At 61.5% G+C, this 56125-nt stretch carries 52 protein-coding genes and 1 pseudogene; 23 read left to right on the top strand and 30 right to left on the bottom strand.

Going from position 1 to position 56125, the window contains the following annotated elements; translation table 11 throughout:
- Positions 1–139 precede the first annotated feature (139 nt).
- Entirely contained in the window at positions 140–1027 is an 888-nt protein-coding gene (locus tag FEZ63_RS16065; protein WP_150946444.1) for an NAD(P)-dependent oxidoreductase, read from the bottom strand.
- A 263-nt stretch (positions 1028–1290) separates the two neighbouring features.
- Between FEZ63_RS16065 and FEZ63_RS16060 the strand changes: the two genes are divergently transcribed.
- Positions 1291–2451, top strand: coding sequence for an SMP-30/gluconolactonase/LRE family protein (locus tag FEZ63_RS16060; protein ID WP_150946442.1), 1161 nt, complete (start codon positions 1291–1293; stop codon positions 2449–2451).
- A 25-nt stretch (positions 2452–2476) separates the two neighbouring features.
- Here the strand turns inward: FEZ63_RS16060 and FEZ63_RS16055 are convergent, their stop codons facing one another.
- The 7 genes from FEZ63_RS16055 to FEZ63_RS16025 all read right to left on the bottom strand — a co-directional run bounded on the left by FEZ63_RS16055 (position 2477) and on the right by FEZ63_RS16025 (position 9970).
- On the bottom strand, positions 2477–3913 hold the full coding sequence (locus tag FEZ63_RS16055; RefSeq protein ID WP_150946277.1) for an NAD(P)/FAD-dependent oxidoreductase: 1437 nt from the start codon (positions 3911–3913) through the stop codon (positions 2477–2479).
- Between the two features lie 39 nt (positions 3914–3952).
- Positions 3953–4933, bottom strand: coding sequence for an ornithine cyclodeaminase family protein (locus FEZ63_RS16050; RefSeq protein WP_150946275.1), 981 nt, complete (start codon positions 4931–4933; stop codon positions 3953–3955).
- Positions 4930–6186, bottom strand: coding sequence for an NAD(P)/FAD-dependent oxidoreductase (locus tag FEZ63_RS16045; RefSeq protein WP_150946274.1), 1257 nt, complete (start codon positions 6184–6186; stop codon positions 4930–4932). Before FEZ63_RS16045 ends, FEZ63_RS16050 begins: the two co-directional genes overlap by 4 nt.
- Entirely contained in the window at positions 6183–7355 is a 1173-nt protein-coding gene (locus tag FEZ63_RS16040; protein ID WP_150946272.1) for an NAD(P)/FAD-dependent oxidoreductase, read from the bottom strand. Before FEZ63_RS16040 ends, FEZ63_RS16045 begins: the two co-directional genes overlap by 4 nt.
- Entirely contained in the window at positions 7352–8719 is a 1368-nt protein-coding gene (locus tag FEZ63_RS16035) for an FAD/NAD(P)-dependent oxidoreductase (RefSeq protein ID WP_150946270.1), read from the bottom strand. Before FEZ63_RS16035 ends, FEZ63_RS16040 begins: the two co-directional genes overlap by 4 nt.
- Positions 8712–9029 carry a (2Fe-2S)-binding protein gene (locus FEZ63_RS16030; protein ID WP_244622827.1) on the bottom strand — a complete coding sequence of 106 codons (318 nt, stop codon included), beginning with the start codon at positions 9027–9029 and terminating at the stop codon, positions 8712–8714. Before FEZ63_RS16030 ends, FEZ63_RS16035 begins: the two co-directional genes overlap by 8 nt.
- A 125-nt stretch (positions 9030–9154) precedes the next feature.
- Positions 9155–9970: an IclR family transcriptional regulator gene (locus FEZ63_RS16025; RefSeq protein ID WP_244622826.1), complete on the bottom strand. Its 816-nt coding sequence runs from the start codon at positions 9968–9970 to the stop codon at positions 9155–9157.
- Positions 9971–10086: 116 nt separating this feature from the next.
- Here FEZ63_RS16025 and FEZ63_RS16020 point away from each other — a divergent pair, with 116 nt between their 5' ends.
- The 6 genes from FEZ63_RS16020 to FEZ63_RS15995 all read left to right on the top strand — a co-directional run bounded on the left by FEZ63_RS16020 (position 10087) and on the right by FEZ63_RS15995 (position 17523).
- Positions 10087–10857, top strand: coding sequence for an enoyl-CoA hydratase/isomerase family protein (locus FEZ63_RS16020; RefSeq protein ID WP_150946268.1), 771 nt, complete (start codon positions 10087–10089; stop codon positions 10855–10857).
- Positions 10858–10922: 65 nt separating this feature from the next.
- Positions 10923–11990 (top strand): ABC transporter substrate-binding protein, encoded by a 1068-nt coding sequence (locus FEZ63_RS16015; protein WP_150946266.1) that lies wholly within the window; start codon positions 10923–10925, stop codon positions 11988–11990.
- Positions 11991–12004: 14 nt separating this feature from the next.
- Complete coding sequence (locus FEZ63_RS16010) at positions 12005–13084, top strand: ABC transporter ATP-binding protein (protein WP_150946264.1); 1080 nt, start codon at positions 12005–12007, stop codon at positions 13082–13084.
- Positions 13081–14841 carry an ABC transporter permease subunit gene (locus FEZ63_RS16005; protein ID WP_150946262.1) on the top strand — a complete coding sequence of 587 codons (1761 nt, stop codon included), beginning with the start codon at positions 13081–13083 and terminating at the stop codon, positions 14839–14841. Before FEZ63_RS16010 ends, FEZ63_RS16005 begins: the two co-directional genes overlap by 4 nt.
- Positions 14842–14864: 23 nt before the next feature.
- A complete protein-coding gene (locus FEZ63_RS16000) occupies positions 14865–16394 on the top strand; it encodes a class I adenylate-forming enzyme family protein (RefSeq protein ID WP_150946261.1) in 1530 nt (509 codons plus the stop codon).
- Positions 16395–16443: 49 nt separating this feature from the next.
- Complete coding sequence (locus tag FEZ63_RS15995; RefSeq protein WP_150946259.1) at positions 16444–17523, top strand: hypothetical protein; 1080 nt, start codon at positions 16444–16446, stop codon at positions 17521–17523.
- A 33-nt stretch (positions 17524–17556) separates the two neighbouring features.
- Here the strand turns inward: FEZ63_RS15995 and hutX are convergent, their stop codons facing one another.
- Positions 17557–18108 (bottom strand): heme utilization cystosolic carrier protein HutX, encoded by a 552-nt coding sequence (gene hutX / locus FEZ63_RS15990; RefSeq protein ID WP_150946257.1) that lies wholly within the window; start codon positions 18106–18108, stop codon positions 17557–17559.
- A 14-nt stretch (positions 18109–18122) separates the two neighbouring features.
- Between hutX and FEZ63_RS15985 the strand changes: the two are divergent.
- From FEZ63_RS15985 to FEZ63_RS15965, 5 genes and pseudogenes are all read left to right on the top strand, one after another.
- Positions 18123–18560: pseudogene (locus FEZ63_RS15985) on the top strand (iron chelate uptake ABC transporter family permease subunit); the annotation flags it as partial.
- A 53-nt stretch (positions 18561–18613) separates the two neighbouring features.
- A complete protein-coding gene (locus FEZ63_RS15980) occupies positions 18614–18940 on the top strand; it encodes an ATP-binding cassette domain-containing protein (protein WP_150946253.1) in 327 nt (108 codons plus the stop codon).
- A 163-nt stretch (positions 18941–19103) separates the two neighbouring features.
- A complete protein-coding gene (locus FEZ63_RS15975) occupies positions 19104–19661 on the top strand; it encodes a DUF1003 domain-containing protein (protein ID WP_201274179.1) in 558 nt (185 codons plus the stop codon).
- A gap of 186 nt (positions 19662–19847) precedes the next feature.
- A complete protein-coding gene (locus tag FEZ63_RS15970) occupies positions 19848–20834 on the top strand; it encodes an MDR/zinc-dependent alcohol dehydrogenase-like family protein (RefSeq protein WP_244622825.1) in 987 nt (328 codons plus the stop codon).
- Entirely contained in the window at positions 20831–21856 is a 1026-nt protein-coding gene (locus FEZ63_RS15965; protein WP_150946249.1) for a Gfo/Idh/MocA family protein, read from the top strand. Before FEZ63_RS15970 ends, FEZ63_RS15965 begins: the two co-directional genes overlap by 4 nt.
- Positions 21857–21881: 25 nt before the next feature.
- Here the strand turns inward: FEZ63_RS15965 and FEZ63_RS15960 are convergent, their stop codons facing one another.
- The 8 genes from FEZ63_RS15960 to FEZ63_RS15925 all read right to left on the bottom strand — a co-directional run bounded on the left by FEZ63_RS15960 (position 21882) and on the right by FEZ63_RS15925 (position 31513).
- On the bottom strand, positions 21882–22991 hold the full coding sequence (locus FEZ63_RS15960) for a CgeB family protein (protein WP_150946247.1): 1110 nt from the start codon (positions 22989–22991) through the stop codon (positions 21882–21884).
- A complete protein-coding gene (locus FEZ63_RS15955) occupies positions 22988–24082 on the bottom strand; it encodes a CgeB family protein (RefSeq protein WP_150946245.1) in 1095 nt (364 codons plus the stop codon). Before FEZ63_RS15955 ends, FEZ63_RS15960 begins: the two co-directional genes overlap by 4 nt.
- Positions 24079–25191 (bottom strand): CgeB family protein, encoded by a 1113-nt coding sequence (locus FEZ63_RS15950; protein ID WP_150946243.1) that lies wholly within the window; start codon positions 25189–25191, stop codon positions 24079–24081. The genes FEZ63_RS15955 and FEZ63_RS15950 overlap by 4 nt, the downstream gene beginning before the upstream one ends.
- Positions 25188–26306 carry a glycosyltransferase family 4 protein gene (locus FEZ63_RS15945; protein WP_244622824.1) on the bottom strand — a complete coding sequence of 373 codons (1119 nt, stop codon included), beginning with the start codon at positions 26304–26306 and terminating at the stop codon, positions 25188–25190. The genes FEZ63_RS15950 and FEZ63_RS15945 overlap by 4 nt, the downstream gene beginning before the upstream one ends.
- Positions 26303–27418 carry an NAD-dependent epimerase/dehydratase family protein gene (locus FEZ63_RS15940; RefSeq protein ID WP_150946242.1) on the bottom strand — a complete coding sequence of 372 codons (1116 nt, stop codon included), beginning with the start codon at positions 27416–27418 and terminating at the stop codon, positions 26303–26305. Before FEZ63_RS15940 ends, FEZ63_RS15945 begins: the two co-directional genes overlap by 4 nt.
- Complete coding sequence (locus tag FEZ63_RS15935; protein WP_150946240.1) at positions 27415–28527, bottom strand: NAD-dependent epimerase/dehydratase family protein; 1113 nt, start codon at positions 28525–28527, stop codon at positions 27415–27417. Before FEZ63_RS15935 ends, FEZ63_RS15940 begins: the two co-directional genes overlap by 4 nt.
- A gap of 265 nt (positions 28528–28792) precedes the next feature.
- A complete protein-coding gene (locus tag FEZ63_RS15930) occupies positions 28793–29563 on the bottom strand; it encodes a TIGR04290 family methyltransferase (protein ID WP_150946238.1) in 771 nt (256 codons plus the stop codon).
- Between the two features lie 510 nt (positions 29564–30073).
- Complete coding sequence (locus FEZ63_RS15925; RefSeq protein WP_244622823.1) at positions 30074–31513, bottom strand: adenylate/guanylate cyclase domain-containing protein; 1440 nt, start codon at positions 31511–31513, stop codon at positions 30074–30076.
- A 108-nt stretch (positions 31514–31621) separates the two neighbouring features.
- Between FEZ63_RS15925 and FEZ63_RS15920 the strand changes: the two genes are divergently transcribed.
- On the top strand, positions 31622–32257 hold the full coding sequence (locus FEZ63_RS15920; protein WP_150946237.1) for a hypothetical protein: 636 nt from the start codon (positions 31622–31624) through the stop codon (positions 32255–32257).
- A 488-nt stretch (positions 32258–32745) separates the two neighbouring features.
- Here the strand turns inward: FEZ63_RS15920 and FEZ63_RS15915 are convergent, their stop codons facing one another.
- Positions 32746–33192, bottom strand: a complete 447-nt coding sequence (locus FEZ63_RS15915) for a MarR family winged helix-turn-helix transcriptional regulator (RefSeq protein ID WP_150946235.1) — start codon at positions 33190–33192, stop codon at positions 32746–32748.
- A 66-nt stretch (positions 33193–33258) separates the two neighbouring features.
- Here FEZ63_RS15915 and FEZ63_RS15910 point away from each other — a divergent pair, with 66 nt between their 5' ends.
- Positions 33259–33684, top strand: a complete 426-nt coding sequence (locus tag FEZ63_RS15910) for a VOC family protein (RefSeq protein ID WP_150946233.1) — start codon at positions 33259–33261, stop codon at positions 33682–33684.
- A 45-nt stretch (positions 33685–33729) separates the two neighbouring features.
- A complete protein-coding gene (locus tag FEZ63_RS15905) occupies positions 33730–34440 on the top strand; it encodes a DUF899 family protein (RefSeq protein WP_150946231.1) in 711 nt (236 codons plus the stop codon).
- Positions 34441–34480: 40 nt separating this feature from the next.
- Here FEZ63_RS15905 and FEZ63_RS15900 read toward each other — a convergent pair whose 3' ends face one another.
- The 4 genes from FEZ63_RS15900 to FEZ63_RS15885 all read right to left on the bottom strand — a co-directional run bounded on the left by FEZ63_RS15900 (position 34481) and on the right by FEZ63_RS15885 (position 39407).
- Complete coding sequence (locus FEZ63_RS15900) at positions 34481–35977, bottom strand: pyridoxal phosphate-dependent decarboxylase family protein (protein ID WP_150946229.1); 1497 nt, start codon at positions 35975–35977, stop codon at positions 34481–34483.
- 178 nt (positions 35978–36155) lie between these two features.
- Positions 36156–38039, bottom strand: coding sequence for a bifunctional sugar phosphate isomerase/epimerase/4-hydroxyphenylpyruvate dioxygenase family protein (locus tag FEZ63_RS15895; protein WP_150946227.1), 1884 nt, complete (start codon positions 38037–38039; stop codon positions 36156–36158).
- Positions 38040–38061: 22 nt separating this feature from the next.
- A complete protein-coding gene (locus FEZ63_RS15890) occupies positions 38062–38742 on the bottom strand; it encodes a GntR family transcriptional regulator (protein WP_150946225.1) in 681 nt (226 codons plus the stop codon).
- Positions 38739–39407, bottom strand: coding sequence for a GntR family transcriptional regulator (locus tag FEZ63_RS15885; RefSeq protein ID WP_150946223.1), 669 nt, complete (start codon positions 39405–39407; stop codon positions 38739–38741). The genes FEZ63_RS15890 and FEZ63_RS15885 overlap by 4 nt, the downstream gene beginning before the upstream one ends.
- Before the next feature lie 201 nt (positions 39408–39608).
- Between FEZ63_RS15885 and dctP the strand changes: the two genes are divergently transcribed.
- The 5 genes from dctP to FEZ63_RS15860 all read left to right on the top strand — a co-directional run bounded on the left by dctP (position 39609) and on the right by FEZ63_RS15860 (position 43921).
- Positions 39609–40598: a TRAP transporter substrate-binding protein DctP gene (gene dctP, locus FEZ63_RS15880; protein ID WP_150946221.1), complete on the top strand. Its 990-nt coding sequence runs from the start codon at positions 39609–39611 to the stop codon at positions 40596–40598.
- Positions 40599–40706: 108 nt separating this feature from the next.
- Positions 40707–41225: a TRAP transporter small permease gene (locus FEZ63_RS15875; RefSeq protein ID WP_150946219.1), complete on the top strand. Its 519-nt coding sequence runs from the start codon at positions 40707–40709 to the stop codon at positions 41223–41225.
- Positions 41222–42541, top strand: coding sequence for a TRAP transporter large permease (locus FEZ63_RS15870; protein WP_150946217.1), 1320 nt, complete (start codon positions 41222–41224; stop codon positions 42539–42541). The genes FEZ63_RS15875 and FEZ63_RS15870 overlap by 4 nt, the downstream gene beginning before the upstream one ends.
- Positions 42542–42550: 9 nt before the next feature.
- Positions 42551–43009 (top strand): type II 3-dehydroquinate dehydratase, encoded by a 459-nt coding sequence (locus FEZ63_RS15865; protein ID WP_150946215.1) that lies wholly within the window; start codon positions 42551–42553, stop codon positions 43007–43009.
- A 51-nt stretch (positions 43010–43060) separates the two neighbouring features.
- Entirely contained in the window at positions 43061–43921 is an 861-nt protein-coding gene (locus FEZ63_RS15860; RefSeq protein WP_150946213.1) for a shikimate dehydrogenase, read from the top strand.
- A gap of 6 nt (positions 43922–43927) precedes the next feature.
- On the opposite strand, the gene FEZ63_RS15855 is transcribed toward FEZ63_RS15860, so the two are convergent.
- Positions 43928–45124, bottom strand: coding sequence for an adenylate/guanylate cyclase domain-containing protein (locus FEZ63_RS15855; RefSeq protein WP_150946211.1), 1197 nt, complete (start codon positions 45122–45124; stop codon positions 43928–43930).
- A 230-nt stretch (positions 45125–45354) separates the two neighbouring features.
- Between FEZ63_RS15855 and FEZ63_RS15850 the strand changes: the two genes are divergently transcribed.
- The 3 genes from FEZ63_RS15850 (at position 45355) to FEZ63_RS15840 (ending at position 48474) form a co-directional block, all read left to right on the top strand.
- On the top strand, positions 45355–46599 hold the full coding sequence (locus tag FEZ63_RS15850) for a flavin monoamine oxidase family protein (protein WP_150946209.1): 1245 nt from the start codon (positions 45355–45357) through the stop codon (positions 46597–46599).
- Between the two features lie 170 nt (positions 46600–46769).
- On the top strand, positions 46770–47189 hold the full coding sequence (locus tag FEZ63_RS15845) for a DUF3572 family protein (protein ID WP_150946207.1): 420 nt from the start codon (positions 46770–46772) through the stop codon (positions 47187–47189).
- A gap of 310 nt (positions 47190–47499) precedes the next feature.
- Complete coding sequence (locus FEZ63_RS15840; protein ID WP_150946205.1) at positions 47500–48474, top strand: quinone oxidoreductase family protein; 975 nt, start codon at positions 47500–47502, stop codon at positions 48472–48474.
- Positions 48475–48621: 147 nt separating this feature from the next.
- Here the strand turns inward: FEZ63_RS15840 and FEZ63_RS15835 are convergent, their stop codons facing one another.
- The 7 genes from FEZ63_RS15835 to FEZ63_RS15805 all read right to left on the bottom strand — a co-directional run.
- Positions 48622–49644 carry a HupE/UreJ family protein gene (locus FEZ63_RS15835; RefSeq protein ID WP_150946203.1) on the bottom strand — a complete coding sequence of 341 codons (1023 nt, stop codon included), beginning with the start codon at positions 49642–49644 and terminating at the stop codon, positions 48622–48624.
- Positions 49641–50504 carry a peptidyl-prolyl cis-trans isomerase gene (locus FEZ63_RS15830; protein ID WP_150946201.1) on the bottom strand — a complete coding sequence of 288 codons (864 nt, stop codon included), beginning with the start codon at positions 50502–50504 and terminating at the stop codon, positions 49641–49643. The genes FEZ63_RS15835 and FEZ63_RS15830 overlap by 4 nt, the downstream gene beginning before the upstream one ends.
- Positions 50501–52447 carry a DUF3604 domain-containing protein gene (locus FEZ63_RS15825; RefSeq protein WP_150946199.1) on the bottom strand — a complete coding sequence of 649 codons (1947 nt, stop codon included), beginning with the start codon at positions 52445–52447 and terminating at the stop codon, positions 50501–50503. The genes FEZ63_RS15830 and FEZ63_RS15825 overlap by 4 nt, the downstream gene beginning before the upstream one ends.
- 263 nt (positions 52448–52710) lie before the next feature.
- Positions 52711–54021, bottom strand: coding sequence for a histidine-type phosphatase (locus FEZ63_RS15820; protein ID WP_150946197.1), 1311 nt, complete (start codon positions 54019–54021; stop codon positions 52711–52713).
- A 181-nt stretch (positions 54022–54202) separates the two neighbouring features.
- Positions 54203–54628: a hypothetical protein gene (locus tag FEZ63_RS15815; RefSeq protein ID WP_150946195.1), complete on the bottom strand. Its 426-nt coding sequence runs from the start codon at positions 54626–54628 to the stop codon at positions 54203–54205.
- Positions 54629–54786: 158 nt separating this feature from the next.
- On the bottom strand, positions 54787–55236 hold the full coding sequence (locus FEZ63_RS15810; RefSeq protein ID WP_150946193.1) for a cupin domain-containing protein: 450 nt from the start codon (positions 55234–55236) through the stop codon (positions 54787–54789).
- Positions 55237–55491: 255 nt separating this feature from the next.
- Positions 55492–56125, bottom strand: a 634-nt coding sequence (locus FEZ63_RS15805) for a sigma factor-like helix-turn-helix DNA-binding protein (protein WP_275552354.1), incomplete at its 5' end; no start/stop codon positions are given.

Below are 56125 nucleotides of genomic sequence, written 5' to 3'. Positions count from 1 at the left end.
AACATCCTCCCAATTTGTCGTTTTAGATGAACTTCTCAGATGAAATTGCCGTGACGGCTTCGTAAATTTTTGCGGCTATAGGGAATTCTGTTCGCTCGTGCAAGCGTGACTATATCGTCCTCGGCATATCCTGAGCGAATTACTTGATGCCGTTCAGTTCGGAGATGACGTCCGACAACATCGGCACGTAGTCTTCTCCATGCCCCGTGCCGACAGCGAGTGCGAAGCTGTTGCGTACAGCGGCGCCAACCGGATTTGCGAGACCAACCGAATTGGCGAAGGAGGCCAGATAGGTCATGTCTTTCAAGCCGTTGCGGAGCGTGAACTTGTGGGCGTTCGGATCCCGATCGAGCACCCATTTGAAAAATGTCTGGTAGAAACCGCAATCCATGCGGCCCCCGCGGATCACGTTGTCGAAAAGCTGGGGAGTAAGTCCAGCCTTGGAGCCGAGCGCCAGTGCCTCCGAATAGAGCGCCGCATAGCCCATCGACAGAAAGTTATTGAGGAGCTTCATCGTGTGCCCCGTCCCGGTCGGACCGACATGCACGACGCGAGCCGCAAAGGCGTCCAGAACCGAACGGGCCCGCGCCACAACAAGCGGATCGCCACCGACCATCACATCGAGTGTGCCAGCTTGAGCGTCCGCTGGCGTGCGCCCCAGAGGCGCGTCGATCAGAGTGATGCCACTCGGCGCAAGCTCGGTTGCAAGTCGCATCGTCACCGACGGATCCGCGGTTGAGCAGTCGATAACCAGTAGTGGCTTGCCGGCTGCGGCGAGTCCGTCAACCCCTTCAATAATCGATTGAACTTCCGCCGATCCCGTGACGCAAAGGACGACGATATCCGATTGCTCGGCGACGCCTTTCGGATTTGCAGCCTCGGCCGCCCCTCGTGCCTTGAGATCCTCCACCGGTGCGCGGTTACGATGGGCCATCACCGTCAGCGGCCAACCCTTGTCGACGATATTTCCGGCCATGCCATGGCCCATCAGTCCGACGCCGATGAATCCAATTCTTTCCCTCACCAGACCAACTCCTCGATGAGACCCATGATCATGCGCGCCCGCTTGCTCAACACAGAGTTCATGAATGCGCCGCAATAGAGGCGCGAAATTGGCTTAGACGTCGCTCCACGGCTCTCAAACGAAGGGTGCTGACCATGACAGCTGTACCGACCGGACTTCAGGACCAGATTTTTCTGACCCTTCCCCTGGAATTGCCAGAGGATGCAAAGGGGCCGCGACGCGCGTTGCATCCGCTGATCGCCTCACGTCGGACGATCTTGCGAGCCATGGGGTTGGGCGTCGTCGCAATGGGATCCGGTGCGGCTCTCGCCCAAACCCCGGCAGGCCCGGCGGCGCCGCCGAGCACGGTGACGACTCCACCTCGGGACTTCAGCCCGCGCGGTGCACCGACGACCTACTTCACGGACCCGGATGTTCTCACCGTCGATCCGGCGTTCAACAACTACGCGCAGCCCAACAGCGCTATCCAACGTCTGTGGACAGGGGCTTTGTGGTCCGAGGGTCCGGCGTGGAATGCGCAAGGACGTTATCTCGTCTGGAGCGACATTCCCAACAACAGGCAGCTTCGGTGGCTGGAGGATGATGGACGCGTGAGCGTGCTGCGTTCACCATCGAACAACAGCAACGGCAACACGTTCGATTATCAGGGCCGTCAACTCTCCTGCGAACACCTGATGCGTCGGGTGGTGCGCTATGAACTCGATGGCTCAGTCACGGTGCTCGCCGATTCTTATGACGGCAAGCGACTCAACTCGCCGAATGATGTCGTTCCCCACCCGGACGGGAGCTATTGGTTTACCGATCCACCCTATGGCGGCCAGCTCTACGAAGGTGCGCCGGACGCGCCGGGCGGACCGAGCAATGCGAATGGCCGGCTTAACCCGAAGCTTGGTCAACCACCCGGTATTGGAGAGTGGCGACGTGAACTGCCGACCAATTGCTACCGCGTCGATCCGAGCGGCCGCGTCGACCTCGTGGTGAGCGAGCAGCAGGTTCCGGATCCGAACGGGCTATGCTTCTCGCCCGACCACAGAAAGCTATATGTCGCGAGCACGGGTAAGGGGCCAGGCGATCAAGGCGCCGGCGGCAAGGGTGACGTGCACGTCTTCGATGTCGGCACCGACAACAAGCTGTCGAACCAGAAGCTCTTCACCGATTGCATGGTGGACGGCGTCAAATGCGGGCCCGACGGACTGCGCTGCGATGTCGACGGTAACGTCTGGGCGTCAAGCAACGCTGGGCGCGCGGTGGGTTACAGCGGAGTCACGATTTGGAATCCAGAAGGCAAGCTCATCGGGCGCATTCGTCTTCCGGAAATCTGCGGGAACATCTGCTTCGGTGGGCCGAAACGCAACCGCCTGTTCATGGCTGCGAGCCAGTCGCTCTACGCCGTCTATGTGAACACCCAGGGAGCGGCGCCCGGTTAGCACAGGCCGCTTCATTCGCCATTCTCTAGCGGGTGCCGATGCGCATGCCGAGCAAACGCGGCAGCAACGCGACCGCTCGCGCGTGGATCGGACCTTTCCGTTCGTTTTCCTCCGCTTCCTCGCAGGCGAGAATTCCCCATCTTACGGCGCGCCCGCCAAGGGTGCGGAATGGCTCCGGAGGTAGAGCAGGTATCTTACGCGTGCAGAGCGGAAGCATCGCCCATTCGTCTCTTTCGTCCAACACGAGGGACGCGAGGCATTGTCCGCCGATATAGGTTGCATTCACCCCATGCCCCGAATAGCCGCAGCCGTAATGGACCCGGCTCCGAGGCATGGTTCGGAAGAACGGCAACCTGTCCGCCGATACATCGATCGCCCCGCCCCACACACGGGCGACACGCGTGTGATTCAGTGCCGGCAGGAGACGCCGCAATCCCCGTTCGGCGCGGGCCGCGGAGGCGCGGTCGTTCGTCAGTGCCGGATCATGCGTATTCCCACCATAGCTGATCGGGCCGGAGCCCGACCCCATCAGAACTCGCCCGTCCCGGGTTGTTCGAAAATAGTGGATGAACATGCGCAGGTCGGCGATTCCTTCGCCGCCAGTCCAGCCGATGTCGGCCAGCTGCTCTGGCGCTGGCTCGGTCATGAGCGCATAGCTTGAGAATACGCTCACGTGGGGTCTGATTTCGGGATCGACCGCGAGTTCCGTATTGGTAGCGAGCACGACGTCCCGGGCAATGATCTGTCCCTGCGGTGTCACGATCCGGTTCGGCGCCGCGCGCTCCAATTTGAGCATCGGCGTATTTTCGAAAATGCTGACGCCCGCGGCAATTGCCGCCGCTCGAAGCGCGCGCGCAAGCCGCGCCGGGTGCACGTTCGCACCTTCAGGAAAGTAAATCCCAGCCCGGAATGCCGGCGAGCGGCATCGGGATGCGAGTTCCTCGACCGTCAGGGCAATCGCCGTATCGCCTACGCCGAGGCGGCGCGCCGTCTCAACCAGATTCGAGATTTTGGAATCCTGCGCCGGAGCGGCGGAAACGCGCAGGTTGCCGCTCTCCCGCCACCAGACATCGCGTCCCGGCGCCGTCGCGAAAGTACGAATGCCATCTTGCGCGCGCGTGCCGGCCCGAGCGACTGCGAGGGCTGCATCCGGCCCGATCGATGTTTCCATGCCAGGAAGCGAGGCCCAATAACCATGGACCTTGCCGCCGTTCTTGCCACTCGCCCCTGCGCCACAGAGCGACGCTTCGATTAGCGCGACACTGAGAGACGGTCGGCGCTCTTTGAGTGCGAGCGCAGTCCAGAGCCCGGTATAACCGCCCCCGACGATGACCACGTCCACATTGAGGTGGCCCGCCAGTGCCGAAGCTGTGGGCGATCCCGCCTCCTGCCTCAGGGCGTCATCGAACCACCACGAAGACGGTGCCGGATCGATGCTTGAGAGTTGATCGTCTGTCTTCATGCTGCCTCTAGTGGCTGCGAGGCAGATTTGCCCCGCGTTTCAACGGATGAGCCGTTGGCCGATGGACTTGGCCTCGGCGGCGGCAAAGACACGCGCGGCGACGGCAAGATCCGCGAGACCGACGCCTCTGAAAATGAACATGGCGCGCTGCTCGTTGTCTGCGCGACCGGGTTTGGCTTGGCTCGCCAACTCGGCAAGGTCGGCATCGAAGCTGCCGATGCGACCGAGTTCCGGCGAGATCGGCGGGCTTTCGTGCTGCTGTGCGTGATCGTCAGTTACCAGGATTTCCAATCGCCGAAGATCGTGCGGCTGCCATGAACGCGCGATATCGACCGCCGACAGGAAGGAGCCGGGTGCGAGCCAGGCCGGATCCAGAAACGGCGCGAGGCCCGAACTCATCGGAACAGTCGTCACAATGACATCGCTGTTGCGGATTGCCGTCTCCGCGTCGTCACTGACGGTTCCGTTCCATCCGCTCTCTTGCGCCTCCTGGACGAGAGCTTCGGCCGAACGACGGGTCCGGCTGTAGGCCCTGATCTCGGACAAACCGGGAAGCACCGCTTTCATGGCGGCGATGTGGAAGCGCGCCTGCAGGCCGCATCCAATCAGACCCAATGTGCGGCTTGTCGGCAGGGCCAGGTATTGCGCCGCCGCAGCAGACATGGCTGCGGTCCGGACAGCGGTGATCACATTGCCGTCGAGCAATCCGACGAGGCGACCACTGGCAAAATCGTTCAGAGCGATCACCGCGTGAATGCCGGGCAGTTCTGAGCTCGGCGAAGCGGGGGCCATGCCGAGCCATTTGTTCGCCGCGAAGCCTGACTCTTCCCACGCGGAACAGAGCGTCTGGAAAGAATGGCCCGGGCCGATTTCAAGGGTCAGTTTCGGCTTGGCTATGATCCGCTTCTCGTGGTGGGCGCGGAACGCCTCCAGGACGGCCTCGCGGGCCTCGTTCGGATCAAGGTCGATGGCGGCGATATCGGCCGCATTGAGGTAGAGGAAAGTTTGATCGTCTCTCATCGGAACCGCCGAACAGAGAAAGGCTTCGGGTCGATGGCCGGGCTTTTTCCGCCGGCCAGATCGACCAGCAGTCGCGCCGAAACGGGCGCCATGCAAATGCCGCTGTGCCCGTGCCCGAAGCCATGGAGGATATCCGCGCAGGCGGTCGAGGGCCCGATGCAAGGCAGCCCATCCGGCGTCGAAGGTCGATGCCCCATCCATCGCTTGATGCGTGCCGGGTCGCGCTCGATCGAGGGGAAGACACGCGCCAGATGATCGAGCAGAATTTCAGCGCGCCGCCAGTCCGGCGCCGCTTTTATGCCACCCAGTTCGACCTGGCCGGCGACGCGCAAGCCACTGTCTGTCATGGTCAATCCCATCTTGCCGTCGCTTGGCATGACCGGATGCTGAGGCACGTATTCCGGATCAGCCACCACGACGTGATAGCCGCGCTCGCTCTCGATCGGCACTGCGTCGCCGGCCTTGTGCGCCAGCTCCTTGGAGTGAATACCCGCACAGATGAGCGCCCGATTACAGGAGACCTCTCCGTCGTCGGTGGTAACTGCCACAAGGCGTTCGCCTTCGACACGAAAATCTGTGGCACGCGCCCGCAGGAGTGTCGCCCCGAGACTTACGGCGTGTTTCACGATGCCAGCAACGAACGCGCCCGGATCCGACAGATTGGCTCCGTCTTTGAGTAGCGCGCCGAAACCGTAGGCCGGACCAAGACCCGGTTCGAACCGACGCAGCGCCGGGCCATCCAATTCATCCCAGGTTAAGCCGAGTTCACGACGCAACCGCCACTCAAGCGCCTCCGCTTCGAAGTCGGTGCGTGACGGGTAGACGTAGAGAAGCCCGCGATGATGGAGAAGATGGCTGAGGCCGGCCTCATCGGCGAGAGCGCGGTAACGTGATATGGCCGTCGCGACCAGCGTCCTTCGCGCACGAGCTGTCGCCTGGACTTTCGAGACCGTCGATCCGGCACGTACGAACCGGATGAGCCAAGGCAGGACTTTCGGAAGATAGCTCCAGCGGATCGAGAATGGACCTTCCGGATCGAGAAGATAGCCGGGGATCTTGCGCCACAAGCCGGGCGTCGAGACCGGAAGCACCGTCCCCTCGGATATCCACGCGGCGTTGCCGTAGCTGGCGGCCTGTTCGCCTCCCGGAGAATCAGGATCGATGATGATGACATGATGGCCGTCGCGCACCGCCTCGAGGGCGGAAATCGCACCGACGATGCCAGCGCCGATGACGGCGACGCGAAGCGTCATGGAGTCTTCCTCACCGCATCGAATTCACGCTTGAATTTGTCGCTCACTTCAATCTCCTGCTGGAACCGACCGATCGCGAAAGGGGAAAGCGGCGTTTCGGTGTGGCCATCGACGATGATCTCACTCAGGCACAGACCGACGCCCGGCCCGATCTGGAATCCATGGCCGCAAAAGCCGAACGCGTGAATGAGACCGGGCGTCGTCTCACTCTGTCCGATCACCGGCAGCATGTCCGGAAGGTATCCCTCGATGCCCGACCAGACGCGGATGACATGACATGATCGAAGGGCCGGAACCACTTCGGCAAGGCATTCCATCGCCGCAAGTGTCTTGACCGGCGGGACCGGCGCTCGATTGAGGATTGGGTCCGCTGCCGTCCGCGGGTAACCCGCGAGGATGACGTTTCCGCGCGGGATCTGCCGCGCAATGACCGAGCCGTCGACCGTCTGCACGGATGGCGTGATGAAATAGGGGAAAGGTTCGGTGACGAATTGCGGCGGTCCCGCGGGGAAGAGCGGCGCCGTCTCCCCGAACCGTTCGGCGAATTCAAGCGCCCACGCACCGGCGGCATTGACCACGTGACCGCATTCCACCTGAAGGTCGGTGTCGGTATCGACATGGAATGTGTCGCCGGATTTTCGCACCTCCCGAACGGCGCAATGTTCAACCACCGTAACGCCCAAGGACTTCGCGACGCGCGCGACGGCCGGCGTGACGAGCCGCGGGTTCGCTGTCGCGTCTCGCGCCGAATAGGTGGCGGCGATGACCTTCCTGCCGAGCCAGGGAAAACGACGTTTCAGCTGAGCTCGATCAAGATGCTCGATACGAATGCCGTATGATTCCGACACTTCCGCGTAATGATCTATCTTATCCCGTTCCGCCTCGTCGAATGCGCAATACAGGTGCCCCGTGGCGTCGAACTCGCAGGAATCGCCGATCAAATCCTCAAGCCGTTCCCACAGATCCTGGGCACGAAGGGAGAGGGGGTATTGGCCGGGAAACCGGCCCTGCAACCTCAGATTCCCGAAATTCGTGCCACTCGATTGCGCGCCGACAACACCCTTCTCGATCAATACGACGCGCTTGCCGCGACGTGCGAGAAAATAGGCCGTCCATGAGCCGATCAGACCGCCGCCCAGCACTGCAACATCGGCGATAAGCCGGGTCATTCTGCCAGAGTCCTTGCAACCGAGAGCGGGATCGGCTTGACCGGCGCTTGAACGCGCAGACGGCCCGCAGCCTCGATCGGAATACCCGCATGGCTGGCAACCAGTTCCTGGAGTGCGGGCCCGCAGACGCGTCCCTGGCAGCGCCCCATGCCGCACCGCGTTATGGCCTTGACGCGGTTGACCTCGATGGGGCCAAGCGCCTGATCCATGGCCCGCCGGATCTCGCCGACGCTCACATTCTCGCAACGACAAAGCGCGACATCGTCACTGAGATCTTTGACGCGATTTGCAGGCCACACAAAGGCGCGGGCGAGAGCGCGCTGGAACCGGCGCAAGCGAAATACCCGCCGCCGCAAACCGCGCGCAACGCTGCGAGCGTGCACTATTCCGAGATCGGACAGGACGGCTCGGGCCGCAAGTTCACCACTGGCTTCGGCCGCATCCGCACCGCCGATAACAACGCTGTCTCCTGCCAGATAGAGTGAACGCCCAGCACGTCCATCAGCGTCGATCTTCGGCAGCCACAGTCTCGATGTCGCGTCGAACCGCATCTCTGCACCCGCCAGCTCCGCCAGTTGGGCCTCTGGTTTCAAGCCGTAACCCAATGCGACCGCATCGCAGGCAAAACGCCGCTCGCGCCCACGGCAGTCGCGCACGATGATGGCTTCGACACGGGATTTGCCCTCGATCCTGAGCAGTGTCACCCCGTGCAGCATCGGGGTGCCCGCGCGCATTAACGATGTGAGATAGGATATGCCCCGCATCATCGTCCGCGGCGCGGCGGCGAGTTGTGGCGCTGCCCTCACCTTGGCCCCGAGCGGCGTCGTATCGCAGACGGCGACGACGTCGGCTCCCAACTTCCGATACTGCAACGCCGCCAGGTTAAGCAACGGCGATGAGCCGCAGAAGGCAACGCGGCGACCGATGAAGCAACCCTGGTCCTTCAGGCTAACCTGCGCGCCGCCAAGAGCGAAGACGCCGGGCAATGTCCAGCCCGGCAGCGGCATGATGCGGTCCATCGCTCCGGTCGCAAGAATGAGAGCATCAAACGAAACGGTCGACGAACCCTCATCGGTCGCCACATGAAGGGTCTTTCCCTCTATGGCCCATACGAGGGTGCCTGGCCGATATTCGATTTGGTCGCGGATCGACGCGAAGGCGGCTTGCAGCGCGTGGTACTTGGCAGCCTCGCCTCCCATCAGCGCGTCCATATCGAGCCTCAGGCCCGGCGAAGGCGCACGATAGCCTTGGCCGCCGACATTCCTCGCCTCATCAAGCAAAACCGGCCGCAGCCGGTGGGCCGCGAGCATGCAGGCGGCCCGGATGCCAGCAGGGCCGCCGCCGACCACCACGACGTTAGACATTCCTGATTTCCGCCAGTGCCGGAGGCGTGGTGCGCACGCCAAGTCCGGCGACAGCCGCCGTTGTGCATGCCCGCACATGTCGGCCGTCATCCAGCCAAACCCAACAATCCTGACACGCTCCCATCAGGCAGAAGCCTGCTCGGGGCTCTCCGCCGAATTCCAGCCGCCGGAGGAGTGATGCGTTCGTCAGGATTGCCGCGAGGAGAGAATCGCCCGCACGCGCTGTCATGGGAGAGCCGTCGATAGTGAACTCGATCGAGCCCCCGTCCCGGTCAACCGCGCGGACAAACAATCCTGGTCGTTCGTCCATGGAAGCAGCGCCCATCCTCGGCATCGCCTATCCTTTGCTAGTCCTCAGACGGGCTCAAGTTATCGTATTGCAATAACAATTGTCATACATTGGTATTTCTTCTGACAACCCGTCAAGCTGCGCCGTCAAGCCCCCGAAATTGCACGGGCCGCGGCTACCACCAGGGGCGCGAAACGGAGGATCACGTCCTCGCGCGAGTAGCGCGAGCAGGAGACGGCCACGTTGACCGCTCCTTGCGGCCTTCCCCCGGCATCGAGGATCGGCGCCGCCACCGAGGCATCGCCGAGATAAAACTCCTCGAAGGCGGTCGCATATCCCTGTTTGGCTGAAGCGCGGAGTTTCGCCAGCACGTCGTCCCGTTGCCAGGTTGTAAACGCCGTGTGCGGGACGAGATCGGACCGATCGACGATGCTCATCGCCTCGTCCTCTGGCAGACGCGAAAGGATCGCGATGCCCGGTGCAGTGCAATAGGCCGGCATCCGGGTTCCTATGACGACATCAGTATTCAGCATGTGCCGGCTCATGAAGCGCGACACGAAGATGATCTGCGTGTCGTCGAGAAGCGTAAGGTTGACCGTCTCCTCGGTTTCCTTGCTCAGGTGCATCAGGTAGGGCATCGCCACGTTCACCAGCCGTTGCCCGCTCAAGAAATAATAACCTAGATCGAGAGTCCTGGGCGTCAGCTCAAACCGTTTCGTGTCGCCGTCCTTGCGCAGGTAGCCGAGCCGCATCAGCGTGTGGGTGAAGCGCTGGGCGGAGCTTACGTCCATCTTCGTGGCGGCCGCGACCTGGGACAGACTCAGGGTCCTCTGCTGGCCCCCGAAGGCCGACAACACCCTGAACGCCTTCTCCACCGACATCACCATCAAGGGGTCCGCGCTCTTTGCGCGTGTCGATGTTTTCGTCGCGACCCGCGACTTGATTTTCGTGTCCGCCCGCATGGGTCCCCCTGTCGGCCGTGTCGGTAACGTTGCGGAAACTCGTTGACAATCGACTCGACCGATTGTTCAATAGATTTTATTGGAATGCAATAAGAACTGTCGGAAGGAAACCCACCATGGCTCAAATGGTCCTGAGCGAAATTCGCGGCGCGGTCGGGGTGGTGACGCTCAACCGACCGGAAGTTCTGAACGCCTGGAATGCCGAAATGCGCTCTCAGCTTGTGGAAGCGTTCGACGCCATGGAGGCTAACGAGGCCGTCCGTGCGGTTATCCTCACCGGTGCCGGCGACCGGGCCTTCGGGGCTGGACAGGATCTCAACGAAACGAAGACGTTCGATCCTGACCGCGCCGAATTGTGGATCGGCGAATGGGAGCGGCTTTACACGCGCATCCGATCGCTTTCGAAGCCGATTGTCGCCGCACTCAACGGCGTGGCTGCAGGTTCCGCCTTCCAGGTCGCGCTCCTCTGTGACATCCGCATCGGTCATGCGGGGGTCACCATGGGCCAGCCCGAGATCAATTCGGGGATCGCAAGCACCACTGGCCCCTGGATCATGCGCGAGATCATCGGCCTCGGCCGCACCATCGACCTGACGCTGACCGGCCGCATGATGGACGCGGACGAATGTGTTAGAATTGGCGTCATGAACCGCATGGTTCCCAAGGAGAACGTGATGAGCGAGGCGCTCGCCCTCGCGTCGGACCTCGCAACCAAGCCTCCCGTTGCGATGCGGCTGAACCGTCAGCGTTTCCGCGAAGTCACCGAGGCCGGATTTCGTGACTGTCTGGCGGCCGGCATCCGCAACCAGCGCGAAGCCTATGCCACCGGCGAGCCGGCCCGAATGATGGAAGAATTCCTGGCTAAACGAGCGGCAAGGAAAGGCTGAAGACGTTTCCACCCAATCGACCGAGGGAAAGCAGGCACGATCTGCAGAAGAGAGAGGAAGAGGACATGACGAAAAAATCGTTCGAGCTGACTCGTCGCGGTTTGCTGACCGCAGCCGGCGGCATGGCTGTCGCAGGGATCGGAGCGCCGGCCTTGATCGGTCGTGCTCATGCGGCAACGCAGTTGACCGTTGCTGATCCGGGCGGGCCATTCGGGCCGGCTTTTCGCAAGGCGTTCTACGATCCTTTTGAAAAAGCCACCGGCAACAAGATCGTCAACGTCGCTCGCGAAGCCGAACCGACCGCGCAGTTCAAGGCAATGGTCGATACGAAGTCCTACACATGGGACGTCTGCACGCTGACGCTTTCTGCACGAGACATTCTGACCAAGCAAGGCTTGTTAGAGCCCATCGATTTCAGCCATGCGGACGTCCCGCAGCTGATGCCGGAAGCAATCTCGTCGAACTGGATGGGAACAGACGTTTATTCCACGGTCTTCGCCTATCGCACCGATCGCGTAAAGAATCCTCCCACGAGTTGGACCGATTTCTTCGACGTCCAGAAGTTTCCCGGTCGTCGCTCCCTCCGCAAAAACCCGATCGACTCGCTCGAACAGGCTTTACTCGCTGACGGCGTTCCCCTCGACAAGCTTTACCCACTCGACATCGAGCGTGCCTTCAAGAAGCTCGACGCCATCAAGCCGCATATCGCGGTGTGGTGGACGGGTGGCGCGCAATCGACCCAGCTTCTGCAAAGTGGCGAAGTCGACATCATTTCCGGCTGGAACGCCCGTTTCCAGGCGGCAATCGACGGCGGCACGCCGGCCAAGATCGTGTGGAACCAAGGCCTCTATTCTCTCGAAGGATGGAGTATTCCAAAGGGCTGCCCGCGCGCCGATGTGGCCCGACAGTTTGTCAGGTTCTGTAGCGACGCCGAACGGCAGGCAATCTTCACGGAGATCCTGGCTTACGGCCCGACCAATCTCGATGCCTACAAGACCATCCCGGCCGCTCGCGCCGCGAACCTGCCGACGTCGCAGGAGAACCTGAAGAAGATGGCTATCGCCAACGAGGATTGGTGGAGCGCCAATCGATCCGCCGTCACCGAGCGCTTCAACAGTTGGCTTCTGTCGTAACAAGAGGAATTCCGGTGGCGAAAAATTCGACCTCAACTGGCCTTGCGCCACCGAAGCTCGTGGTCGAGGGCCTGTGCAAGCGATACGGCAAGGTCGCGGCACTCGAACCCACGCAACTGAGTGTTCCGAGCGGCGAATTTCTGACGCTGCTCGGACCCTCGGGGTCCGGCAAGACGACCCTGCTCCAACTCGTCTGCGGTCTCGTCGAAGCGACAGAAGGAAAGGTCTTCATCGACGGGCAGGATCAGTCGGACACTCCCGTCTATCAGCGTGACATCGGGCTGGTCTTTCAGCACTACGCCCTGTTTCCGCATTTGACGGTGTCCGAGAACATCGCGTTTCCATTGAAGATGCGCAGGCAACCGGCGGCCGAGATCAAGACTCGGGTCTCGGACGCGCTGGATATGGTCCATCTCGGCCATCTCTCGGCGCGTTTCCCGCGTGAGCTTTCAGGCGGGCAGCAGCAGCGCGTGGCACTTGCCCGATGCTTCGTCTACCAGCCGTCCATCATTCTGATGGACGAACCGCTCGGCGCGCTGGACAAGAAGTTGCGCGACCACATGCAGATCGAGATCAAACGTTTGCATCGCGAAAGCGGCGCAACGATCATCTACGTGACGCACGATCAAGAGGAAGCGCTCGCACTCTCTGACCGCATCTGCCTGATGAATCACGCCCGCATCGAGCAACTCGGCACGCCGCACGATATCTATATGCGTCCCCGCTCGGCGTTCGCCGCCGATTTCATCGGCATCTCCAATATCCTCCGCGGCACCTTCGAGCGCAATGGCGGCGGGACGAAGTTGGTGACACCCCACGGCGCGTTTTATTTACCCGAAGGCATTGCAACAAACGGAGAAGGCGGCGGCCTGGTGGTTCGGCCTGAGCACCTCAGAATTGGTGCCGATTCCCCCAACACCCTCTGCGGCTCCGTCAAGGAGATCGTCTATGCCGGGTCCGAAACGCGCGTAATCGCTCAACTGACCGACGGTCACGAGATCATCCTTCGCCTCCCTCCGGGCCAGAGCGTGCCGCGCATGGGCGACACCATCTCGGCAAGTTGGGACAAAGACGTGGCGGCATTGGTTCCATGAGCACCCTCGTCGCCTCGCAGCCCAGAAGAAGCGTGTTGAAAGGCAGGTTTCTGCGTGCACACCCGCTCTGGTTGGCTGTTCCCGGTCTCGCATTTCTGCTGATCTTCTTCGCCTATCCGGTGGCGAGCCTTCTCTTTCTTAGCGTGACAGATACGGAAACCGGCAGTTGGAGCATCGCCTCGTTCGCGCGCATCGCGAACACCGATGTCTACCTTCGGGTGCTCGGCATCACTTTCAAGATTGCCGGCAACACCGCGCTCCTTTCCCTGCTGATCGGCTACCCCCTCGCCTATTGGATCGCCGGGCTGCCCGAGCGGTTTCGCAACCGCATGCTTCTTTTCGTCATGATCCCGTTCTGGACAAGCTACCTTGTCAAGACATTCGCCTGGATGATCATCCTCGGACGCAGCGGCGTCATCAACAACCTGTTGCTCGGCTCCGGCGTCGCCGAGCCGCTCCCGCTGCTGCACAACGAGTTCGGCGTGATGGTGGGTATGGTTCACGCCATGGTTCCCCTCGCCGCAATGACCATGCTCCCGGTTATGACGAGCATCGATCGTCGGCTGGTATCCGCGGCGCAAACGCTCGGATCGAGCCCGGCGCACGCGTTCTGGCTGGTTTATTTCAAGCTCTCGTTGCCGGGCGTGACGGCGGCCGGGCTGCTCGTCTTCATCTCGTCCCTCGGCTTCTTCATTGTTCCGGCCTTCCTCGGTGGGCGGCAGGAAACGATGTTGGCACAACTCATCATCACCCAGGTTTCCGAGTTGCTGAACTGGCCCTTCGCGGGCGCTCTCGCTGCCATGATGCTGGTGACCGCCCTCTTTGCTTGCTGGATCTACGATCGCATTTTCGGCATCTCCACGATCTCAGGTGGCGCGGTGGTCGAATCGACCGGTCGCATCCGCCTGATCGGGTTGAAGGTCTTGGAGATCGTCGCCGCCCTCGCCTCCCGCATCGCTGCTGCGGCCAGGCTGCTGTTCGGGAAGAAGATCACGGCCCTGTTCCTGCCGATCGTGTGTTGGTCGATCATCGCATTTCTTGTGGTGCCGACCCTCCTGGTTCTTCCGATGGGATTCACAAGTTCAGAGTTCCTGGAATTCCCGCCGCCTGGCTATTCCATGCGTTGGTTTGGAACCTATTTTTCTTCACCATTATGGACTTCGGCAACGCTGCGGTCTTTCGGCGTCGCTTTCGCTACGGCGATCGTCGCGACGGCAATCGGCGGGTTTGCTGCCCTTGCGCTTGCCAACAGCCGGAGCCGTTGGAGCGGTCTCATCTTCGCGTTCTTTCTCGCTCCGATGATTGTCCCACGCATCGTCATTGCCGTCGGCATGTTCTATCTTTTTGCGCAGATCGGCCTGGTGGCGTCCAATACAGGACTTGTGATCGGCCATACCGTTCTGGCGGTCCCCTTCACGCTCGTGGCGATCTCCGCGGTGCTGAAGAACTACGACATGCGACTGGACCAAGCCGCCGCAACACTCGGCGCAAGTCGTGTCCGGACTTTGGTGTCGGTCACAATCCCCATGATAAAAGGCGGATTGATTGCGGCATTCCTGTTTGCATTCATCACCTCCTTCGACGAGTTGACGATCGCGATCTTCGTCAGTGGTGGGCTGAAAACCACCCTGCCCAAGCAAATGTGGGACGACATGATCCTTCAGCTGAACCCGACGCTGGCGGCCGTATCCGTGGTCGTGTTCGTGCTCGTGACCACCCTCCTCCTTCTCGCCGAACGCTTCCGCCGTTCGGCTTGATTTGAATACTTCGAGAGACTCCGATGACATTCGACGATGAAGGTTTTGTCGACCTGCTCCATGCTCGCGCCGTGGCCGATCCCGAAGGGATCTATGCGAAGTTCAACGGCGACCCGATCACGTTCGCGCAACTCGATCGCGAGTCGTCGGCTTTCGCGGCTTTCCTTCGCCGCGAGGGTTATCGGCCGGGCGATCACGTCGCCGTCATGATGCGTAACAGCGTTCCGGCGCTCTCGGCTATTTTTGGACTCGCAAAGGCTGGCATCGTGTGGATTCCGGTCAACGCTCAGCAGCGGGGAGAAGGCCTGCGGTACCTTCTGGAACATTCTCGTCCCGGTCTGGTGATAGCTGACGCCGATCTCGCACCGCTCGCGCGGGAAGCTCTGGGGAATCCGGCGCCTCCCGTTCTTGTCAATGACACCGATGCAATATCCGACTCGCTCGCGGATGCGCTTCGAGGAACATCCGCGTTTTCCGAGCGAACGCCTGCTGCCGATGCTCCGTTTGCGATCATGTACACATCGGGAACGACAGGCCGCCCCAAAGGCGCCGTCGTGTCGCACAGGATGCTGCGTCTAGCGAGCGAAGCTGTCGGCCTCGTCTCAGCCGCCACGCCGGGGGACGTCTTTTTCGTGTGGGAGCCGCTTTATCATATTGGCGGTGCGCAACTCCTGCCATTGCCGATGATTCGTAACATTCGCCTTGCCATGGTCGATCGCTTCAGCGCCAGCCGCTTCTGGCAACAGACGGTTGCGGAAGGCGCCACGCATATCCACCACCTCGGCGGAATTCTGCAAATTCTCCTGAAACAGCCGCCATCGGACCTCGACCGTAAGCACGGCGTCAAGATTGCGTGGGGCGGCGGCTGCCCACCGGATGTATGGGGCCAATTCCAGGACCGTTTCGGCATCCAGATCCGCGAATGCTATGGCATGACGGAAGCTTCGAGCATCACCACCTATAACAACACCGGCCTCGTCGGCTCTGTCGGTCGACCCATGCCGTGGTTCACTGTCGAGCTTCTGGATGAAACCGGCGCCCGGGTACCGATCGGCGAGCGCGGTGAGATCGTCGTTCGCACCTCCCGAAAAGGAGCTTTGTTCCCCGGCTATTTCGACAACCCGGAGGCGACCGCGAAGACGTTGCGTGGTGGGGCTCTTTACACCGGCGATCTCGGATCGTTCGACGATCAGGGAAACCTTTACTTCCATGGTCGCATGACCGACAGCGTGCGTTGCCGTGGCGAGAACGTCTCGGCCTGGGAGGTCGAGCACGTGGCTGCGGATTTCCCGGATGTGGAGGATTGCGCGATGGTGGGCGTTTCAACGGATATCGGCGAACAGGACATCAAGCTCTTCGTAAAGCCGAAGGCTGGTCATCGCGTCGATCCCGAAAAGATGTCGGCGTGGCTTGGCGAGAGGCTCGCGCCCTACCAGAACCCCCGCTACATCGCGGTGGTCGACGAATTCGAGCGCACGGTCAGCCAACGCATCATGAAGCACAAGCTCTCGACACGCAGCGACGATTGCTGGGATCGGATGGCGTCGCGTTAATTTCACTGAGGCAATAGCGATAAGAGCTTGTATCGGCAGGAGAAGAGAGATGGTCGAATCATGTGACGTGCTGGTCTCCGGAACTGGCAGCTTCGCCGCTCGTATCGTCTTCGATATCGCCGCTACCGCGAAGAAGCCCGTCGAGGGTGTCATCGCCGGGCGCAATCGGGAACGCTTGAACTGGCTCGTGACGGCAGCAAATGCCCGAGCATCGATCTTTGGCTGTCCTGCCCGCTTTCGCGGTTTGGAAGTTGATCTCCTTGAACCTGCGGCGCCGGCGCGAATGATCGCAGAAACCGAGCCGAAGGTGATCGTCCAGGCAGCGTCCGTCCAGACTTCGGCTGTTATCGCGACGACGGGCGACGCATGGTCTGATCTGGTTCGCAAGGGTGGCTTGAGCGCCACGGCTGTCTCACAGGCGCTGATTTCGTCCCGTGTTGCTCATGCGATCACAGCAAGCGGGCGGGCGATCGCATTGATCAACTGTTCGTTCCCCGATGTGGTCAATGGCATCATTACTTCGTCGGGGCACGCTGTCGTCAGCGGCATGGGAAATGTCGCCATCCTGTCGGCAGTTTTTGCCGGCGCTCACCAGATCGATCGTGATCGCATTAAACTTCTGGCGCATTACCAGAATCTCGCGCCGTTCAGGGCGAAGGCGAGCGAGCGCGCGGGGAAGCCGCCGCGCGTCTGGATCGATGGGCGCGAGATCCCCGACGTCTATGGCGAATTCACGGATGTAAAACTTACGCCGGAGCCTGTCATCGACATTTCCGGTGCAAGCGGCGTCCCCCTGGTCCTTGCCTTGGCCCAGGATGACCCGTGGGAGGGTCACGCCCCTGGTCCTAACGGCCTTCCTGGCGGCTACCCGGTTCGGTTGCGGGACGGCGCGCTTGATCTCGATCTCCCGCCGAACTTGCCTTGGAAAGAAGCGATCGCCTGGAACAGCGCCTTCGAGGCGGAGAAGGGCCTCGTCGTCGAACCGGACGGAACCGCCCGGTATACGGGAGAGCTGCACGACGCGTTGAGGGCCCACTCACCCGAGCTCGCGAGGGGATTCCACGTCAGCGATCTTGAAGCGGTCTACAAGGACATGCAGGCCTTGCGCGAAAGACTCGAGCGCCGCTGATGCGCTCGATACCGGTGTTCCGGTCCGCTCCATTCAGAATTCGGCGAAATGGGCATGCTGCGACAACATCTCACGCAGTGCTTCGAATCGTGCGACCTGATCCCCCTTGAGGCTCCGGTCGCCGTTCCGGCCGACGAAGATCTTGAACATGGCCTCGCCGTCTATGTTGATGAAATGCACCGGGCAGGAGCGTTTTCCAAAAAACGGTCGATCGACAAAATAGATCGAGCGACAACGCTCTGCCTTGAGATGTCCGCTTAGGGGGCTTTCCCCGCGAACGTTGAAGTAGCCCCGACCCGCTGACTCCGGCGGTATTGCCCCGCTGCACTCGAACACGCCGTCTCGCGTATGAACGATAAAGGTCATTTCACCCCACTCCGTCATATCGCGCCAAGCCTGTTCAAACAGGCTTCCGTCTGCCGCAATCGCCATGCCGGCCGGCAGAGAGTCGACTACGCGTTGCAGCGGCACATTATGATCGGCCGCGACGACCTCCAGAACACCATCGGACTTCGCCTCAAGTCCCTGCCTGATCGAAGCCTCCGTGGTGCAGGATACGGACGTTTGGGACAACGGCCGCATCATCAACCCTCTCATTCCTCGTGGGCGTTTCGGCCGGAGCGGCGCTTGCGGCGGCGGCGACGATCACCCTCGGGGACACGCTCCTTGCTCCACTCATCGGTCCCATTCCGTTTGGCGCGTTGCCGGTAGGTGCTTTCCTCGGCGGCCTGTTAACAACTTGGCCGCTCTATCTGGTTGCAACGCGGGGCGGACGCACATCCATCGCGACGATGCTTCTCGCGGGGGTTGCCTTCGGCGCGGTGGCGGGCGCCGTCATGGGGCTCTTCTCTTACCTCAGCAACGACCGTCAATTACGCGACCTCGCATTCTGGTCGCTCGGCTCGCTTGGCGGCGCGACATGGACCAAGGTAACAGCCGTGTTCCCGCTTATCTTCCCAATGCTGCTCGCGACGCCATTTCTGGCGCGGGGCCTGAATGCCCTGGGGCTCGGAGAAGCAGAGGCGTACCACCTCGGCGCCAGCGGGTCCATTTCGCACGCGTGCTCGCGCAACTGAAAGCTGGACGAACAATGGAAGCACGCCAGGTGCTGTTTCTCGATGAGCCAACCGCCAGCCTCGACCTGAGACATCAGCTTGCATTGCTCCAGGAAGCTCGCCGCCTCACTGCGGAGGGTTTGACAATCGTTGCGGTTTTGCACGATCTCCAGCTTGCTGCCCACACGGCAGACGAGCTCGCGCTCATGTACGAGGGCCGTCTTCTCACGATAGGCCAAGCTGACGAGGTGTTGACGCCGGAGCGGCTTGACGGGTTCTTTGGGGTTCGTCTGGTGACGCAACGCCTTCCGCCGCCGCAATGGACCCTGCCCTGCCAACGGCCAAATCGCCGAAACAACTAAACGGCATGGCACAGAAGCGTGGCCTCGCGCCCGGGTTCGCCGTGCCAGCGCGCCGCTGCAACGAAGGTACGCTTCCCGCACGGGCTTGTGGGCTCCCTTGCCGTGTGAACCCTTCGCAAATGGCGGCGTTCACTTCCTGAAATGTTGATTTCGGGAGCGGATTGTGGGCCCTGCGGGTAGCAAGCACACCGAACCTCGCGGTGACAGTTCGGAAGGCTTCGCCACCGTCCTGAGCCGCAATATCAAGCTCTTGCGCAAGCGACGCGAAGAGGAGAAGCAGGCTGCGAGCCTGCAGGACAAGATCGCAGCGACCATAACCCAGTTCGCCGGCAGCATGACGTTCATTTATATTCACCTGGCTTTTGTTGGCGGGTGGACGTGGATCAATCTCGGGTGGCTGCCATCCATCCCGCCGTTCGATCCGACCTTCGTTATTCTCGCAACCGTGGCCTCGGTTGAGGCCATTTTCCTCTCCACGTTCGTGCTGATCAGTCAGAACAGGGACGCTGCCGCCGCGGAACGGCGAGCGGAGCTGGATCTCCAGACGAACCTCCTGTCCGAGCACGAGATCACCCGCCTCCTTTCCCTCACAATCGCCATCGCGCGGCATCTGCGTATCGATGAAGCGAGCGATCCGAGTTTGTCCGAGTTGGAACGGGATGTGGTCCCCGAGGAGGTGCTGGACAAGCTCGACGCGGAGGATCGTCGCTCTGCGCAATAGGCGCTCTCATCGGGGCACCTGCTCGGCACGTCCGCAACGCTCCTGAAGGATGGATGCTCACAGCGCTTCTTGAAGCGCTTGTTCGTTACTCTATTTCCGCAACCTCTATGTGCGGAGGAAGAATTGCGGAATCGACCAGGAGCAACCCACGGGATTCGTTCCACTGATCGTCGAGATGAAACCAGGATGACAGAGCCGGCAGCAATGCCCCGGACAATGAGAGCCGCAGTTCTGACCGGACCCGGCCGGTTAAAAATCGAGCCTGTGCGGATCCCCAAGCCTGGAACAGGACAGGTCCGAGTGCGGCTCGAAGGATGCGGCGTTTGCGCATCCAACCTCACCCCATGGGCCGGACCGGACTGGATGAGCTACCCAACTGAGGCCGGCTCATTGGGCCACGAAGGCTGGGGCATAATCGATGCCGTCGGCGAAGGCGTCGAGGGGCTCGGGATCGGCGACCGCGTCGCCGCTCTCTCGTACAAGAGTTATGCCGAATATGATGTCGCCGAGGCGGGTTCCGTGGTGCGGCTCCCCGCCTCGCTCGCGAGCCTGCCTTTCCCAGGAGAACCGCTTGGCTGCGCAATGAACATCTTCCGCCGCAGCAACATCAAAGCCGGACAAACAGTTGCGATCATCGGGATTGGCTTCCTCGGCGCCATCCTGACACAACTTGCAACGAATGCCGGGGCGCGGGTGATCGCCATTTCACGACGTTCTTTTTCGCTGGACATCGCCCGCACCATGGGTGCGGCGGAGACCATTCGGATGGAAGATCACAACGATATCATCGCGCGCCTCAAAGAGCTGACCGGCGGCGTTTTTTGCGACCTCGTCATAGAGGCAGTCGGAAAGCAGTGGCCGCTCGACTTGGCGGCGGAGATCACCCGGGAACGCGGACGATTGATCATTGCTGGTTATCATCAGGACGGTCCCCGGCAAATCAATATGTGGCTGTGGAACTGGCGTGGCCTGGACGTGATCAACGCGCATGAGCGCGATCCCAAAATTTACCTGCAGGGCATTCGTGAAGCCGTCGATGCCGTGGCGTCCGGACGCGTCGATCCACGCTCTCTCTACACGCATTTCTTCCCGCTTGAACGATTGGACGACGCACTCAACGCTACGCGCGACCGTCCTGAAGGATTTTTAAAAGCACTGGTGGTGTTCCGATGACGGAGGTTGTCGCCGGCTGGCAGCGTGAGGCACCGGGCACTCGGCCTCGCGTCGGTTTTCTCGGTGTGGGCTGGATCGGCCGACATCGAATGCAAGCGATCGTTGAAACAGGTGCCGTCGATGTGGCCGCTATTGCAGATCCATCAGCTGAAATGGCGGCCCAGGCGCAACAGGCAGCGCCCGATGCTGCCCTCGTCTCGACCCTTGACGAACTGCTGGACATCGGCGTGGACGGTGTCGTCATCGCGACCCCTAGTGCGCTGCATGCGCAACAGTCCATCCGCGCGCTCGAGGCTGGAGCAGCCGTGTTTTGCCAGAAACCGCTTGGGCGAACGGAGGCCGAAGTGCGAGCCGTTGTGAGCGCCGCTCGCAATGCAAATCGCCTCCTCGGCGTCGATCTATCCTATCGGTACACCGAAGGCATGCGCCAGATCCGCGAGCTCATCCGCTCCGGGCAACTTGGACGGATCTATGCCGTGGACCTGGCCTTTCACAATGCCTACGGACCAGACAAGCCATGGTTTTACGATCCCGCGCTTTCGGGCGGGGGCTGCGTGATGGACCTCGGTGTGCACATGGTTGACCTGGCGTTATGGGCGCTGGACTATCCGGGCGTGTCTCGTGTTAGCGGACACTTGTTCGCAGGCGGTGAGCGCTTGGGTCCGCGTCCCGACCGCGTGGAGGATTATGCCTTGGCGACTGTGGAGCTGGAAACGGCCGCCACCCTGCAGCTTGCCTGCTCATGGCGCCTGCAGGCGGGTTGCGATGCCCTGATTTCCGCTGCGTTCTACGGCACGGACGGCGGCGCGGCGTTTCGCAACGTGAACGGCTCCTTTTACGACTTCGTCGCCGAACGCTATCGTGCGACTGCTCGTGAGACCCTCTCAAGCCCACCGGACGCGTGGGGTGGCCGCGCGGCAGGCGAATGGGCAATGCGACTGGCTGGAGGAGAGAAGTTCGATCCCTCGGCTGATCATCTGATCGATGTGGCGCGCGTGCTCGATCGGGTCTACGGGCGCTGACGACATAGAGAAGCAAAGCCGCCTGTCACAGGCTCGGGAGGCCGATCGTCTGCAAGGGTTGACGTTCCTTCTGCATCGCATGGATCAACGCGGCTTCGAGCGAGCAGGCACGATGGTTTGCCGTGTGCTCCGCCAGGATCCGCCGCCTGGCTGCACGCCCCATCTCGGCAGATCGATCCTCGGTCCACGTCCGGAGAACGGAGAGCACCTGATCCGACGTGTGCGCCAGCACGATCTCTCGATCGGGGGACAGCAGGGTTTCGATTCCGTCCCATCTATCCGAGATTACCGGTGTGCCGCATGCGGCGGCCTCAAACAATCGGACGCTCGGACTGAAGCCAGCGCGGATCATGTCCGCGCGCGTCACGTTGAGTGTGAAGCGGCTCTGCGCATAGAAAATCGCGTGCTCGCCTGGCGGAACATGATCGATGCGCTCCACATTTGTCGGCCAATCGATGTTCGGTGGATATTGCGGCCCCGCCACGACGAAGCGCAGTTCAGATGCGCGTCGCGCTGGTTCGATCATGAGGCGCTCCAACGTGGGCTGGCGGTCTGGGCTATAGGTGCCAAGATAACTGAGATCCCAGCGTTTTTGCCGATCGAGCACCGGATAGTCCTCCGGATCGACAGAACAGTAAAGTGCCCGCGCGGATGGAGAACCATAACAATCCATCAGGACGTCGAGCGTGGGCCCGCCCGTGAACGAAAAATAGACATCGTAATTCTGGATCAGCTTGGGGTTCAGATACTCGCACTCACCCCGCTTAAGCTTCGCCAGTGTGACTGGCGTATCGATGTCATAAAATGCCGCAACGCCATTGGCCGTCTCTTGAACCCATTGGCCGATAGCGACACCATCGGGCACATAGGACCCGACAATCACCGCATGGGCCGTTTCAACAGCCTCGCGGAAGCGTTCGAGGTCGCTCAGGCTGGCGTAGAATGCGAGGCTGCAGTAGTCCGGATCGATCAGGTCTCGATGTGCTGCATACCAGGGTACATCGCGCTCAAGGAAGAGAACGTCGTGTCCGCGCGCGGCGAAAGCTTTGAGAAGAGCACGGAACGTGGTCGCATGGCCGTTGCCCCACGATGAGGAGAGGCTCAGTCCAAGGACGACGACGCGAAGCCCGCTCATGCCACGCTCCTTTCCCGCTTCCTCAACGCCTCCGCCCGCAGGATTGCGTCGACCTCAGCACCGCGGCGGGTGTACGTGTGATCACGCGTGATCCGCGCACGCCCCGCCTCGCCAATGCCCTGCGCACGGTCCGGTGTGAGAGCCTCGACGTGGTCGACGACATCTTTTCCGTCCCGCGCGACAAGAACTTCCTCGCCCTCCTTCAGGAACAGTTCAAGCCCCACCCAGGCGTCGGTGATGAGGCACGCTCCGGCGCCAACGGCCTCGAACACGCGGGTCGCGGGAGAGAATCCCGTGGCAGCCATCGAGTCTCTGGCGATGTTGAGGACCGCGAGAGGACTCGCGTTGAAGGCGTTGTGGTCGCGCGTATAGACATGACCGATGTGGCGCACGTTGGACGACATCGCCTTCGTCTCCCAACCGCTGCCCCCGATCAGGAAGTCGCGACCCGGCAGACGCTGCGCGGGCTCAAGGAAGAACTGCTCCACGCGCGCCTCACGATCCGGCAGGCGATTGCCCAGGAAGGAGAGATCCGCGCTAAACCGTGCCTCGGCAGGCGCGGGATGATGCGTCGCCGGGTCAAGGGCATTGTAGATCGGCACGCACCGGCGGGCTCCAAAGCCCTCATAGGCTTCTATGACCGGCGATCCACCGCCGTAAGTGAGCACGAGATCGAGCGACGGCATGACCCGATGAAGAGGGTGATCCGAATCCTCTCGCAATTCCGCGAGGGTTGCCGGTGCATCCACATCCCAAAATATGCGTACGGCGTCCGGCCGCGAGGCGGCAACGACGCCTTCGAGGAGTTCATGATCGAACACGCCGACGCCGGAGGCCTTGACCACGACATCGGCCTTCGCCGCCTCCGCAATAACGCGCCGCACGGCGTCCTCGGTGGCTGGATAGACACGGACATCTGCCCAATCCGGCACTTCGATGTCGCGATGCTGTTGACGGTCGAAAGCGTCCGGCTCGTAGAAGGTGATGCTGTAGCCGCGCCGAGCAAGATCGCTCAACAGGCCGCGATAATAGGTAGCGGCTCCATTCCAATACGAAGACAACAGGCTCGATCCATAGAATGCAATTTTCATGCTGACATCTCCGCCGGCGCTGTCGTGCCATACGTGTCGATAATCGCAAGCAGTCGATCCACCCGGTGCGCGCACGAATGCCGGTTGCGTATGGTGCTAAGTCCATTCTCCGCGAGAGACCGTCTGAGCTCTGCATCGTTGCGGATGGCCCTCAGATGCCGCTCCATCTCGGCTTCGTCGCGAGCGACGAGATAGTCGGTCCCTGGCTGAAACAGTCCTTCGCTATCGTGCCAGGGAGCACACACGAGAGGGATGCCGCAGGCCAGAGCCTCAAAAACGCGGATCGTCGGAATGCCGGGAAGCATGTCTACATAGAAGCTGCGAGGCACATGCACCGTCGCAAGTCGCTGCGCATAAATTTCCGGTGCACGGGCGTTGGGGAGCCATCCGCGATATGCGACGTGATAGCGGTCCAGCATTTCGATCGCATGTTCGGGATAGCGAACACCATAGACTTCAAGAGGAAGCCCGACGACCTGTGCGGGGCGGAAGAGGAACCTTTCAAGTTCTGCGCTCCGTTCGTCATCGCCCCAGTTGCCGATCCAGACCAGCCCACTCCGTTCCGTCGACTCTACAGGGGGCCGAAAAAGCCGAGTATCGGCGGCCTCATGCCAGACATGGACCCGGTCGCCCCAGCCCCAGCGGCGGTAAACTTCGGCAAGCGCTTCGCCAAAAGCCAGCACGCCGTCGTAATCATCAAGGTCGAATTGCCGGATCGCCTCAGGATCGCTCACGGCGCGGTGATGCGTGTCGTGAAAGAGAAGCCTGAACTGAGCGCCGTCTCGACGTATTCTGCCGACTGCCGCAACGAGCCGTGGATCATTCCATTCGTGAACGATCGTCACATCGGCATCAGCCAAGAGAGTGTCGAGATCCGCATCCTGCGCAAAGGTGCGAGAGGTGAGTTCCGGGTAGAAATTGTGATAAGGATCAAGGCCCGACGGGCCGTGATCCCTCAGAAGGTTCTCGAGGCTCCATGCATTCTCCGGCTCGTAAACTACCACCTGATGCCCCCGGTGAAGCAGGTCGCGTAGGACGCCACGAAGAAAATGGGCATTGCCGTGGTTCCAGCATGACGACAGCGAATGAGTAAAATAAACGATCTTCATAAAGCTGCGTCCTCAAAAGAGGAGCTCTCAGCGCGCGCGCCGAGAAGCGAGCGGTAGGCCGCCACGATGCGAGCGCTCGTGGCCTCCGAGCCATAGCTTCTTGCTCGTTCCTGACTCGCATCCCCGAGACGAATGCGAACCGTCGGCTCCTGAAAAAGGTGCGCAATAGCGTGTGCCACCGCCTCATCGTCCTCGGCAGGCACAAACATTGCGGCACCGCCCCACAACTCGCGGAACGTCGGGATATCCGACAAAACAAGCGCACACCCTGCTTGAGCTGCCTCAAGAGCGGCAAGACCGAAAGGCTCGTATCGGGCGGTCGAGACGAAGACGGGTCGGCCGGCCAGATACTGCGCGACTTCGTCATCGGACAACCTGCCGAGAGCTTCGACGTGCCGGAGATCGATGCGCGCGCCATTGGGTCCCTCAACAGCGCCGGCTGCAAGCACGCGCGTCGGCAAGCGCGCAGCAGCACGATCGAGAGTGCGAAGATTTTTGCCCTCGTCCCAGAGTCGTCCCGCCGTAAACGCGAAGGGCTCAAGGTCTCGCTGTGCAATGTGGCGCGAAGGGCGGCGGCCATTGGGAACCAGCAGAGGTGACTTCGAAAGGCCATAGACCTGAACCGTCATCCGAGCGAAGGCAGTGGTCGGCGCGAGAAGGAGGTCGGCCGTTTCGTAACCCCGGCGGACAAGCTCTGTCCGCCACACGAACTCCTGCGGCATCGGTCCTGAACGCACGGCTTGCCACCATGTGGCGACACAGGAATGGCAGACAGCCACGACTGGAGCGCCGTATCGCGCGCCCGCCGCCAGGGCTGCGCTGTTGAGATGAACGATGTCGGCTCGCTTTTCCGCAGCCAATGCGGCAATCACTTTCCCACCTCGCTCCACCTCGTCGGGGCTTTTGGCGGTCCAATCGAGCGGCAGTCCGGTCATGACAAGCTCGACGCCTGTCATGCGAGCCATAGCCAATTGATCGGCAGATGGCGGCGGCCCAAGCACCGCCAGCGTAAACAAAAATTCTCGGCGGCGCAGACCCTCCGCGAGATCGAGGGCGTATTGCCACACACCGCCCACGGTATCGGTCGTCATCAGGACGTGCGGGCGGTTTCTCACATCGCCTCCGCCGCGTGAAGGGGTGCTCCTGATAGTTCTGATTGGGAAAGCCCCCTCGCCTCCTCCTGCAGCCAGTGGGCGAGAGCAGTCACACCCGTTTGCCACGGCGTCGGCGCTCGCAAGCCCAGTTCGCGCGTTGCACACCGGGTGTCAGACACGTAGTAGCGCTGATCGCCCGCACGCCAGCCGGAATAAACCGTCTCGACCGGGTGACCGATAACGACTTCAATGTGCTTTAGAAGCTGCTTCAGGCTGATCGCGTTTGACGGCCCGCCACCGAGGTTGAAAGCGCGGCCCCGCACAAGATCGATGTTCTTCCATGCCTGCGCGTAGGCGTCGACGGCATCGGCAACGTCGAGCACATCGCGCACCTGACAGCCATCGCCGTAGATAGTGATTGGCTTGCCCTCCAGAGCGCGGATCAGGAAATGCGCAACCCATCCCTGATCCTCGGTCCCCATCTGCCGCTGCCCGTAGATGCAGCTCATGCGCAGCACGCAGGTCGCGATCCCGAAAGAGCGGGCATAGTCGAGAACATATTGGTCGGCGGCACCTTTCGAGCATCCATAGGGAGTATGAAAATCAAGCGGCCGCTGCTCGCTGATGCCGGTTTCGCGGACCGCGAAATCACACGGTATGTAGGCGTCGTTCTTTTTTTCGAGCTCGATATCCGCAAGATCGCCGTAGACCTTGTTGGTCGAGGCAAAAACGAGAGGGGCCGGATCGTCGCGGCGACGAAGCGCATCGAGCAAGTTCAGCGTCCCATGAAGGTTGATCTCGAAGTCCTCACGAGGATCGACAAGGCTTGTCGTGACAGCCACCTGCGCGGCCATATGAAAAACAGCCTGAACGTCGCGAACGGCGTCGACCAAAGCTGTCTCGTCCCGAACGTCAGCAATGACCGAAGAAACTTTGCTCGGATACCGCTTCTTCAGCCAGTCGAGATTTCTGGTCACACCCGGACGCGCAAGAGCATCGAATATGAGAATCTCATGCCCTTCCTGAGCAAACCGGTCCGCAAGGTTCGAGCCGATGAAGCCTGCGCCACCTGTTATAAGAATCGGGTGACAGCGAAGAGTTGCCGGCGCAGCCAGCTGGTCATCCTGCCTCATGCCACCAGTCCTCTCGCTTCGAGTTCCTTCCGTGCGTCCTGAACGAAGTCCCTGGCTTCCTGTTGCGCAACCCAATCGGCGAGTTCGGCCAGCCCCTCGAAAAAATCCCGGCGCGGCACATATCCCAGTTCCTGCTGTATCTTGGTGATGTCGGCAATGCAGTGCCTTATGTCGCCCGCTCGCGCCTTACCGGTTATGTCGGGCTCCATTGATCGATTCATCGCTCGGCCGAGAAGTTCGGCAACCTCGCACACGCTGCGATCCTGCCCGCTTCCAACGTTGAAGACCTGTCCGGGCGCATTCTCGTGCTCAAGTGCGAGCAGGAACGCTTGGGCGACATCCTCGACATGCACGAAGTCGCGACGCTGCCGACCGTCCTCAAAAATCATCGGAGGCTGCCCATTATGCAGTCGTGAGGAAAATATCGCGAGCACGCCCGTGTAAGGATTGGAGAGGGCCTGTCCGGGCCCGTAGACGTTCCAGAGTCGAAGCGCCACGCCCTCCATGCCGTAGGGTGGCGAGAGGGTCAGAGTCAGGCGCTCCTGAACGTATTTCGAGAGTGCATACACCGATGCCAGAGCCGGGCGCTTCCACTCTGGGGTTGGCTCCGGAATCAGCGGCCGGCCCTGTTCATCCAGGGGATCCCAAGGATCGTTCGCCGAGATGCGCGACGTACGCGTGACGTCCTGCACGATCCGTCCATCGGCGTCACGGTAAAGGCCCTCGCCGTAGATGCTCATGGACGACGCAACGACAACCCGTTTGACCGGATGATTGATCAATTGTTGAAACAGCACCGCGGTGCCGTAGTCGTTGACCGAAACATAGCGGTCGACAGCATACATGCTCTGTCCGACACCGACCTCCGCCGCGAGATGGACCACCTTTGTGGCGCCCTTCAGAGCGCGGAGAACCGCGGTTTCATCGCGCACGTCGCCGATAACGACCTCAACATCCGGGTCCAGAGCGTCCGCGGTTGTCTTGTCGCCATGAACCTGTTCGATGAGACTGTCGAGAACACGGACCCTATATCCGCGATCGAGACACGCACGCGCAACATACCGGCCAATAAACCCTGCACCGCCGGTAATCAGAATGGTCTCCGTCACAGCATGCCTCCAGTTTGGTCATTGACGGGGAAGGATCAACAATTGCGAATTCGCGCCGAACCCCCACTGCCATGAGGATCGAGGTTGTCTCGAACGTGCGAGAGTCATGCTCTCTCCTCTCTCAAGCTTGACGGTGAACCGAGATAGCGCTTGACCGTCTCCTCTCGCCGGACACGCAGATAGGTTGCCCACGGTTTGCACAAGACAAGGTCTCGGCGCATGCCCCAAAAGACCTTGGTGGTGACAAGCGAAGTGCGACCGCGGCTCATCCATGGGACCGGGACCTGATTTCCGGCGGCGGCTCAACCGCTGGCGGGCGTTCGCCCCGGCGACATAGATAGACTTCATCGTCGGTCTGCGCCTCGATCAGGAACCCCGCGCTACGGAGCATCGCTTCCATTCCGGATCGATTGGGAATCCACCAATTAGTCGGATCAGTCGCATAGCTGTGCTCCACAAACACCGCTCGCGGATATCCTTCCTCCTCGAAGATGGCATGCTCGTCGAACGCATAATCATGCTCGATTGTTGGGACATGCTTGCTCCCACGCAGCATCGATTGAAACAGAAGCTGGTTCCCAACGACGTGCTCGTGGAGCAAGTCGAGAGCGAGCAGAGGATGGCGTAGATGATACAGAACGCCCATAAAGAGGACGAGATCAAAGCGTTGCCGAAGCTCGCCAATGTCGTAGACCGAGAGCTGATGCAACTCGATGTCTAGTCCGTTGATTTCAGCTGCCAGGCGGGCTTGAGCCAAATAGCGTGGATCCGAATCGATCCCGACGACGAGATCGGCGCCACGGCGTTTCATTTCAAGTGAGTAGAAGCCCGCGTTGCACCCGATATCGAGAACCGTCTGTCCATGCAGATCGCTCGGGACAAGGTGACGGAACCCAAGCCACTTGAAAGTTGGATAATTCCCTAAAAAATGCTCGGGCGCAGTCTCGATGCCGTCCAGTTCGATATTGTGAAACCAAGGAGCCAGAGCCTCGATACGTTGCGCGATTGAGGGCGTGCCGTTGGCTGCGAGCATCATGGGACAGCCTTTCGGAAGAAGGGAAAAGGCTCACCCAAAACTAACCCGGAATAGGTGGTCGCATTTTCGAGGTACTCCGCCGCTGCCTTGGTGCCCTCTTGCATTGCTGCAGTCATCGGCAACCGACAACCGAGAAAACGGTCCGCTGGAAGGTCTTCATTCTCTATTGCGGGCGGCATGATGACTTTGAACGTCGGTTCGGCGAAATCGTTCCTCCTCCCACACGCCGCGTCCTGATCCTTGACAGGGTTCCGCTAAGCGAGCCTTTCGCTGCCCGGTGGCAGGGAACAAACCCGAAAAACCCACGTCCAAGAATCTCAAGGGCTTGCTGGCAGAAACGAACTCCGCCGTTCCCAAGCTGCCTCCTTGGAGGTGGCCGAGACGATGCGATCGGACGACGCACTGACCGCTGCTGTCTGTGATCCGTCAGAAGTCCAGCAAACCGGACGGATCAAAGGAGGAGCGATGAAGGTAGCAAGAGGAATGCTGAACGCCAGGGCGATAACTTCATCATTTCGCAAGCTCATACAGGGACATACCCTCACTGAGACCCTTAAGCGTATGAGTGCCTTGCTCCCCAAATCGAAGATTTGAGCCCGCCACCAGATCGCGCACCGTCCGAGAAACCAGCACCTGTCCACTGCCGGCCAAGCCCGCGATGCGCGCTGCAATGTGCACCGCAATGCCTCCGATATCCTCGCCTTTGATTTCAATTTCGCCCGTGTGGACGCCGCTGCGGAGCACGAGACCGAGCTCGTGCACCGCCGTGGTGATCTCGCTTGCACATCGCACCGCTCGCGCTGGACCATCGAAAATTGCGAGGAAGCCATCACCAAGGGTTTTGATCTCCCGCCCCCGGAAACGATCGATCTCACGCCGCACGATGATATCGTGCTCATCGAGGAGTGCCCTCCAGGGCCGATCTCCCATTTCGGCCGCGCGGCGGGTGGAGTCCACCAGATCCGTGAACAGCACGGTCGCGAGCACCCGGTCCGGCTCGGCTTCGCCGCGTGTCCCGGTCAGAAACTCTTCAATCTCGTCGGCCGGTCGATCCACGTTGCCGGCCCACAGGACGTGATCAGCCCCCGGCAACTCGATGTATTTGGCACCCGGGATGTTCGCCGCGAGATAGCGCCCCCCTTCAACACTGACCCGCGTGTCGCCTTGGCGATGCAGGACAAGTGTCGGGACGCGGATCGCCGGAAGGATGTGGCGGACATCGATCTGGCTATTCATTCGCATGAGCATGACCACCGCGGAGGGGCTGGCGCCAAGTCGTTCAAACCGCGCCCACCATTGCTTGAAGCGCTCGTCCGCGACCTTGCTCGGAGCAAAGGCGCTGATGCTCGCACCATTGCCCCAGGAGGCATCGATCTTTGCCAGGAATTGTTCAAACCGGTCAGGCGGCAGCACCCAGGTATGGAAATCGGCGTAAGCCCCGTAGAGGATCAGCGCCTGCGTCCGTTCAGGGTAGGTTGCGGCGAACAGCATGCTCATCGCGCCTCCTTCCGAGATGCCAAACAGGGCGGCCCGCCTGCTGTCCACCGCGTCCATGACGGCGCGGACATCGTCCATTCGTTCCTCGAGGGTCGGCAAGGTGCCGAGCCGGTCCGAGAGGCCCGTCCCACGCTTGTCGAAGAGGATGAGACGGCTGAAGGAGCTTAGGCGAGACAGGAAACGAACGAGGGAGGGCTCGTCCCAGTAATGATCGAGGTTGGAGATAAAGCCTGGAACGAAGACCAGATCGCGCGGTCCTTTTCCAATCACCTGATAGGCGATCCGGAGATCGCCACTCTTGGCATAGTGCGTCTCCACCATCATAGCGCGATCCGCAAATCTGATCAGCCACTGAGCCCGGCGGCGCAGGTTCGAGCGACGCTCCGTCATACAGGCGGCGAAGAGGCTCTGCCGCTCCAGCGAGGCTGTCAATAACAATTGGTCGCCAGGCATCCGGCAGATCGACGCCCATGCCCTTCTCGCTTCGTGCGACAATCTTCAACTCCCCATTCGGGAGAGACCGCTGTAGCTTTGGCGCGCCTCATCAACCGGTGCCGCCCCATGCGTCAGTTTCGAAGGCTCGTTCGGCTCTGCCTTGTCGCGTTTGCACTTGTCGGCGGACCTGCAGCGGCGCAAGCGCCGGAGCGGACATGGCATGCGACCGGCTATATCAGTCGCTGGGCCAATACAGACCTCCTCGACGTCCCGGAGCGTTCGTTCGCGGGCGACCTGACATTCGAGGATTCGAACTTCGTCGGAGCGGGCGTCGCGAGGGTAATCGTGCCCTCATTCGCCATTCCTTTGCCAGGCACCGACTTCGCATTCCGGGGCAACCGGATCGAGATCGAGGGACAGGTGCTGCGCCATTTCGGCGATCAGACCCATTGGGAAGGGACGCTCGCACTCATGTTCCGAACCGGACAGATCCCGCTCTTCGGCGGCCTGAGCGTGAACATTGCCGTCGGTGAAGGGCTTTCCTACGCCTCCGAAAGGCCAAGGCTGGAGGGCAGCTTCCGTGTCGAGCCCAGTCGCTTTCTCAATTACCTCGCCCTTGAGGCGGAGTTCTCCCACGCCTCGTTGCCCGGGGTCTATTTCGTTCCGCGCATTCACCACCGCTCAGGAATCTTCGGCGTCATAGCCCCAAGGGAGTCCGGGTCGAATTTCATCGGGGCTGGTATTCGCGTGGATTTGCGGTAGATCACGGCCGTCTCGCGCCCAGGGATCGGACACCAAGGGCCGCGGGAGGCGTTCCCGGATCGCGCGGATTCAGGTTTTCCTCTCAAGGCGTTCCGGAGGCGGTTGATCGCGAAAGCGTTCGCGAAGCCGTTCGAGTTCGCGCTGCAAGGTCTCCAACCCTCGTGAGATCCCGCGCGCAGTGTCGTCGACCAAGCGTGAGCTGGCGTTCGCATCAGGACAATCTGGTAGTCCGTTACGAAGATAGCGCGCTGTCACGCCGCCCTGAGGGGTAAGAAAATAAGCACAACCTGTATCCGGGTCGCGCCATACGACCGGAGGGTCGAGAGCGGGAGCGGGCGTGTGCGATGCACCCAGAAACGCTAAAGCTAAAATAAATCGAGTATCCATGGCGCTCGTCCCCTTTGTGGAAACAACGCGCAAGTTGAACAATGGGTTACCTGCCGGCGACGGCGCGATAGATGTTCCTTCGAAGCGCTCTGCGACCACCCCTAGTCCAGGGCGCGCAAGGCGGAGCGAAGGCCGCCGGCATCGTGTTCCGCAAGCAGGCGATCCACATCGGAATGTGTCCGCTTCCAGACCGGAAGGGCATTCGCCAACAAAGACCGCCCTTCATTCGTGAGCGCTAAGAGGCGGCTGCGCTTGTCAGCGGGATTCGCCACCGTCGCGACCAGCCCACGCCGCTCCAGCGGTTTCAGCGCTGCCGTCAGCGTGGTTCGATCCATGGCGAGCAGCGATGCCACCGATCCCATGCTGGGCGGCTCCGGCCGGTTAAGCGACATCATCAGGGAGAACTGGCCGTTGGTCAGGCCCAGCGGGCGCAAGGCGTCGTCGAACCGCCGCGCCAGTGCGCGCGCCGCCCGCTGCGCGTGAAGGCACAGGCAGTGGTCGCGGACAAAGAGTGTGGTTTCGAAAGCAATTTGCGGCGCCTTTGACATGCCACAATTATGTTGATATCAACGCTTCCTGTCAACTCGCAATGTCCAGACCGGGAGATTCAAGAAATGTCAGACACCGCCACGATCAAGCGACCCGAAACCGCGCCGGCCCTGAAGGGCGGCGTTGTTCCCTATTTGATGCTCGACGGCGCGGCCGCCGCGATGGATTTCTACAAGCGCGCGCTCGGCGCTGAGGAGATCGGCGAGCGGACCGGCATGGACGATGGCCGCATCTGCAACGCTCGCATCGACGTCAACGGTGGCTCGATCATGCTGATGGACCCGATGCCCGAGCACGGCTACCCGGCGGTCGCGCCTCAGGCCTTCAACCTTCATCTCTACGTCGACGACGCGGACCGCTGGTTCGACCGGGCAGTCGCCGCCGGCTGCACCGTGCTGATGCCGATGGAGCTGCAATTCTGGGGAGACCGCTACGGTATGGTCAAGGACCCGTACGGCGTCACTTGGGCGTTCGGTTCCACCCCCGCCTGACCACGGCTCACCCAAGCCCACGAATTGGAGCTAAAGGAGTCCGACATGATTGATGCACCCATGCTGAAGTCCGCCGTCGAACTGGCAAAGCGGAACGGTGTCCGCTTTCCGAACGAGAGCGACGCGTATCGCCGCGCCCGCGACGCCCTCCTCGCCGAGGAGATCGAGCTGAGGCGTCATATCGAGCGGGTGGCGGAGCAGCGCCGCTCGCTACCGCCCGGCGGCGAGGTGACGAAAGACTATCACCTCGAGGGCGAGAACGGGCCGACGACCTTCGCGGGTCTCTTCGGTGACAAGCAGACGCTCGTGACCTACAGCTACATGTTCGGCCCGCAGCGCGAGCGGCCCTGCCCCATGTGCACCTCGCTCCTTTCCGCGTGGGACGGTGAAGCCGCCGACGTCGAGCAGCGCGTCGCGTTGGCGGTCATCGCCCGCTCGCCGATCGAACGTCTCGTCGCCTTCAAGAAGGAACGCGGCTGGCGCGGTCTCAAGCTCTACTCGGATGTCAGCGGCGACTACACCCGCGACTATGTGAACGCGGACGACGCGGACGTTCCGGCTTTTAACGTCTTCACGCGTCGCGACGGCACGATCCGGCACTTCTGGAGCGGCGAGATGGGATTTGAGACCGCCGATCCGGGCCAGGACCCGCGCGGCGCACCCGATCTGATGCCACTCTGGACGATCCTCGATACAACGCCCGAAGGACGGGGGACGGATTGGTATCCGAAGCTGGAATATGGCAATCGAGCATAAGGACGCTACGAGCGCCCCCCAGCGCTCGTAGCGTCTGCCGTTAGCACCCCGTTTTAGCCGGGCTTGCGTTCACAATCTCCTTCCCGAGGCGGATGGTTTCGCGGATCAATAGCTCCAGATCATCCCGTCGGGTCCGGTGGTTGTTTACCGCGACTCGGAGGCAATGTTTGCCTTGAACCGTCGTGTCCGAAACGGCTGCGATGCCGTCTTCCTGCAGCCTCAGCATGATCTCCGTGTTGAGGGCCTTAAGCTCGTCCCCATTCATACCGTCTGCGCGATAGCGATAGCAGACGATGTTGATGTTTGTCGGCGCGACCAGTTCCAAAAGGGGTTCGGCCTCGATCATCGTGCTGAGATAGTGACCCTGCGCGATGTTCTGGTCGATTAAGCGGCCGAACTTCTCGATGCCATGCTCCTTGAGCGCCATCCAGACCTTCAGCGCCCGGAAGCCTCGTGTGGTCTGCAGGCCATAATCGTATAGCCAAGGCGCGGATGCGACACCGCGAAGCGTATTCTCCAAATATTCGGGCGTGACCGCGAATGCACCGCGATGCGCGGATGCATCCCGGATCAGGACGCATCCGGCCTCGAACGGTGCGTGCAGCCATTTATGCGGATCGAGCGCCACGGAATCGGCACGCTCAAGTCCCGCGACACGATAGGCATTCGCGGGGGCGATGGAGATGAAAGCGCCGATGCACCCATCCACATGGAACCAGAGGTCCTCTTCGTCCGCCAAACGCGCAAGAGCTTGCAAATCGTCGATTGCGCCGGTGTTGACCGTCCCAGCCGTTCCTATCACGCAGGCGGGATGAAACCCCGCCGCGCGATCTTGCGCGATCGCCGCCCTCAGGGCGCCGAGATCGATCCGCAGTTCGGCATCCGTCGCGATGCGTCGCAGGGCTCGGTTTCCCAGCCCGAGTGCCTCCATTGCCTTGCGGTGGCAAGAGTGAATCTGATCCGAGCCATAAAAACACAAGGGCTTCTCTATGGCGGCGACACCATGCTCGCGCACGTCGATACCCGCCTTGACGTTCCGCGCGACGGTCAGGCCGATGATATTGGCCATTGAGCCGCCGCTGACCAGCGTGCCGCTAGCGGATGCAGGAAAGCCCATCATCTCCTTGCACCAGTTTACCACCTGCTGGTCCAGGAGGGCGGCGGCGTGGTTGCCGCCGCCAAGGTTGGAGCCCTGGATTGCGGCGAGGAAATCTCCCAGTGCGCCGGTGAAATTGCTCGATCCCATGTACCAGGACCAGAAGCGCGGGTGGACGTTGCCCATCGGATAGGCCATCACGTTCTCCGCAACCTCGCGATAGATCTCGGCCAGCGGCGCGGGCAGCCGCGGCAGAGGGGCCGCAAAGAAAGCCCTCACGTCCGCCGGCATGTCCTGCCAGACCCTGCGATCGCGGACGTCGCGGAGATAGCCGATGGCATCGTCGACGATCTGGTGCGAGAGCGCCTGGACGTCAGTCCAGTCGTCCGGGTCGAGCGTTTCTTCGGCAGCTGCGTTCAAAGCTTTTCGCAATGCACCCATCCGATCCTCCTTGCGCCGCCGGGAAAGCGCGGCGCGGGACGCAACTCTGTCCGTTCGGTGATAGAACACATGCGGAGGCGCCATCGTGGGAGAAGGCGTGGGAACAGACGTGGAATGCGTTCTGATGCCGCCACTTCCGCCGGGCTCGGCTCTCCATGGTGGCAGCCGCAATGGCTCGTCAGAACGTCGGAGGCGTGGGGTCGGACGCGAGGCGTGACTGGGACGCGAGCCGGATTGGCGCGTTTGTGGCGCCGTAGCCCCGATAATTGCGCCGCTCCACGATCTCGAAGAAAAACCCGCCCTCCATCGCCTTGGTGTAGGCCTGAAGGTACTCATCGCTGCCCTCACGGTCGTACATAATGTTGCCCCCCCGTAGTCGCTCGACATTCTCTGCGGTGAGGTCCGTCCTCGCCTCAAGGTCGTCGTAGTAGTTCTCCGGAATTGGCAGCAGGTCGACTCCGTTTGCCTTCAACTGCTCGACTGTCGCGAAGATGTCGCCGGTTGCGAACGCGACATGCTGCACCCCGGACCCGAAAAGCTCGGTCAGGAAGCGTGACGACAACGTGTGCCGGCTCTGCGAGGCGTTGAGAACGAGCCGGAGCGCGCCGTCGCGTGTCTCGACGGCTTGGCTCTGAACCACGCCACCCGGATCGATCACCGTCTGGACCGGCATCTTCTGCACATCGAGGAGCGACATGTAGAACAGAAGCCAAGTCAGCATCTCCTCGTAGTGCATCGATTGCGAGACATGGTCGACCGCCGTCAGCCCCGCCCCTGTAAAGTCATCGTCAATGCGTTTGAAATCGACGTCCCAGAGACGGTCGAGCCCTGTCTCATGATCCACGAAATACAGCAGACTCCCGCCGAGGCCGCGGACTGCCGGAACATCCATCTCGCCCGGCCCGACCGGCTGCTGGAAGGGCTGGTCCAGCAGTCTTACCGCGCGCTCGACCGTTCCGCGAGCGTCGCTGACACGGAGGGCCAAGGCGCACACTGAAGTGCCGTGCGTAATATTGAAGGAATGGGCGAAGCCCTCCTTGTCGGCATTCACGACGATGTTGAGGTTGCCTTGCCGCCACCGGGTGACGGCCTTCGAGTGATGGACCCCCGCCTTCCGGAAGCCGAGCCCAGTCAGGGTCTGTTCGAGGCCGACGGCACTGCGTTCGTCCACGGCGAATTCTACGAACTCAATGCCCGAGCATTGAGCCTTGGATGGAAGATTCGGGAGATCAAGAACAGCCGCCCCCGTCCGTCGGCGGAGCTCGTCGAGCATCACGATCAGGGAACGTTGCCCATCGACGGCGACGCTGCGCGCCGAACCCGCCCGGAAGCGATCGTTGAAGATTTCCAGCGACAGAAGTCCATCGAAGCCGGTCGCATGAAGCGCGAGCATGAAGTCATCGATGGGCAGGTCGCCCTGTCCCGGAAAGCAGCGATAGTGCCGGCTCCAGGAGAGATAGTCCATGTCGAGCTTCGGCGCGTCGGCCATCTGTACGAGGAAGATACGTTCAGGCGGAATTGAGCGGATCGCCGAAAGATCCGTCCCGCGGGCGAGCACATGGAAAGAATCGAGCACCAGTCCGACGGCGGGGTGATCCGCCCGCCGCACGACCTCCCAGGAGTCGCGATAATCATGGATGTGTCGCCCCCACGAGAGAGCCTCAAAGGCCACGCGCAATCCCCGTTTTGCGGCGCGTTCGCCGAGTTCATGAAAATCGGCCGCCGCCCGCTCAATCCCGCCGAGGGCATCCGGAGAGACGTTGCTGCACACCATCAGCAAATCGCAGCCGAGCTCTTCCATGACGTCGAACTTGCGTTCGGCCCGGGCGAACACCTTTGAGCGTTGCGGCTCCGGCATGCCCTCGAAATCGCGGAACGGCTGGAAGGTGATTGTCTCGAGTCCAAGATCCTCGATCATGCGCCGCGCCTGGGCCGGCGTTCCGTTGAACGACAGAAGGTCGTTTTCGAAGATCTCGACTCCTTTGAACTGCGCCGCCGCTATGGCTTCGATCTTCTCCGTCAGGGTGCCGCTCAGGCAAACCGTCGCAAGGGCCGTGCGCATGCTCGTGGATCCCGTCTCTCTGCTAGCTGATGGTTCCGGTGGCGAGTGCATGTTCGACGCCCCCCGCGACGTGGCGCGTCAGCACCTCGCAGGCGCGCGCAGCGTCTCTCTCCATGGCGCATTCCAACAGCAAGGCGTGCTCGCGCGCCGCGATCTCGCCGCGGTAGCTCAAAGCGATCATCTGATAGCGAAGGTATTTGTCGAAAACCGCCGCATGGTTGTCGATCAGCATCTTCGATCCGCAGGCCGATATCAGCGCCTGATGAAACTGCCAATCATATCGCTTCCATTCCTCGGTCTGCGTCCGGTCTCCTTGCGCCATACGCTCTTCCATCCGGGCGAGCCTGTGATGGGCGGCGACAACCCGTCCCTCCCATTCCATGTCGCCGGACCGGAACGACTGCTCGAGCGCGCGGCATTCGAGCAGTTGTCGAAGAGCCGCAATCTCCCTCAGGTTGGTGATCGAGACCGGCGAAACACCAAATCCTTTCTGACCTTCGGCAACCACAAGCCGTTCGGAATGGAGACGGTTGAGAATTTCACGAAGCGTGCTGACGCTTGCGCCGTAATCAGCTTTCAATTGTTCGAGCTTCAGTTTCTTCCCGGGCGAAAGGCGCCCGAACACGATATCGGCCCGGATTCTCTGGTAGGCACTCTCGCCAACCGTCGGAAGCTGCAAGTTTGGGTGCACATCGTCCTTCATTGCAGCGCCCCGTTGTCCAACGAATAACTCACGCATCCATCCACATGTCGCGTGAGCACCGCGCAGGCTCGCTCCGAATTGCGTTCGAGAGCGCAATCCAACAGGGCTTTGTGTTCCTCGGCGGCGATCTGTCCGCGGAACACGACTGCCACCATCTGGTATCGAAGGTACTGGTCAAAGACTCCGCCATAGAGGTCAAGAAGGGTCTGCGATCCGCAGGCCTCGATCAACGACTGGTGAAACTCGCGGTCGTATCGCTTCCAGAGTTCCGTTCCTTCGTGGTCACCCCCCAACATCCGCCGCTCCATGACCGCTAGCTTGTAATGCGCGGCCACGACGCGGCTCTCCCACTCCAGATCGCCAGCGGCAAAGGACAAAGGCAGCGCATATGTCTCGAGAAGCAGCCGCATTGCTGCCACATCCTGAAAGCCGGCGGGGGAAACCGGGGTAACGCGAAAACCGCGCTGGCCTTCGGCGAGAACCAATCCCTCCGACGAGAGGCGGCTCAGGATTTCTCTCAAGGTGCTGACGCTGGCCCCATACTCTTTTGCAAGCCGATCCAATCCGAGCCTCGTGCCGGGCTTGAGACGGCCAAAAACGATGTCGGCGCGAATCCGGTCATAGGCTCGATCCGCAATGGACGTCGCCAACAGCTCGATACTCATGCGACCCGCGTCCTACTCGTGATCACTGCTCGATCCCTCCCGCGGCTCCTGATCCGACACCACCCACGACGCCGGATCGCCTGATTTACTGCAAAATATCATATGATTTCCGAAATGCCTATTGATCATGCAATCGTCCGGGGCGATAGTGCCTGCGAAGATGCAGGCTACTGCGCAATGGGATCACTGGGAGAGGAACACATGACATTTATCAATCGTCGACTTCTGATGGCTGCGGGCGCGGCTCTTCTGGCATGGGGATCGGCTGAACCCGCGGCTGCGCAAACGCCCCCGACACTGCGCTTCTCGGCCGTGTTCTCGGAGCAGGATATCCGGGCCGAGATGATGAAGCGGTTCGCCGAGGACATTAAGGCGCAAGGCTTCACCCTTCAGCCCTATTACGGCGGCACCCTGTTCAAGCAGGGCACCGAACTCGTGGCGATGCAGCGCGGCAATCTCGAAATGGGGAATATTGCACCGCAGGACATTTCCACTCAGATCCCGGCTTGGTCCATTGTCACCTCAGCCTATCTGTTCCGCGACGCCGATCATCTGAAGAAGGTGTTTGCTGGGGATGTCGGCCAGCAGTTGAAGAAGATGGCTTCGGACCAACTGGGGATTCACATCCTGGGTCCGACCTATTTCGGCGCGCGGCAAGTCGGCCTCAAGCCCGCAAAAAAGATCAACACGCCCGCAGATATGGCCGGCATCAAGCTGCGGATGCCTGGCGGCGATGCCTGGCAGTTTCTGGGCCAGGCGATCGGGGCCAATCCGACGCCGATGGCTTATGCCGAGGTCTATACGGGACTGCAGACTGGCGCCATCGACGGGCAGGACAATCCGCTGCCCAACGTGCAGAACATGAAGTTCTATGAGGTGATGTCGCAGATCGCCCTGACGTCCCATCTTGTCGGCTTCGATCTCCTGGCGGTGTCCAACAAAGTCTGGGATGCGATGTCGCCGGAGAAACAGGCCGCGTTCCAGGCTGCTGCCGACAAAGCCATCGAATGGAGCACCCAGGAGCACCTGAAAAAGGAGGGTGAGCTTGTAAGCTTCTTCAAGGAGAAGGGGCTTCAGGTCTATACTCCGGACCTCAAAGCCTTCCGCGACTTTGCGCAGAAGAAGTACCTGGCGTCGGATCTCGCGAAAAGCTGGCCGACCGGCATGCTGGACAAGATCAACGCCATGTAACGTCTGCCGTCAGGCGCTGCCGGGATGCGATCCCCGGCAGTTCGCCTCTCGGGTGACCCCTCCAGTGTCCGCAGTCGGATCCGCCCATCAACTCAAGGATCTTCTCGCATGATTGCGTTCGCACGGCCCATCGGCCTTTGGCTTGCGCGTCGCGCCGAGAATGTGGCGGCCGGCATGCTCGCCGCCATGTTCCTGGCGTTCCTCCTCCAGATCATCTTCAGATATGCCCTGAACCTTCCCATCGGCTGGACCCATGAACTGAGCGTCATTCTTTGGGTCTGGCTCGTGCTGTGGGGCGCCGCGTTTGTCCTCACCGAGCGCGAGGAAATCCGCTTCGACATCATCTATGGCGCCGTGGGCCCCGGTCCGCGCCGGATCATGTGCATCATCACCGGGACGGCGTTGGTCTTGCTTTATCTCGTGTCGCTCCCGGCGGTCGTCGACTACGTCACCTTCATGAAGGTGCAGAGCACGGCGTATCTGAAGATCAGGTTCGATCTGCTGTTTTCGATCTACATCGTCTTCGTGATCGCGACCGTCATTCGATATATTTGGCTCTCGTGGCAGGCCCTGCGGGGCGTTGCGCCGGATGAGTTCGATCCCACCAAGGCGAGTTCCGGCATATGAACCTTGCAAGCCCGTTCTCGCTTGCGCTTGTCGCGATCACCGCCCTCGCGTTCCTCGGGCTGCCCATTGGCCATTCGATGATCGCGGGCTCGATTTTCTATCTGCTCCTGGCCGGCCAGGACATGGGAACGGCTGCCGAGCAACTGCTCAATGGAATGTACTCCAACTACGTCATTCTCTCGGTGCCGCTGTTCATCCTGGCCGCGGAGTTCATGAACATCGGCAGCATGACCGATCGCCTCATGGCTTTCTGCAACGCACTGGTGGGCCGGTTCCGCGGCGGGCTTGCCCACGTCAACGTCCTGCAAAGCATCATCTTTGCCGGAATGTCCGGCTCGGCGATTGCTGATGCGGCAGGCACCGGGCGCATGATGCAGGTGATGATGACTCGCGGCGGCCGGTACACACCGAGCTACGCGGCTGCCGTGACGGCCGTCTCCTCGGTCATCGGACCCATCATTCCGCCCTCCATCCCGATGGTGCTCTACGCACTCGTCTCCGACGCGTCCATCGGCTTTCTGTTCCTCGGCGGTGTCATTCCGGGCTTGCTGATGGCCCTGAGCCAGATGTTTATCATCGCCATTACGGCCCGCCGAAAGAACTTCCCCGTCGAGAAGCCCGTCCCGATCCGGAAGCTGCCAAGAATCACGTGGAATGCTTTTCCATCTCTCATGATGCCCGTCGTTCTTCTCGGCGGCATCTACAGCGGCGTGATGACCCCTACCGAAGCGGCTGCGGTCGCCGCCGCCTATGCACTGATCATATCGGCGGGCCTCTATCGAAGCGTCAGTTGGCGAGATCTCTACAAGTCGATTGCCATCAGTGCGCGCACGACGGCGTCGATCGGCATGCTGATCGCCGGCTCGCTCGTGTTCAACTACGTCGTCACCGTCGAGAATATCCCCGAAGCGGTGAAAGCCCTGCTTGCGCAATGGGACCTCTCGCCCATCGGGTTCCTGACCCTCGTCAATCTGTTGTTGCTGCTGCTGGGCTGCGTGCTCGAAGGAACAGCGATCCTGCTCATCGTCGTTCCGGTCTTCATTCCGACCGCGCAAGCGTTGGGCATCGATCTGGTGCATTTCGGCGTCGTCGTCGTCGTCAACATCATGATCGGCCTGATTACGCCTCCCTATGGGCTGCTGTTGTTCATCATGGCGAACATCTCGGGAGAACCGTTGCGGGCCATTGTCCGCGACGTGCTGCCCTTCCTCCTGGCGATGATCGTTTCTCTCGCGATCCTCACCTTCGTCCCCGAGACCGTCCTGTGGCTCCCCCGGCTCTTCGGTTACCAAGGGCAATCAGCTCCACTCTTTTGAGACAAACCCATGACCATGCCGATCTACATTCTCAACGGACCGAATCTCAACCGCCTCGGGACGCGTGAGCCGGATATCTATGGCCACACCACCTTGGCCGAGGTGGAGGCGATGTGCGTCGAGGCAGCACATGGTCATCCTATGGTGTTCCGGCAATCAAACCGGGAATACGAACTCATCGACTGGGTCCACGAAGCCATCGACGGGGGCAGCGGAATCATCATCAATCCCGCCGCCTTCACGTTCACTTCCATGGCGATCATGGACGCGGTGAAAATGTTCCCGCGGCCCGTCATCGAACTTCACATCAGCAACATTCACCGGCGCGAAGCGATCTACCACAAATCCTATTTCTCCCCGGTTGCGACGGCGGTCATCGCGGGACTCGGCACCAACGGTTATCCGATAGCGGTCAGGGCTATGCTCGACATGATAGCAAAGACACCAGCCCCTCCGGCGAGCACCTGACAGTCCATGACGAAGGAACGAACATCCAAAGCCAGTTGCCGGGAAAGCGAAATGCGGGACCCGTGGTCCTGCCCGTCGGTGCTCGTCGGATTAGTCGGAGCCGGTATCCAGGCATCTCGCACCCCAAGCCTTCACGAGCGAGAGGGGGCCGAGCAGGGACTGCGCTACATCTATAAGCTGATCGATCTGGAGGCGCTCGGCATTGATGCCAGCGCTCTTCCGGACATTCTCACCGCGGCCCAGCGCTTCGGCTTCGCGGGCCTCAACATCACCCATCCATGCAAGCAGACGGTGATCGCCCTTCTGGACGAGCTTTCGCCCGACGCGGAAGCGCTTGGGGCTGTCAATACCGTCGTGCTGAAGGACGGTCGCCGCGTGGGGCACAACACGGATTGGTGGGGCTTCGCCGAGAGCTTCCGCTCCGAGTTGCCCGACGTTCGGCGCGATCGCATCGTTCAGTTCGGCGCCGGCGGCGCCGGAGCCGCGGTGGCTCATGCCCTACTCACCCTCGGCGCCGGGACGGTCACTATCGTCGATACCGACGGTTCGCAAGCCGATCGCCTCGTAGCCTCCCTGCGTCAGCGGTTCGGCGCAGCGCGTGCCGCCGTCAACACATCGCTCGCCGAGGCAATGGCTGGGGCTGACGGCATGGTCAACACAACGCCGCTCGGGATGGTGACGTATCCCGGCATGGCTGTTCCCGCCGCGTTGCTTCGGCCCGAAATGTGGGTTGCCGACATCGTCTACTTCCCGCTGGAAACGGAACTGCTGCGCGAAGCCCGGGCACGCGGGTGCCGCACGATGTCCGGCGGCGGCATGGCCGTCTTCCAGGCAGCCGCCGCCTTCCGCCTCCTCACCGGGTGCGATCCGGATGCCGCCCGCATGCTGCGTCACTTCCGCGAGATGGGATGATCTCTTTCAGCAGCACGGGTTGAAGGGCGCCTGAACACGGCCATGTCCGGGGAGCGTGAAAATCCGCTGCGGATGCTCCACATCCCGCAAGTAGTGGCGCCCCAGATTGACCAAGGGCTGGTCGACCTCCTTCGCAAGCGCGTGCGAGACGAGCACCTGCTGGTCAAGCCGCTTGGCTAAATCCAGAAGACGGCTCGCCCGGTTCACGGCTGGACCGATGACCGTGAAATCCAGCCGGTGCGACGCGCCAACATTGCCATAGGCCACCGCGCCGAAATGCAAGGCGAGGCCATGGGCGACCGGTGAGGTGCCCGAGGATCTGCGGAGGTCGTTTTCGATTTCGGTGCGCCCGCAGAACTCCTGTGCGGCCGCTAGAGCCTTCCGACAGGCTGCCGCCCGGTCCTGCCCGGCCGAGATTGGGAAGATCGCCAGCACCGCATCGCCGATGAACTTGAGCACTTCGCCGCCATGCGCCTCGACCACCTCCCCGATAGTGCCGAACCAGGCGTTCAGGTGGGCCAGCACGTCGGGGATGGGTGACCGCTCGGATAGAAGTGTGAAGCCGCGCAGATCGGCGAACCAGATCGCCGCCTCGATCATCTCGACGGCGCCGCGGTCAACCCGGCCCTCTATGATGCGCTGGCCCGTTCGCGGACCGACATAGGTGTCGAGCAGGTCGACGGCAATGCGGCGTAGGACATGGCGCTCGAGATAGGGGCTGAGAAATCTTGTGGCGAGCCCCAGCCCATCAAGCGACGCCGCGTCGAAGCCTTGCGTCCGCTCTGTGGCGAAGGAGATCACAGCAGTCCGGGTCTGATCCAGGAAGGGCAAGGGGTACATGACGTAGTCCGTCGCACCGGCCAGGCGCAGCTCCTCGAGGAGCGGCATGTCGGGGCAGGATGCCTTGAGCCGGCGGCGGAAGGGCCGTCCCGTCTCGTCAACAATCCGGGTCGGGCTGTTCAGATAAGACGGCGATGTGGCCGCCGTGGCCCGCTCGGATTCCCGCACCGAAAGGCTCTGGTCCGTCCAGACATGCTGCCAGCCGCTCACCTCCGGGTGCAGCACCTCCAGGCCGAGGGAGGCACGCGAGACGGGCGCGATAGCGTGAATGATCTCACGGCAGAAGGCGGCAAACAGCGCCTCGACGGTGTCGTGTCGTGCGTCGTCAGCCAGCCAGCGCGCGATATCTTTCATCCGATCCATTCATACTCTTTGAGAGCGCCTAGTGCCACCGTTCGCACCCAGCACAGGAAGATGGCGGCGACAATGTTGAAGCTGTCCAGCTCGCCGTTCCAGTGGTAGGCGATGTCTAAGTGTGAGCCGTGGGCGTTCTTGCTGCTGCTCGCAGCTCCCAGCGAGGCAATCCGGTTTCGGAGCGAACACGACGGCAGCCAAATCTCTACAGGCTGCACCTTCTCGAATGGTCAGAACTCATGAACGCGGATTGGGATGTCGTAGTCATAGGTGGCGGTGCCGCGGGCATCGCTGCCGCGCGCGGGCTGGCGGCAAGCGGGCTTTCCACGCTGTTGCTGGAAGCCTCGCAGCGGGTCGGCGGCCGCGCGTGGACGGCCGACGTGGCTGGGCTTGCGCTCGACCTCGGCTGCGGGTGGCTCCATTCGGCCGAGCGCAATCCATGGGTCGACATCGCAGAAGCGTCGGGCTTCGCCGTCGACCGTCGAACGTCGGCCTGGGGGCAGCAATATCGTGACCTCGGTTTCTCGCGAGCGGAGCAGAAAGCGGCCGATGAAGCGTTCGGCGCATGGCGCAAACGGCTGGTCGCGGCTCCGCCGAAAAGCGACTGCGCCGCCGACGCGCTGGAGCCGCGCGGGGCGTGGAACCCCTATCTCCAGGCGATGAGCGGCTATATCAGCGGCGCCGAACTCGAGCGCATCTCGGTTGCCGACTATCTCGCCTATGATACGACCTCGACCGGGCGAAACTGGCGGGTGCCCGCAGGATACGGCCGGCTCGTTGCGGCGAGCTTGCCGGCCACCGTCGCGCTGCGCCTTGCCACTCCGGTCGAGGCCATCGACCTTGCGGCGACCGGTGTGAGCATCGCCACACAGACCGGCACCATTGCCGCGCGCAGTGCCATCGTCACCGTCTCGACAGCGATGCTCGCCGCCGGTGCGATCAGGCTGCCGCCCGCGCTCGATGATTGGTGCCATGCCGCCGCTTGCCTGCCGCTCGGGCGGGACGAGAAAGTGTTCCTGGAGATCGTCGGCGACGCTCCCTTCGCGCCCGAGACCCACGTGATCGGCAATCCGCGCGACGCACGCACCGGATCCTACTACATTCGCCCATTCGGCCGTTCGGTCATCGAAGGCTTCTTCGGTGGCGACGGTGCCCGGGCGCTGGCGGAGAATTGGCCCGTCGCCGGCTTCGCCTACGCGATCGACCAGCTCGCGGCGCTGTTTGGATCGGATATCCGACGCAGGCTCTGCCCGGTTGCAGCTTCGAACTGGAGCAGAATGGAGTATGTGGGCGGCTCCTACAGCTATGCGCTTCCGGGGCGGGCAGCGGCGCGCCGCGAGCTTGCCCGCCCCTTCGACCAGCGGGTGTTCTTCGCTGGCGAGGCGACGCACCGGTACGACTTCTCAACTGCCCATGGCGCTTACCAGAGCGGAACGAGAGCTGCCGAGGAAGTGATCGCCGCGCTCAAGCCGGCCGTTACATAAGCGCCCGTTGCGGGAGCAAGGTCACAGTGGTGAGCTTCAGGCCGACAGCTGCACTTCGGGCTTACTCCTAAACCGCCAGAGACTTTTTTCCCTGCAGGATTTAGGTTTCGCGGAAACGAGGCGACCTCCGCATCCCTCGCCAGTGCAGTTGCGTGAGTAGTAGGTTCTGCATGAGTAACGACGCTCTCCCCAAGCCAGACGTAGGTCTGGACCACGCAGAGACACTCGTGATCCGAGTGCTCGATTTCATCACGTCAGACACGTCTCGCCTCGCCCATTTTCTGGGAACAACAGGTTTGCGTCCCGAGAGTCTCCGAGAGCCGGCGGGTATCCGCTCGTTCGTGCTGAGCGTGTTGGATGGGATGGACCAGCAAGTCCTCGACGCACTGATGAACCATGAGAAAATCAGTCGAGCGGACATCGATCTCGCTCGCGCCAGGCTCATGTTCGAAGCTGCCGTCGAGCGCGTTGATCGGCGCGACAATGACGAGGCGGACAAGGCGATCCGAGAGAAAGTAAAGCAGTTGCTGCGTGCTCTTTCCCGACTCGTCAGGGAGCGACAGGGGGCAGCTGACAAGCGATCTGCGTGAGGCGGACCAAAACGCTGCAGGAACACGCGGCAGTTACGGCACGTTACTGATACGCAAGATCTGCAAGTGTTATCCTTCACGAAGACACCTCTCGATGAAAACTGGCCGGTGACGAGATCAGAGATGACCGATGTGGGTGTCGGCGCAAACGCGGATGGGACCCATTCCGGGCCGACATAGATCTGGAATATGCGAAGGGCTAAAGGCGGGAACGCGGTCGAGCAAGTGTCTGGAAATGACGACCCTTTGCGGACGTTCAAACTGGCGCCCTAAGTTGGAGCCGCACTTCGGTATCGAAGGGGATTGAATCATGACCCATGCTATCCGCTTCCACCACACTGGAGGCCCCGAGGTTCTCGTTTGGGAGGAGGTCAAGGTTGGTCAGCCCGGACCCGGCGAGGCGCGCGTGCGCCATCGTGCGATCGGGCTCAACTATGTGGACACTTATGTGCGATCCGGCCTCAACCCGGCGTCCTTGCCAAGCGGTCTTGGCACCGAGGCTGCTGGCATAGTCGAGGCGGTCGGCCCAGGTGTCACTGAGGTGGAGGTCGGCGCTCGCGTGGCCTATTCGGGTGGCCCGGTCGGCGCCTATTCCGAGGAGCGGGTCATGCCGGCCGATCGCCTGATCGTGCTGCCGGACGGCATCTCCGATCAGCAGGCTGCCGCGATGATGCTCAAGGGCATGACGGCCCAGTATCTTCTTCGGCAGACCTACAAGGTCAAGAAAGGCGACACCATTCTGTTTCATGCTGCGGCAGGCGGCGTGGGGCTGATCGCATGCCAGTGGGCCAAGGCTCTGGGAGCCACCGTCATCGGCACCGTCGGCAGCGACGAGAAGGCGGAGCTCGCGAAGGCGCACGGTTGCGACTTCCCCATCGTCTACACGCGCGAGAACTTCGTCGAGCGGGTACGGGAGATCACCAACGGCACGATGGTGCCAGTTGTCTACGACTCCGTTGGCAAGGACACCTTCCTGGCCTCGCTCGACTGTTTGAGACCTCTCGGTCTGATGGTGAGCTTCGGACAGTCTTCGGGAGCCATCGGCCCGGTCGATCTCGGCATTCTGGCCCAGAAGGGCTCGCTTTATGTCACGCGCCCCACGTTGAGAACCTATGCCGACCAGCGGTCTGACCTCATGACGATGGCTCAAGATCTGTTCGATGTCGTTCTCTCGGGAGCCGTCAAGATCGAGGTCAATCAGACCAATCCGTTGAGGGACGCGGCCAAAGCGCACCAGGATCTGCAGGCCCGTAAGACGACGGGCTCAACCATCTTGACCGTGTAGCAAGCCGGCTTGGACGCGGTCGCGATCCTCGGTGCGGCACTCTCCTCAGGAGGGTTGGGATGGTGCATCTCGACGCGCGGCGTGCATCTTACAGACCGGTCGGGGAAAACGAACAACGCCAGAAGCGGTCCAAGTGACTTTGCGGACTCAAGCAAAATAGGCCAAGGTCCGCTCTATGAGCCAAAAGGCGGCCACTGTGCCGATCGCATAGGCTGCCGTCACGTCGAGCCGAATGACGGCTCGACGGACCAGGCGAGGCTCAAGGCGAAGCTCTAGCGCGTGGCGGAATAGCCAACCCGCGGCCAAAACCGCAGCCACGAAGACCAGCTGCCCGATCTCCACACCTAGATTGAAGAATAATAGCGCGATGGGAATCGCATGATGCGGTAAACCCACTTCGGCCAGGGCGCCGGCAAAACCGAAGCCGTGCAAAAGACCGAAACAGAAAGCGACAACCCACGGCCAGTCTGCCGTCAGAGAACGCATTCCGCGCCGCGCATTCACGATCTCGACGGCGACCAGCACGATGCTGAGCGCGATGGCAGCCTCGACCGGCGGGCCTGGGACATCGACGAGGCCGAGCGTCGCCGCTGCCAGCGTGATGCTATGCGCAACGGTGAACGCCGTCACAGTGAGCGCAACCCGCCGCCAGTCCCGAACCAGGATCACCAGCGCCAGCACAAACAACAGATGGTCGAAGCCGAAGAGGATATGTTCGATCCCGAGGCTTAGATAGGTCGCGGCGACTACCCAAGCACCAGGCGCAGTCTCGACGACGAACGTTGCTTTTGTCGGAGAAAGCCGTTCGGTCTGTATGGCACCGCCGAGACTTTCGATCCGCACGAGCACGTCCGTAAACGTGCCCGACAAGCCATCTATTCCAATGGTCTGTCCTGTGAGCCCGCCGTTGCGCCGGATCGTGCGCCGTTCGATGTAGGCGGCGCCGCTGAAACGAGTCCGCGGTGGCGTCACGTCGTCGGTATCGAGGGGGAGTTTGATATAGATCGCCAGCCGTAAGTCATCGCCCCGCGCGGGAATCTTGAAAAGCAGGCTGTAGGTATCGGATGCCGTCTGACGCAGCTCCAAGAAGCCGGGCCGAAGCTCGTCCGACTGTGCAGAATGTCCGAGCAGCGCACCCAAAACGACAAGGAGCATCGCGAGGCATCTCATCGCGCGGTCTCGGATATTTCGGCCTTGGGCGGCCGCTCCACGACAATCTGATAGCGGTCTCGCAGCGTGCGATAAAGCCTGTGCTCAGCCTCGATACGGTGCGCGTTCAGCCACTCGCGCTGGACGGCCTCTCGAACGGTCTCAAGTCGCGGTAGGTTTCCCTTCGCCCTTTCATCAACAAAGACGAAATGCACTCCGAAGCTCGATGGAATCGGCCCTTCCCATCGGCCCGGTTCCACGGCGGATAGCCGTTTTGCGAACTCTTCGCCAAATGTACCCGCGACATCGCTTTGCGACATTGCCCGAAACTCCTCGCCGAGGAGAAAGGGATCGGCCATCGTGGCCGCGTCCTCTGGGGCGTTCGCGCGGGCAAGGATCTCTGCAACTTGTTTAGCGTCGTCTTCCAACGCGCGACCGCGTCGCATCGCGCTTAAAAAGACGTGATGGAAGGTCAGCCGGTCGTCGCTCCAAAAAAGGTCCGGATTGGATGCGAGATAGGCCGCGAGTTGTTCATCGCTCGGCTCTGCGGCGGCCATATCCTCAGCGAGGAATTCCATCTTCTGCCGCACGCGGCGGCGAATGACGACGTCTTCGCGGTCCAGGCCCGCCGCCCGGCCCTCGCGATAGAAAACCTCGTCGCGGATGTAATCCTCGAGGAGGCCGTGCAACTCCTGCTCGGTGGGCGGGCGGCTCCAGGTGCGAGCGAATTGGTCTGCGAGAGCCGTAACGCGTGACGCCGAAATTACGATTTCCGTGGGTGCCTCGACGTCCTTCTTATCCACCAAGCCATAAAGACCGAAGAGGGCTGCCCCAAGCACGACGAAATGCAGCAACGGCTCTCTCAAGAGAGAAAGCTTCAAGGCGTGTACCAGATCGGCGACGTATAAGCGCGCTCGGTCGTCGTCATCGCGGCTTCGCTCGGCATCTTGACCCCGTAGTATTTCGCGTCATAGGCCGTCCAGCGCGGCGTCGGAATCTCGATCACGCGCACGTAATAGAACGCGCGCAGCGCGGGATCGAAGTCTGGGTCTTTCCAGACCGTGATCATCTCGCCTGCACCAATCGTGTTGCTCCAGGTCGCGTTCGCAACGTCCACCGTATTGCCTACGGCCTCTCTGCTACGGCCGTCGGCATCAATCTGGCGTCCGCCGGAGACAGCCACATCGTAGACGCGCTCCTGAGACTGGCCGTCCTTGCCGACCCATCCCTTGGTGATCTGGATGCGGTCCAGGTTTGCCCCAATGGGATCCTTCAACGCGGCGACGAGAAAACTGGGTGCCTTGCCGTTCGGCGCGTTGTTCAAGTCGCCACCCATCGGAACACCTTTGGTGTAGCCGACCCTGGCCGGCAGGCGGTCGTTGGCGTCGCCCGGCTCGAAATCCCACCCACCGAAGAAGCGAACAGCCATGCGCGGGCCAGTGGTGGCAAATGTCTCGCGGCGCTTCATGGCGTCGAAAATCGCCTCCCGCGTGTTTTCGGTCGCCCACACGCCGGCATACCCGGACGCCGTCTGCTCCCAACCCATGATGACGGCCTTATCCGTCTTGATGAAGGGATGCATTGCGCGATCCGCGCTGGGTTCGGAGGAAGATGTCTTGCCGAAGAAATTATCCTCCTCCACCGCCGGGAGCCCCGTATGAGCATCGGTGCTTCCGACCAGACCAAACTTGTAGGGGTTCACCCCGAGTTCGGCTTCCATCTTGAGACCATTCTTGAACGCCGAGCGGGCGTACTCGAATTCCAGCATCTCCGGCTTCTTGACTTCGGTGAGGTCGAGGTTGCCCTTGTCCCAGCGTTCGAAATTCGCGAATTCATCATTGGGTGACAGAAACGGATGCGTCTCACCGTCACCCTTGATCTGCGTCGCCTCGTAAAGCGGCTCCCACCGAACACGGTTCTCGGCATATTCCCGGTCGATCCGCTTGCCGTTGAACGACTCGATGATCGGGAACATGCGGCCGTTGCTCAAATTGCCGTTATGCGCGATGGCAAGGATTTCGGCGCCCGTCTTTTCCTCCGTCACCGCCATCCACTTCCAGAGATCACGGGGATTTGGACTGCCGACCGGTGGCAAGGTCGTGAACGGCTCGACGAGACTGGCCTTCGCTCCGTTGTCCCGCCAGATGACATTGCGGTGGAGATTGTTTCCGCCGGCGTTTGAGGTCCACTCGTAACCGATGAAGGCGGTAAAACGGCCCGGCTCATTCGCCTCATCCGCTGCCTTGATCGTCTCGCGCCAGGCGCTGCGATAAGCGGACGTGCCCGGCGTCGGGAAGCCTTTCGGCATCTGGCCCTTGCCGAAGCTGGTGATGATATCGATGGCGGCCTTTGCGCCCTGGCCGGAATTGATCTCGTCAAACCATTTCCGTCCCTGCGGCGTCGCCAGCAGGGTTGGATCGCCGCCCATCAGTTGCGGGAAAAAGCCCATGCCGTCCGAGTGGTCTGACACGACCAGGAAGTCGAGCGGTCGCGAAAGCTTGGCCCGCTGCCCGCTCGAAGCGATGACCTCCTCGCCCTTCGCGAAACGATACGCGTCCTTCGGACCGAGCCGAGCGCCAAATGCGCCCGCGTCCATCGAATACGACGTGTGAGTGTGGGTGTCGCCGAAATACGGTCTCGTTGGGAAGTTGCGGCCCGCATAAGGCGAGTAAGGCGGCTCGGCGGGAAACGCCTTCTCGGCCGCCTCTCTGTCGAGCGTGCCAATGTCGGTGGTTACATCTTGTGCAGCGACCGCCGTGGCGAACAGGCTCGCAGCGCAGGTATTGGCCAGCGCCGCCGCGGACCTGGCGAACAGACGGGTCATCTTAGCGCCCTCTCGGTTTGATACACGCCTCAGAGACATCAGAGCCATAAGTCCGAATGAACGTGCCATACTCTAAACTGGCTGGCTAGCTGGGATCCTCAGGCGCATCGAAAGCGGATCAGCCAAGCCCTCCACCTGATCCGCAGCGCAGCCGCCGACGCAAACAATGGAGCCCCGGGATCGACAAGGATCTTCGATTGCCTTGCTCGATGACCATCGCGTTAAGCCGAGACCATCGACGGCGACCGGTGCTCGCCAGATGCTCAGCGTGCTGCTTGGTAGGACACCGGGCCGGTTGCGCTCCTGTCAATGCGTGACTCCAGGCCCTTGAAGAAATCCGTCAGTTCGCAGATCTTGGCGCGATGCGGACATCCCGGCAGCGTCAGCGCGGCGTCTCGCGGCCTTCCGTCGCCAAAAGGGGGAATCAGATTGCGGATTTGGTCCGTCGTCTGTGCGGTGTAGTAGGCACGAACCGAGCGCTTGTTTGTGACGGTGTCGCGCGATCGCTCAAACACAATAGCGCCGCCCGGCGGCGTGTCGTTTGCCGGATAGCCCTCCAGTTGCCACTCAACGCCCAGTGCAGCCTGCATGGTGGCGATGTTGCTGTCGTGACCGACCATCAGCAGAAGCTTTGACGGGGGCGGTCCCTGTTCGCTTGCGCCAGCCAAGTCCGTTCCCTGCTCGAGCGCGAGCGCGATCTGGTTAAGGATCTGCGACGCATTCCGCTTTGCGATGTAGGGAACTCGTAGGGTCACATCGTATTGCGCTTTGTGGAGACTGAGCACCGCCTTGACGTCGGCCGCTGTCTTGATGCGGCCCCATCCGACCTGGTCAGGAGGCATGCCGCCGGAATATTCGAGGCGAATGATTTCACCAACGGTCGAGGCGTCGGCCAATGGGCCTTCCAACGTGAGCTGATTGCCTTCCTCCGTGGCAATCCGGATGCTCCATGGCAAATCGATGAGGCGGCAAGTCGCGCCCAATCGTGCCTTCATGCAGGCCAGCGGAGTAGGCCCACGAAGCACCGCCGCCAGCTGTGCGAAGTCCGCTGCATACCGCTTCTTTGCTGACCGCTGGTCTCCGCCCATGGCGGCAAGGACCGCGGCCTTTGCCACCTCGGCGTCGAGAGGCGCGATGCCGGCATCCGTCGGGTGAAAAAGCGCATCTGCCGTTGCCGGGTTGAACCCCGCCGCGAGCCCGCAGCCGGGAAACAATCCGGCGAGGATGGCAGTGGCGGTGGCTCTGGTCCGCTCGGATTTGTCAGCCCAGGCGAAGACGTCGTCCGTCGTCGGGCAGGCGCTTGGATCGATGAATTGAGGGCCGACATATAAGGTTCGGAAATGCTGCCCCATCAATGTCGCGGCCGCCGCTCCGTGTGGCGTCAAGTTGCCGTCCGGCACGGGCCATGACGGCCAAGCATCGATGGAAAGGGGATCGAGCGCTTTCTGGCTCGTCGGAGGACGAACCCCGTGGCGGCTGAAGATCACGACTTTCTCGAGGACCGTCTCAGCCGTCACGTGCGCGGGCGCAGAGAGCGCGATCGCCAACAATAGAGAAGCCACGAGCTTTCGCATCAACCTCTTCCTTGCTCCAGTGCCCCTAAGGCGGCGGAGCCGGTTTCCGCAAGCGTAGCAGGATTATCGAAGATCTGACTGGGATGTTTCCCCGAACGCAAATTAAACCGAAGCTTGGCCTATCGCGACCAGCTGAGTCACGCCGGGGGGCCCAACGAGAGGATTGGATCCTCTTAATTTCCTAATCCTGCTCCACCCATCGGTGCGAGCGACCCAATTTGCTCACGAAGTAAAAAAGTGTGTAGGTGACGATCGTCAGGTCGAGAAGAAAGGCGCCCAAATAGGCGCGGGACCACGTCTCATCGCTGTTGCTGATGAACAGAAACACCATGAAGGCCTTTTCGACCCCACTAAACACCATCGTGTCGAACCGGATCCAAGGTCGAAACGCGGAAACGACCATTAGGATACCTATTCCCCCCACCATCACTCCCCAGTGCCGCAATGCGGGTACGCTTGACGCCGTATAATCGAGCAGCCCGGCGAACAACACACGGTTGGCTGCGGACAGATCAATGGCCGCCAAAAGAGGAAGAGTCGTCCCAATTCCTCCAATGATCAGGAACGGCCTCAGTGTCACCGCTAACAAATGATCCAACCGCTTCATCTAGAAGATCCCCAGCTTAATCCGCTAAGATTGATGTCACATTGATTTAGCGAGGTTGCAATCAGGTGTTCTCGAGCTGTGAGAACCTGGGTGGTCGCTGGTACACGGAGGCGTTGCAGCCACTCTGACCGGCCCTGCGATCCTCGGGCAATCTTCGATCACTCTGCCCCTAGGGGTGGGCCCGTGAAGCGCAAGCTGTAGCGTGCGGCGCAGGTGGCAATCTGCTGCATGTCCTCAGGAATACGGAAGCCGCCTTGCGCCATGTCCGCGAAGAAGCGCTCGAACCCGCCGGGGGTGAGGATGAACAAATGCCGGCAGGGATCGCCTCCCACGACACGAAAGGTGTGCTCGCGCCCACGTGGAACGAAGACCGACTCGCCCGCCCTCTTTCTGAAAGTCTGCCCCTCGAGCCAGAACTCGCACTCGCTGCTCAGAAGAACAAACGTCTCGTCCTCACGCTCGTGAACATGACGCGGAGGGCCGCTGCCAGCAGGGCTTACGCTGTCCACGATCGACATGGCCCCACCGGTCTCGGCGGAGGTGAGGATCGTCTTGTACTGTGCCCCCAGCCAATCGACGACGCCCGGGCCCGACAGCTCGTCACGCATCGTGTTCTCCTCTGTTGCCGCGCCGGGTTCGTTTATTCAGCCCAACTTATCTGATTGCGGGTGTTGAGGAAATGAAGCTGGTGGATGGTGACCAACTCACCGGGACAGCTTCGGTGGGGTCAGGGAACTTCGCGAACGGGAACGACGAGACGCAGCTTCGAGTGGGAAAAATCCCCGTCTGAGCGAGCCATTCAGCGACGGTCCGATATCAGCGTAAGGCTGAACTCGATGCCTCAGCGAACGCAAGGCGGTGGATCATTGCGAGACGCTCCCGAATGCTTGGCCGTCCGACAACAGACGCGAGACATCACGGAGCTTGTCGGGATTGCGGGTGATGTAAACTCCTGTGATGCGACCATCTTCAATGGCGAAAGCCGTCGTCTGTAGAATACCACCCCGCTCCCGGCTGACGTAGCCAGGCAAGCCATCGATCCAGATCGGCTTGACGAGGCTCACCCAATCCTTTCCGAACTTGCGGTGGAGGCCCTGGTACAGGCGCAGGATACGGTCGACACCAAAGATTGGATTGAGGAAGGCGAGAACCTTGCCGCCACCGTCGGAGTGAACCACGACACTCTCCGCCAGCAACGCCTTGAGGGCATTGAGGTCACCGCTGTTGGTGGCTGTGAAGAAGGCATGTGCGATCCGATCGCCCTCCTCGCGCGCAACCGGAAATCGAGGACGGGCCGACTGCACGTGTCTGCGCGCCCTGGCGGCGAGCTGCCGGACCGCAGGCGCTTGCCGGTCAAGGGTCCTGGCAACCTCGTCCAGAGGCAGGCCAAAGACGTCGTGAAGGAGGAAAGCTGCGCGCTCCAAGGGTGACAGGCGCTCCAGCGCCAGCATCAGGGTGAGGGTGAGGTCATCCGGATCGACAGGTTCCTCCGTCACG

Source organism: Microvirga brassicacearum (assembly GCF_008757455.1).
Taxonomy (GTDB): domain Bacteria; phylum Pseudomonadota; class Alphaproteobacteria; order Rhizobiales; family Beijerinckiaceae; genus Microvirga; species Microvirga brassicacearum.
The sequence above is the reverse complement of the archived record's forward strand: the minus strand, read 5'-3'. Positions and strand labels throughout refer to the sequence as shown.

What these genes read in the sequence shown, in the direction of transcription:
- FEZ63_RS16045 (WP_150946274.1), bottom strand. Translation starts at nt 6,186, where the DNA reads ATGACGCTTCGCGTCGCCGTCATCGGCGCTGGCATCGTCGGTGCGATT.
- FEZ63_RS15810 (WP_150946193.1), bottom strand. Translation starts at nt 55,236, where the DNA reads ATGCGTGACGAGCTGTCGGGCCCGGGCGTCGTCGATTGGCTGGGGGCA.
- FEZ63_RS15895 (WP_150946227.1), bottom strand. Translation starts at nt 38,039, where the DNA reads ATGCGCACGGCCCTTGCGACGGTTTGCCTGAGCGGCACCCTGACGGAG.
- FEZ63_RS16050 (WP_150946275.1), bottom strand. Translation starts at nt 4,933, where the DNA reads ATGAGAGACGATCAAACTTTCCTCTACCTCAATGCGGCCGATATCGCC.
- FEZ63_RS15970 (WP_244622825.1), top strand. Translation starts at nt 19,848, where the DNA reads ATGACAGAGCCGGCAGCAATGCCCCGGACAATGAGAGCCGCAGTTCTG.
- FEZ63_RS15860 (WP_150946213.1), top strand. Translation starts at nt 43,061, where the DNA reads ATGCGGGACCCGTGGTCCTGCCCGTCGGTGCTCGTCGGATTAGTCGGA.
- FEZ63_RS16020 (WP_150946268.1), top strand. Translation starts at nt 10,087, where the DNA reads ATGGCTCAAATGGTCCTGAGCGAAATTCGCGGCGCGGTCGGGGTGGTG.
- FEZ63_RS15940 (WP_150946242.1), bottom strand. Translation starts at nt 27,418, where the DNA reads ATGAGGCAGGATGACCAGCTGGCTGCGCCGGCAACTCTTCGCTGTCAC.
- FEZ63_RS16025 (WP_244622826.1), bottom strand. Translation starts at nt 9,970, where the DNA reads ATGCGGGCGGACACGAAAATCAAGTCGCGGGTCGCGACGAAAACATCG.
- dctP (WP_150946221.1), top strand. Translation starts at nt 39,609, where the DNA reads ATGACATTTATCAATCGTCGACTTCTGATGGCTGCGGGCGCGGCTCTT.
- FEZ63_RS15875 (WP_150946219.1), top strand. Translation starts at nt 40,707, where the DNA reads ATGATTGCGTTCGCACGGCCCATCGGCCTTTGGCTTGCGCGTCGCGCC.
- FEZ63_RS16035 (WP_150946270.1), bottom strand. Translation starts at nt 8,719, where the DNA reads ATGTCTAACGTCGTGGTGGTCGGCGGCGGCCCTGCTGGCATCCGGGCC.
- FEZ63_RS15870 (WP_150946217.1), top strand. Translation starts at nt 41,222, where the DNA reads ATGAACCTTGCAAGCCCGTTCTCGCTTGCGCTTGTCGCGATCACCGCC.
- FEZ63_RS15960 (WP_150946247.1), bottom strand. Translation starts at nt 22,991, where the DNA reads ATGAGCGGGCTTCGCGTCGTCGTCCTTGGACTGAGCCTCTCCTCATCG.
- FEZ63_RS15950 (WP_150946243.1), bottom strand. Translation starts at nt 25,191, where the DNA reads ATGAAGATCGTTTATTTTACTCATTCGCTGTCGTCATGCTGGAACCAC.
- hutX (WP_150946257.1), bottom strand. Translation starts at nt 18,108, where the DNA reads ATGATGCGGCCGTTGTCCCAAACGTCCGTATCCTGCACCACGGAGGCT.
- FEZ63_RS15865 (WP_150946215.1), top strand. Translation starts at nt 42,551, where the DNA reads ATGACCATGCCGATCTACATTCTCAACGGACCGAATCTCAACCGCCTC.
- FEZ63_RS15910 (WP_150946233.1), top strand. Translation starts at nt 33,259, where the DNA reads ATGTCAGACACCGCCACGATCAAGCGACCCGAAACCGCGCCGGCCCTG.
- FEZ63_RS15980 (WP_150946253.1), top strand. Translation starts at nt 18,614, where the DNA reads ATGGAAGCACGCCAGGTGCTGTTTCTCGATGAGCCAACCGCCAGCCTC.
- FEZ63_RS15855 (WP_150946211.1), bottom strand. Translation starts at nt 45,124, where the DNA reads ATGGATCGGATGAAAGATATCGCGCGCTGGCTGGCTGACGACGCACGA.
- FEZ63_RS16015 (WP_150946266.1), top strand. Translation starts at nt 10,923, where the DNA reads ATGACGAAAAAATCGTTCGAGCTGACTCGTCGCGGTTTGCTGACCGCA.
- FEZ63_RS15825 (WP_150946199.1), bottom strand. Translation starts at nt 52,447, where the DNA reads ATGACCCGTCTGTTCGCCAGGTCCGCGGCGGCGCTGGCCAATACCTGC.
- FEZ63_RS15930 (WP_150946238.1), bottom strand. Translation starts at nt 29,563, where the DNA reads ATGATGCTCGCAGCCAACGGCACGCCCTCAATCGCGCAACGTATCGAG.
- FEZ63_RS16030 (WP_244622827.1), bottom strand. Translation starts at nt 9,029, where the DNA reads ATGGACGAACGACCAGGATTGTTTGTCCGCGCGGTTGACCGGGACGGG.
- FEZ63_RS16040 (WP_150946272.1), bottom strand. Translation starts at nt 7,355, where the DNA reads ATGACCCGGCTTATCGCCGATGTTGCAGTGCTGGGCGGCGGTCTGATC.
- FEZ63_RS15915 (WP_150946235.1), bottom strand. Translation starts at nt 33,192, where the DNA reads ATGTCAAAGGCGCCGCAAATTGCTTTCGAAACCACACTCTTTGTCCGC.
- FEZ63_RS15840 (WP_150946205.1), top strand. Translation starts at nt 47,500, where the DNA reads ATGACCCATGCTATCCGCTTCCACCACACTGGAGGCCCCGAGGTTCTC.
- FEZ63_RS15925 (WP_244622823.1), bottom strand. Translation starts at nt 31,513, where the DNA reads ATGCCTGGCGACCAATTGTTATTGACAGCCTCGCTGGAGCGGCAGAGC.
- FEZ63_RS15815 (WP_150946195.1), bottom strand. Translation starts at nt 54,628, where the DNA reads ATGAAGCGGTTGGATCATTTGTTAGCGGTGACACTGAGGCCGTTCCTG.
- FEZ63_RS16000 (WP_150946261.1), top strand. Translation starts at nt 14,865, where the DNA reads ATGACATTCGACGATGAAGGTTTTGTCGACCTGCTCCATGCTCGCGCC.
- FEZ63_RS15995 (WP_150946259.1), top strand. Translation starts at nt 16,444, where the DNA reads ATGGTCGAATCATGTGACGTGCTGGTCTCCGGAACTGGCAGCTTCGCC.
- FEZ63_RS16055 (WP_150946277.1), bottom strand. Translation starts at nt 3,913, where the DNA reads ATGAAGACAGACGATCAACTCTCAAGCATCGATCCGGCACCGTCTTCG.
- FEZ63_RS15835 (WP_150946203.1), bottom strand. Translation starts at nt 49,644, where the DNA reads ATGAGATGCCTCGCGATGCTCCTTGTCGTTTTGGGTGCGCTGCTCGGA.
- FEZ63_RS15905 (WP_150946231.1), top strand. Translation starts at nt 33,730, where the DNA reads ATGATTGATGCACCCATGCTGAAGTCCGCCGTCGAACTGGCAAAGCGG.
- FEZ63_RS16005 (WP_150946262.1), top strand. Translation starts at nt 13,081, where the DNA reads ATGAGCACCCTCGTCGCCTCGCAGCCCAGAAGAAGCGTGTTGAAAGGC.
- FEZ63_RS15920 (WP_150946237.1), top strand. Translation starts at nt 31,622, where the DNA reads ATGCGTCAGTTTCGAAGGCTCGTTCGGCTCTGCCTTGTCGCGTTTGCA.
- FEZ63_RS15850 (WP_150946209.1), top strand. Translation starts at nt 45,355, where the DNA reads ATGAACGCGGATTGGGATGTCGTAGTCATAGGTGGCGGTGCCGCGGGC.
- FEZ63_RS15965 (WP_150946249.1), top strand. Translation starts at nt 20,831, where the DNA reads ATGACGGAGGTTGTCGCCGGCTGGCAGCGTGAGGCACCGGGCACTCGG.
- FEZ63_RS15900 (WP_150946229.1), bottom strand. Translation starts at nt 35,977, where the DNA reads ATGGGTGCATTGCGAAAAGCTTTGAACGCAGCTGCCGAAGAAACGCTC.
- FEZ63_RS15955 (WP_150946245.1), bottom strand. Translation starts at nt 24,082, where the DNA reads ATGAAAATTGCATTCTATGGATCGAGCCTGTTGTCTTCGTATTGGAAT.
- FEZ63_RS15820 (WP_150946197.1), bottom strand. Translation starts at nt 54,021, where the DNA reads ATGCGAAAGCTCGTGGCTTCTCTATTGTTGGCGATCGCGCTCTCTGCG.
- FEZ63_RS15885 (WP_150946223.1), bottom strand. Translation starts at nt 39,407, where the DNA reads ATGAGTATCGAGCTGTTGGCGACGTCCATTGCGGATCGAGCCTATGAC.
- FEZ63_RS16060 (WP_150946442.1), top strand. Translation starts at nt 1,291, where the DNA reads ATGGGGTTGGGCGTCGTCGCAATGGGATCCGGTGCGGCTCTCGCCCAA.
- FEZ63_RS15845 (WP_150946207.1), top strand. Translation starts at nt 46,770, where the DNA reads ATGAGTAACGACGCTCTCCCCAAGCCAGACGTAGGTCTGGACCACGCA.
- FEZ63_RS15890 (WP_150946225.1), bottom strand. Translation starts at nt 38,742, where the DNA reads ATGAAGGACGATGTGCACCCAAACTTGCAGCTTCCGACGGTTGGCGAG.